The organism is Pseudoalteromonas sp. ABV4_021, from assembly GCF_056159365.1.
In genome coordinates, this window is the sequence record NZ_JBSWVB010000002.1 from 980,415 (window position 1) to 1,038,085 (window position 57,671).

Here is a 57,671-nt window from a genome sequence, read left to right on the forward strand (position 1 = left end):
TAAAGTCGAAGGGTATATGTTAAAGCCGTTAATCTGACTCGCTCAGATTAATTTAATAAGCCTATAAGGTAATTACTATGCTCAATACCGTCAGTGTTAAAACTAGACTTACCATTCTAATAACCGTTCCCATTGTTGCTTTTATTGGCCTTGCCATCATATCGCTGATGATGACTAAGTCACTAGTGATGGGAATTCAAAGTATCAACAACGACCGTGTCGTCCCCTTAAAACAAATAAAAGTGGTGTCTGACAATTACGCCGTGAGCATTGTTGATAACCTGCATAAATACAACGCAAAATTACTTTCTAAAAGCCAATTACTCGCAGCTATTGAAAGCGCTGAAAACGTCGCTAATCAAAACTGGCAGGCTTACTTAAATACCGAGCTTACCAGCGAAGAAAAACGACTGATTGGTGTAAGTGAATCCCTATTTAACAAAGTAAAACAAAAAGTAAATTGGTACCAAAACCAGATTGTAATGGAACAACCTCTAGCCAGCTCTCCTGAAATGTTTGTAAAAGAGATGTACGATGTATTTGACCCTTTTAGTACCAGTTTAAATGACCTTATCGACTTACAGCTAAACACATCACAGCAATTTACCAATGATGCAACAGAAAACTACGAATCTACGCAACTGAGTTTTATCATTGCTTGTGTTTTACTGCTTATTGCCACCATCGTAATGGCGCTATTCATTTATAAATCAATTATTACCCCATTAAGAGCAATTGGTTCTACTATGGCTAATATTGCCAATAATACCGACCTAACGTTACGTGTTTCAGAATACGGCAATGATGAATTTTCTCGCACGGCGGTAAGCATTAATACTATGCTCAACCATTTTAAATCACTGATTGAAGAGCTTTTAAATGCGGTTAACACCCTTAGTAATGAATCAGAGCAAATGTCGCGTAGTAGTAGCCAAGTAGCGGCAACCACAGAGCAACAAGAACACCAAACCACCATGATTGCCACCGCCATTACCGAAATGAGCGCAGCTATTGGCGAGGTTGCATCCAATGCGGTAACTACATCACACAAAGCCAACGAATCTGACGACACCGCTAAACACGGACTAGCAAAAGTTCAAGAGAACATTGATTCGATTAACCAGTTAAACGAAGTGATTCGTCACACCAAAGAAGACATTGATTTATTAAGTGAAAAAAGCAATGAAATCAACTCAGTGGTGCAAATTATTCAAAATGTAGCAGAACAAACTAATTTGCTTGCACTTAATGCGGCAATTGAAGCAGCGCGCGCTGGTGAATCAGGCCGCGGTTTTGCGGTGGTTGCCGACGAAGTACGCCAGCTTGCTCACAATACGCAAAAAGCCACAGAGCAAATTAGCTCTATGATCATCGCCTTACAAGATGCATCTCAACGCGCAGTTTCAAGCATGGAAGATGCCTCAGGTAAAGCGAGCCACAGTGTTGAAATTGCCGCGGCATCTGCTAGTTCAATTCAATCTATTGCTGAAGCAATTACCGAAATTGCCGATATGAATATCGTGGTTTCTACCTCAACTGAAGAACAAACTACGGTTGCCGCTGAAATTTCGCAAAATATTAACGAGTTTAGCGATAGCATTCGCAGCGTCACAATTAGTGCATCTGATATGGCGCAAACTGGCCGTACACTGTCGGAGTTATCGGGCAAGCTTAATAACGATATTAGTATCTTTAAAGTTTAACGCAGCGCTTTCACACCCAATAGAAAAGGAGCGTTATCGCTCCTTTTCTAATATTTACAGTAGCTCGTTATAAACTCACGTTAAACCCAACAAATACGTTGCGGCCAACCTCGGGTACGCCTTCACCCACCATTATTTCGCTGCCCATAGCACGGTTAACACCATTTAAATGAGGGCGATAAGCTTTATCTAGCAAGTTGTTAACACCAAAGTTAACCCTTAGTTTTGCTGTCACATCGTAATCCAATTGCCAATCAAGAGTGCCATAACCTGCTGACTCTTTCTCGTTGTTTAATTCGCTCACTTTAGTTTGTTTAGCATACCCACTCAGTGTTAACTGCGAGTGCCAATCATCAACCTGATAATGAGCGGTAATACGCGAGTTTAACGGCGCAATACGATAGAGATCATCATCAATGTCTTCTCGTTCACCGGTGACGTAACTAACAACGCCTGTTAATTGCCATTGATTATTCAAACGCCAAACTAGATTTACATCCGCACCAAATAAGTGAGCATCAATATTATTAAACTGAAGTGGCGCTTCACCTCCCATCATAGTTCCAACCATATTCGCAGCCATATTATTTGATGGCGTACCTTGAATATAATCATCAATTTGATGATAGAAAACCTGAGGTGAAATACTGAAACCATTGGCTTGATAATGCCATGCAAGATTTAACTGATAAGCGGTTTCTGCATTCAAATCAATATTACCAATATAGGTTTTACCATCAGCAAGGCCACCAGTCGCTTGCATTGGTAACCATAAATAACGTTGTTGATAAGATGGCGCGCGTTGTTTTAAGCCAAAACTAATTTCCGTAGAGTAACGCTCTGAGTGCTGTGCCCTGCCCGAGTAGCTAATATCGACTGTGGTGTCATTAACACTGCGGTCGGCATTATTAAATTGCTGTTGTAACATTTTAATATGCGGATTCATCATCGCCATTGAACTAGACACAGTACCTGCATCGGCTTGATTGTACTTAACACGTACACCAACACGCTGGCTAAAATCATTGGCTTCTGATTGCCACTCGGTAAAGATTGAATGGCGGTTGTCTTCAACTTGATTAAAGTTTTCAACAAAAAACATCGCATTATTTGGGTTAGTAATGCGTGAGCCATGCTCACTAACATAGCCCTCTAAACCAAATTGCCACTGAGCCAATTTGCCAGCAACAAAATAACTTAAATTCTCAACATCTGTTGTGTTGTAGCGATGTTTTTGCATATTTGCATTACTTCGCTGTGAGTAATTGTCCATACCATGCTCTGCTGTGTGGTAGGCAATGTATGCATCTAATGCAAGCTCGTTAAGCTGCGTTTGATAATCAAGTTTAATGCGATCACTTTCTACGTAATCAATGTCCATTGGCAACGCGATTGTGCCGGTAGGTTTGGTATCGGTGCGCTGCCAAATTAAGCCAACTGAAGACGCTTGTTGGCGATATGCCACATCAACGCCATATTGTAAACGCTCGACTTGCGATGAGTGAACTTCTCGTCCATCACCATCTTTATAATCATCCGCATTCTGTAATGCGACATAGCTATTTAAGGCAAATTCATCAAACCCTGCCCCAGCTACGGCTGACACATTGTAACCAGAATAATTAGATAAATAAGTACCGGTAAGCGCTAAATTACGCTCACCCGCTTCAATATCAGCGGCACGTTTTTGATAAACCTTAACCACACCACCAAACGAATCTAACGCGCTACTCACCGGTGCAATACCGCGATACACATCTACCGAATTAATTAAAAGTGGCGAAACATAACTAAGCGGTGCATCCATAGCATTAGGGCCCGCACCAATTTGCTTTACGCCGTCGATAGCAACAGCTACTTGATCACCGTAATATCCTCGATATTGAGCTATACCCGATATTTGACCATTTTTATTGGCATTTGCCCCTGGTACTGAAAGTAACCAATCTGATACATCAGGCAGTGAGACACTGGCCTTGGCCTGCTCAGTAGATAGCGCAAATTGATTAATGTGAGACGAAACAGTGATCACCTCCATATCTGGCTTAGCAAATACTAAAGATGACGATAACGAGAGAATACAAAGCGTTATTGTGTTAAGTGTGCTTTTCATAAAAAAACTTCCATATACAAACTAAGGAAATTTTCTTAAAAAAATCACCACATCACAAAGTAAAAACCGCAAACTGCGACAATATGTCACAGTTCACTTGATGGTTGTAAATCCCCTTTACGTTTTTTCAAAAAACGCATGGGTGAAAATCCAGTTACTAACATGGTACCTAGTAACACCGTAATAATGCCTACTAACACATTTAAAGTGAGTACTTCGCCAAGGACAACATAACCCCAAATTGCAGCAAATCCTGGAATTAAAAAGGTAACCGACAATGCTGACGCTGCGCCAATTTCGGCAACTAAATCAAAATAAAAAATAAGCGCGATGCCAGTACACACTATGCCAAGTAATACCACCGCTAATATTTCATCTGTTGATGGCATTTGATTCATTGGGAAAAACGGCAATAGCGGCACTAACAAAATGACCGTGGCCCACAAGCTACCATGAGATGTATCAAAACCCGGCACATTGCGTTTTACATGCTTAGTGTAATTTGTCGCAATACCATAACAAAACGCGGCAAACGTAGCGGCTAGTAACGCGATTAAACTTTCGGCATTAATCATATTCGGCGCTAATCCAACCATTAAAACAACGCCTAAAATACCCAAGCCGAGTCCGCACCAACCTTGCCGAGAAATTCGCTCTCCATGCCAAAATCGGCCGATTAAACTGCCCCAAATTGGCGCGGTGGCATTTAGAATAGCTAACATCGCAACAGTTAAGGTTTGCGCCGCGTAGGCAAACAACATCCATGGAATTGCCGAATTAAAAAGCCCGACAAAAAAGTAATGCCCAACTAGGCCTTTTACTATCACTTTACGCCGCATCAATAGCGCAATAATTGATAGGCTAAGTGCAGCAAATAATACCCGCGCCTCAATTAAAAAAACCGGTGCAAAGCTGTCGACGGCGATGCGAATAAGTAAGAACGACGCGCCCCAAATTGCAGCGAGCAAAAGCAAAAGAAAAAACTGTTTATTGGTCATATTTATACCCAAATAGCGATATGTTTAGGGTGAGAAAAACGATACTGCGCTGCTTATTTAAAGCAGTCCGGTTTTGCAATAGGCTAATAAACGGAGCAAATAACACTCCATTGAGAAAGGAAAAACAAAGCAACATACACAATGCTAACGTTAAATAACAGGGGCCTGTAGCATATACTAAATCTTTGTTGCGTGTTGCACTTTTCAGCTCGTTTTTGCAGCTGTTAAGTTTACCGTTAGACGTTACGGCTTTGCGCCATATTTAGCGTAAATAGTGTCTATTTCACCGCGTTGTTTCATGTCGATCAAAATTTTGTTTAGCTCTGAGCGCAAATCACGTAAATGTGGTTGAAACCGCATGGCAACTGGCAAATCACTTACTAATAATACCGGTTTAAACGAGGTTCTTTTGTTTTTATTTATATAAAACAGCGCACTTGCTTCGCCTAAAATGGCGTAATCAATATTGCCATGTTCAATTTGCGCCAATAACTCAACCTCAGAACGGGAATCTACTTTCACTATTTTACCAGGTGCAAAGTGTTGTTCAAACTCACCGTAGCGATAACCACGTACTACGCCGAGTACTTTATGATACAAATCTAACGGTGTTTTTTCCTGACGATATTGCGACGCGATGACAATTTCTCGCGAGCTGGCATAAAATTCACTGTAGATACCCGGTACTTTGGTGTGACTGCGCCATATTGGATTAATGCCCGGTTCAATATCAACTTTGCCTTGATCGAACAATCGTAAACCACGGGCAACAGAAAAAGTAACGAATGTAAACTGATGCCCAGATAATTCCGAGATACGAGCAAAGATATCAGGAAAAATACCTTTCATAATATCATCTTCAAAATAACTGTAGGGCGGATTGGCACCGTGATAACTCAATACCGTATAGCTCTCTGCGTAACTTGCATTAACATACAAAAGCCCAATAAAAACCAATAACCGCAACATGGCTAACTTCCTTACTGATAACGCTTTAAGTATAGAAGCTCAATGTAATTACGCAGCTAAAAGTGGCATAACTGCTTATGAGGAAAACCCCATCACAAAACTATTTTTATGCCAAAACAAGTCATATGCGTTTAGTTCACTACAACAAACAGTTATTAGCCCGATTAAAATTTTTACGTTAAATTGAATTCGGAACAATAAAAAGAAGAATTTCTGATGACAAACAAAGTATTTATTGCAACTAGTCTCGATGGTTATATTGCTGATAAAGATAACAAAATTGATTGGCTACATCAGTTACCCAATCCTGACGGCGACGACTTTGGTTTTGATGCATTTATCGCAGGCATCGATGCACTGTTAATGGGTCGAAACACCTTTGAAATGGTGTTGTCATTTGGCGTAGAATGGCCATACAGCAAACCCGTTTTTGTACTTTCTAACTCCCTGACACATGTTCCTAAGGGTTACGAAGGCAAGGTTTTTCTGGTGAATGGTGAGCTACAAAAAATTGTCAAAAACTTAGCTGAACTTGGTTATCACAACCTTTATATTGATGGCGGTAAAACTATTCAAAGCTTTTTAAAGGAAGACTTAGTCGATGAAATGATCCTGACACGAATTCCTGTGCTGTTAGGTGGTGGCTACCCATTATTTGGCGATTTACCTGAGCCATTGGGCTTTAAACTCTTGGCAAGCAAAAAGTATATCGATAAAGTGGTGCAAAACCATTACATTAGAGACAGATAATGCAGTACCCGAATGCACTAGTTGCAGGCAGTAAAATCGCTGTTTGTGCATTTTCATCAGGCGTCGATGAAGCCTTTCACCCCCGCTTATCTTTGGTACTAGCGCATTTCAAACAATTGGGTTTTGAACTCGTTCTAGACCCAAACCTAAAAAATAATCACCAGCATGTGAGCGCAAGTAAAGAAATTCGCGCTCAGCAACTCATGCAATACCTGCTCGACGATAGTATCGATGCGATTATGCCGCCTTGGGGTGGAGAACTTGCAATGGAACTATTGCCCCTGCTTGATTTTGCGCAATTACAAAGTGCGAAACCTAAGTGGCTAATTGGCTTTTCGGATGTAAGTACACTGCAAGTTGCACTGTCAACGCGCTTAAATTGGGCAAGTATGCACACAGCTAACCTGATGCAATTGGTTCCTAATCAATCTGATAGCACGACATCTGCTTTTTATAACGCAATAACGCTGAAAAAGGGCAATAGTTTCACACAGACCGCATCAAGTCACTTTGAAGCAGACTACGCTGATGTGATTAACCGCCCAGATGCAGCTTATAATTTAACGCAAAAAACGTGTTGGAAAACACTTAACTGGCCAAGCAGCAGTGTTTCTGGGCGTTTAATTGGCGGCTGTTTAGATACGCTTATTTTTACCTTAGATAGTCCGTATTGTGATCTGCGTGGTTTTTGCCAACACTATGAAAAAGAGGGTGTTATTTTATACATCGAAAATGCTGAACTCAGCCCTACCGCCTGGCTACGCGCATTGCTAATGCTAAAATACAAAGGCCATTTTGAGCGCCTTAACGCACTTTTTGTTGGCAGACATGCGGCTTCTGCTGCTAACAAGCAAATTGATTTTGCTTTGGCACTCACGAAAGCCGAGCTTGATATTCCTATCATTTACGATATGGACATAGGACATCAGCCACCTAACCTTACCTTGGTAAACGGTGCGCTGTGCGAAGTATCACCTGAGCTTAACCTTAAGCAAACGCTCATTTAACGCAAAAACATTGTGCTTATGCAAAAAGCTTTTTAGCATAAGCACACAATCGAATTAAGCGAGTCGCTCTGCTAGCGAATTAAACATAGCAATTTGGTGCATTGAACATTTTTAGTATGAAACCCCTTACTGACATTTGCTTTTCATCTACTTGCCTGTTTTATATCAATTCTATTAAGTATGTAATCAGATATAACGCCAGATACACGCATTCAGCACGTTATTTAGCCCGTAAAATGATTAACTATTTAAAGAATGAGCATTCACACTTAGCGTGCCTTTTTTTCTAAACACGATTGCAATTAAGACTCGCAAATAACACTAGGAACACACAATGAAAAAACTAAACCTTTCGCTGGTTGCGATGGCAACAGTATTTGCTTTGTCAGGCTGTGGTGAAAAATCAGCACCAACAGCTTCAAACGCACCAGCAGCCGAAAAAACAGTTGCGACAGACACTAAAAACGACAACGCAATTTTGGCCGCATTTAGCGGTCCATATAACGGTGTACCAGCATTTGATAAAGTAACACTGAGCGAGCTTAAGCCTGCATTTGATGCAGCAATGGCACAAAAACTGGCAGAAGTTGATGCCATTGCCAATAACCCTGAGCCAGCGACGTTTGACAATACCATTGTTGAACTTGAGAAATCAGGCAGCCTTTTAAAACGCGTTTACACTTACTACGGTATTTGGCGCTCAAACGTTTCAAGTGCAGAATTTCGTGCCATTCAAAAAGAAATGGCGCCTAAGTTATCTGCCTTTAACTCAAAAATTACGCAAAATGAAAAGCTTTTTGCGCGCATTAAAGCGGTATACGAAAGCGATGCGTTAAAGTCACTGACACCAGAAGAGCAACGTGTAACTTGGCTTACTTACAATAGCTTTGCACGTAATGGAGCAACGCTTGATAAACCGTCTAAAGCACGCTTTGCAGAAATTAACCAAGAGCTTGCTGGTCTTCACACTAAATTTGCCAACAATGTGTTAGCAGATGAAGAAAACTACGTGGTGTTTTTAACTAAAGAGCAACTTTCAGGCTTACCTGATTCGTTAATTTCAGCGGCAAAAGCGGCGGCGAAAGATCGTGGTAAACCAGAAATGTTCGCAATTACTAATTCGCGTTCATCAATGGATCCGTTTTTAACCTACTCAGATGAACGTGCACTACGTGAACAAGTTTGGAAAAACTACTACAACCGCGGTGGCAACGGTGATGAGTTTGATAACAATCAAACAATTAAAGACATTTTAACGCTTCGTCACGAGCGCATGCAGCTATTGGGCTACGACAACTATGCCCAGTGGCGTTTAGAAGATCGCATGGCAAAAACACCGGCGAATGCAAAAGCCCTAATGGATAAAGTATGGCCTGCGGCAATTGCACGCGTGGGTGAAGAAGTTGCCGACATGCAAGCTATCGCTGATAGCGAAGGTGCAAACATTAAAATTGCGCCATGGGATTATCGCTACTACGCAGAAAAAGTACGTAAAGCGAAGTACGATCTTGATTCAAACGAAGTAAAACAATACTTGCAACTAGATAAACTGCGCGAAGCGATGTTCTATGTGGCAGGTCGTTTGTTTAATTTCAACTTTAAAGAAGTGGCAGCAGGTTCTGTACCTGTGTTCCATGAAGACGTGCGCGTGTGGGATGTAACTGATAAAACCACTGGCGAACATATTGGTTTATGGTATTTAGACCCATTTGGTCGTAAAGGTAAGCGCTCAGGCGCGTGGGCAACCACCTATCGCAGCCACACAACATTCGATGGTAAGAAAACCGTTCTGTCGTCAAACAATTCTAACTTTGTTAAAGGCCCTGAAGGCGAACCGACGCTTATTTCATGGTCCGATGCTGAGACTTATTTCCATGAGTTTGGTCATGCACTTCACTTCTTATCAGCAACGGTTGCCTACCCTAAATCGCATTCAGGTGTACGCGACTATACTGAATTCCAATCGCAACTACTTGAGCGCTGGTTAACAACCGATGAAGTGATCAATAACTACCTTGTTCACTACAAAACTGGTGAGCCAATGCCAAAAGAGTTAGTTGCTAAAATTAAAAAATCAGCAACCTTTAACCAAGGCTTTAAAACTACCGAGTATTTAGCGTCGGCAATTATGGACATGCTATACCATACAACCGATCCAGCTAAAATTGACCCAGCTAAATTTGAAAAAGAGCAATTAGAAGCCATTGGTATGCCAAGTGAACTTGTGATGCGCCACCGCAGCACACACTTTGGCCATATTTTCTCTGGTGAAGGTTATTCAGCGGGTTATTACGGCTACTTATGGGCGGAAGTACTAACGTCAGACGCATCTGAAGCATTTGCTGAAGCACCAGGTGGTTTTTACGATAAAGAATTAGCTGACAAGCTTGTTAAGCACTTATTCTCTATTCGTAACGCTATGGACCCAGCTGAAGCATATCGTTTATTTAGAGGGCGTGACGCAGAAGTTGAAGCACTAATGCGTGACCGTGGTTTCCCGGTTAAGTAACCCGACTTTAAGTTAATATCTATTGATACAAAAATGCCGCGAATATCGCGGCATTTTTTACATCGACCCTTATTAACTTAAACCCTAATTAACCTGAACTCGGGTTAGTTAATAAATGATCCAACTATAGATTAACGGTGCTGACTAAATTGCTTCGCCATCGTGGTTAATCGTTCTGCTTCGTTTAGCAGTTTTTCTGTCGACTCAAATGCATGCTCTGACGCGTCAAGTGTTTCTTTACTCGCATTATCAATGTTAATCACATTCTTTGTAATTTCATCGGATACCGCAGACTGCTCTTCTGCAGCTGTTGCGATTTGTGCGCTCATATCGGTAATGGTATTTACCGCATCTAAAATACGACTAAGTGACGCTTTTGCAAGTTGCGCTTGATCGGCACTTAGCTCTGCTCTGGTTTGCCCTTGCTGCATCGCTGAAACAGCTTCACCTGCAGATTGTTGTAACGTCGCAACCATTTGCTGAATTTCTTCTGTCGATGACTGAGTGCGTGCGGCGAGTGTACGTACTTCATCGGCAACAACGGCAAATCCACGACCTTGTTCACCTGCCCTTGCAGCTTCAATTGCGGCATTAAGCGCAAGTAAGTTGGTTTGCTCGGCAATACCACGAATCACATCAACCACAGTGCCAATTTGCTGGCTATCTGACGCAAGTTTGTTAATGACCGCTACAGCCGATTCAACTTCGCGTACAAGTTCATTTATGTCTGCGGTTGTTCTATCAACTACTTGTTGGCCTTCAACTACTTCGTTATCGGCTACTTGCGTTGCATCAGCGGTAAGAGAGGCGTTTTGCGCCACTTCTTTTACCGTTGCAGACATTTGATTGATTGCAGCTGCGACCTGTTCTACTTCACGGTTTTGCTGCTGCATTAATTGATTCGTTTTCTCAGCCGTGTCCATGGTGCTGTGCGCAACGGTATCAAGCCCAGACGTTGCGTCGTTAATACGCCACACAATGGTTTCTTGCTGGGTTTGCAACATTTTAATCGTAAGCTGCAATTGACCTAGCTCATCACTGCGACCGGTGTACACTTGTTTGGCAATATCATTATCAAAAATCTCACGCGCTTTTCGTGCAGCATCCTGATAAGGCTTGGCAACGCCCCATGCAAATAAACCAAACAGCACAAATGCCAGCGCTAATGGCCAAAGCTGTGCAACTGACGAAACAAAGAAAGAAGCAATCAAGGCAGGAATAACAGTTGCAAATACGCCCGCAAGCGTTAACTTACCCATTAAGTTAAACGACAATGCTGACGTAATTTTTTGACCAAAACTTGCGCCATTATTAACCGAGCTATAAAGCGCTTTCGCGCGTTTTAGATATTCTTCTTCTGGCTTTAGGCGCACCGATTGATAACCGACAATCTTTTGCCCTTCCATCACAGCAGTAATGTAGGCATCAACCCAATAGTTATCACCATTTTTACAGCGGTTATCAACAATGCCCATCCAAGGCTTCCCTTGCTTGATAGTGCCCCATAAATCCTTAAACGCCAGTGACGGCATTGCCGGATGACGGACAATATTATGCCCGTGACCAATCAGCTCTTCGCTTTGATAGCCACTGATATCGATAAAGTCTTGGTTTGCGTAAGTAATACGACCTTTAAGATCTGTGATTGAAACAATCCGTTGTGACGACTTTAGTTTTACCTCACTGCCTGTGAGGGTTTGGTTTTTCTGCATAAGACGACGCCAATTATTTTTATTAATTATTTAGTTATACAAAGTGTAGTACAGAAAACAAGCACTGTACTGAACCACTAATTAAGCTCTTAGGGGCTCGCTAGTATACACTTATCTAATTAATTGGTACGTCAGACAAAAGCACTAAAAAAGCCCGCATTATTGCGGGCTTTTCAATAAAAATGAAATAGTTACTTCACTTTTCTACGACGAATAAATGCCAGTGGTGCAGCAAGCAGTGCAAGCCAACCAAATGAACCTGACGATTTTTTCGTTTTAGGTGGCGTTACTGGTTCAGGAAGTGGATTTTCATTCACATCTGTCACCATAATTTTCACCATCGCTGGCTCAGAAATATTGCCAGCAGTATCGGTAACAACAACTTCCATTTCAATTTCTGTTAGGCCAGCTTCATAATCAAGTACTGACTTATCAGCAACAACAATTTCACCTGACTGTTCTAACATAACCGCATTTGACGTTTGGCTAACGACGATAAACTCTGACGCTAGGTTTGCAAGCTCAGCACCATAAGACACTTCTAGCATTCCAACCACTGTACCATTTTCCGAATTTTCAGCGATTGAGAACTCAGCGTCAGCAAGCATTGGTGAAACTGCGCGGTCAGCGCTTGGTGTTGCGTTAATCGCTTTCGAACCTGATTCAGATAAAATCGTAAAGTTTTTACCTGCGTGCGCAAGGTAAGCAGATTCACCCGGAGCCAACGACTCAACAATATTTTCTTCCGCAGTCATTAATGCTGCAACACCTGTTGATTTCTCAAATGTGAACGTTCCCATTGCATCATCAAGTGATTCATAAGCAATTGGTGTCCAAGTTCCCTCTTCAAGACGGAATCGTACGTCAGCTGTTAACCCCATGTCCTCAGTCGTTAGGCCAAATGCACCTAAACACGACTGAATAGTCATAAAGTTGTTACCAGTTGTGTGATACATGTTGCCTAACCAACCACTTCCTACACCATATGGGTGGGTAAATGATATTTGTGTAGGCTCTACATCATAGAACCACTCAAGCTTACCATTTTGCGCAGTAACGTCATATGTGCCATCGCGGTCTAAATCGAAGTCAACCATAAAGCCACCAATATAGCTATGGCTCACACCTTCATTCATTACAATTGTTGAGAAAACAGAGTAACCTGATTCACAGAATTCAGTCGGCACTTCAATCATTTCAACCGAACCACTCACCAAATCTAAACGCTTGCCTTCGGCAGCATCTGAAACTGTTGTTGGCGCAAAGAATGGTTCAAAGTCGACAGCACCTACGTTAGTCACTTTATGCGCCGTGCCACCTTCCATTTGAACAGGTTCAAATGACAATTCTGCCGCCGCTTTTGGTAACGTGTGATAAACTAAATGAAGTGCTTTTTCACCGCCCTCAGAAAAAATAAGCGCGCCGTCTAATTCAAGATTAGTTAAATCTGTCGTAGCTTCTCGTGTACCAATATTGTCCTGGTTTAATGTCCACTCTGGTAATTTTGCAGGGTCAATTTTAAACGTAACATCAAACGATATAGTTTGACCGCCCGGCACTGTAATTGAATCCGGGTGCATCACCATCAGTGCGCCACGTTCAATATCATTACTGAAACGCTGCTCTAGGCTAAGATCGTAGGTTTTGCTTTCACTTGTAAAGTTTTTAACTTGTACCGTTTTAACGTAGTCAGTTGCTTGTGACGGGTTAATCAAACCAAGTGATAATGCTGCTTGTTTTGTATCTTTTGCCCATGCTGCCACAGGCAGGTTTGCCGCCTTTTCAACATCAACAAGCCCCGCACCAATGTAACTAATCGGCGCCAATTCAGTTTCTGGGTTTAATGAACGCGGCTCCATAGTGACATCAAGGTTTGCCGTATTCATAATAGTAGCTTTAAGTTCTATCGCATTGCGATTTGGATGCGCTTGTTTTAATAAGCTCATTGCACCAGCTGTCATTGGTCCTGAAAATGATGTACCAGTCGCACCAGAAAGGCCTGTGCCTGTGCCCGGGTGAGCAGTCATAATATTCACACCAGGCGCCGTAATTTCAGGTTTTAATAAACCGTCCATTGATGGACCACGTGATGTAAATGATGCGATTGCACCCGATGTAACGATAGCTTCAACATTAATCGAGAATATACCAGACTCTTTTAATGCCATACCGGCTTGATATGTAATACCAACAGATGGAATAGTAACCTCTGTACTGCTACCGCCCATAGGCGCCGGCGTGCCGTCATCGTTATTGTTTGCAATAAATACAAACTCAGCACCTTTTTCTTGCGCCATCAATACTTTTGTAACAAACGCGCAACCACCACGGTCAATCACAACCGCTTTGCCTGTAAAATCGGTACCATCAGCAAATGCTTCGCATGCAGTTTGGTTTGCATCTGGGTAGACAACTTCAAGATCAGTATTTGACAGCATGTAAGGTTCAGATGGACCGAATGACGCAAGCTGAATAATAGCCTCTTCACCGTTAATCGTGCCACTTGGAATTAATGTTTCATCTGTTGGGTGAGTCATTGCACCGACTGATAACGCATTCTCAGAAGTACTTGGTCCACCAACAATAAATGGATAAGCGCCGTCATTACCAGCCGAAATAACAACATTAGTACCGAGCTTCACCGCTTGATTAATAGCAAGGCCAACACCATCCGTTGCGATATCACCAAAATCACCACCCAGCGACATATTTATCACATCAACACGGTCTGAAATATCGCCATCACCATTCGGATCCATCGCCGCCTCTAATGCCATGAACTGAGCAACACCTGGACATCCACCGGCACACACAGAGTACACATAGAGTTCTACATTTGGTGCTATTCCCGATACTGAATGTGATACATGCGTACCATGACTTGTACCGGCATCAATTGGATCTGGGTCCATATTAACAAAATCATAACCGCCCATAACCTGACCTTGTGGCCACGCTACAGCATCTGTTGGGTCTTCAGCTGCTGCAACATATGCGGCTTCAGTACCTTCACCGCCAAATACTGCGTGAGTGTAATCAATACCCGTGTCTAGCACGGCAACTTTAATACCAGTGCCGTTAGCGACATCCGATGCGACTAACTCGGCTGCTTTAATATATTCAGCGCTATCCGCTATATGTAACTCAGAGTCATAAATTGGGAAAATACCCGCTACTTCATTATGTGCTACCAGCTGTTCAATTTCACGCTTGTCACCTTTAACAAGTAAGCCATTAACAAGCTTAGAAGTTTTTGCAACAATGCTAATATTTAGATCCATCGTTTGAATTGCAGATTCAACTAAAGCCTGAGAAGTCATAATCGACGCTGTTTGGCTCACAATATTTGAGCTAACACCTTGGCTTTGCGCTATTGAGGGCGTGTTAAGCTTTACTAACCAAGCACTTGCTTGCTTTACTTCTTTTTCGTCATTCTTGATACTTGCTTGCGCTTGAACTGGTTTTGCGTCACTGTAATTATACTGCTTAAATGTTGCAGCACTTGCTGCAGTTGATGTAATTGCTGCCGCAACTGATAACGCAATTAGCGTTCTTTTGTTACCAAATGTTGTCATTTTTGACTTCCCTCTTAGGTGAACTTTTTATCTGGACAAACTTATTTTTGTAAGTTGAATAACATTAACAACAGAAACACCAAACAACAACATCTCATTTACAATAATTTAAGATAAAATTTGCTTTGTGACTTAATATTGCGCATGAGTCAATAAATAAGAGGTTTTTAAGACTTAACAATACACAAATAGAAATCACAGCAATCCCTTAAATAATTAATCTGAGCCTCAAACAAAAAAAGCCCGCTCAAAAGCGGGCTTTTTCTCTTAAAGCGTTTATTAACGTGCAGTATGACGCGCTTCTAACACTTCAATACGTGCTTCTTTTACAAGGCCTAAACTACGAAGTTTTTTTGCAGCTTCAAGAACATCTTGATTATCATCAACAGAAACAACAGCAATGCCTGTCTCAGTAAATTCGCTCACTAGTTTAAAACCAGTTTGCGCCGCAATATCACCAGCGCTTACATTGTCACCCAACAACACAGAAATATTACCTGAAATAGGTGCAAGATTTCCGGTAAATATGTTGCGTACTAAAGTGCCCGGTAAAACTAAATCGGTTTGTTTATCAAGCTTTACAACTGCCTCATTTCCTCGCTTTTCAACAACAGCATCAGTTGCTGCGATTGAAGCAGGTACTAGCGCTAAGTTTCGCTCTACCTTGTAAGCTCCAAAATCAGGTTTAGTAAAACTTTGAACTTGCTTACTTGCAGCTAAATTCTTTTGCACATTTAGCTCTAAATTATTAACAGCTGCCGCATGAGCGGACAATGTAAGAGCTGCTAAAGTGATCGTTACGTTTTTAAATTTCATTGCAATTACCTCTTAATTAGCAGCATTACCAAATACACGCACTGCAATACCAGTCACTGTAGATGGCGTTGTATTATTCACATAGCCAGTAAAGCCAGCCCAACTAGCCCCGCCATCACTTGCAATAAAGCTAGCATCTGATGTATCCAAAAAGCGGACAGTCCATTCACCTTTTGAAGACTCGCCATAGAAAGCATTAGAAAGGAAAGCGCCATCTTTTAAAATGTAACCAACCTGCCAACCTGTTGAGAAATCAAGTGCTGGATAAGTAAGCGCTTGTTTTGATGAAAGTAAAACACTTCGTGTACCACTTGGCGATGTTATTTCAATAGCAAGGTCAGTGCCTGCTGTTGTTTGAATTACACCGTTATCCGTTTCAAAACCGAGGCCCATTTCAGCACTAAATACGTCAAACTTAAACTGTATAGCCTCAATATCTAGTTCTTCTTCAATTACTATTTTATATTTGGCACCAGTGGCGTTATTATCTGGAATTTCTAACGACAATGGTTCTTGACCCAATACGGAGCCTTCACCTTGCCAAGGTGTGATCACTTCATCGCCAAGATCAACTGAGTATGACTTGGCCATTGCCACAGCGGCACCCGCATCTACACGACCAAATCCATATAAGTTATTGAATTTGTACCCTGCGGCGTTCTCAATCCAACCATCATGAGCAACAAATTCACCTTCACCAACTGTTAATTTGATAGCTTCATTTTCAGCGTCATTTTTCGTTGAAGTCGTTGCAAGAATGTGACGCACGTCACGCCAAGTAAGTTCATTATTTGCAGAAAGAATCAGTGATACCACACCCGATGCATTTGGGGCTGCAGATGATGTACCATTCATAGTTGATACATAGTTACAGCTTGCATTCTCTTCATGTCCAGGGTAGTCAAATGGGTATTGACTCGCTGCAAACTCTTCACCAAAGGCACCTTTCCAATCAACGATAGAACGGCCTTCAAAACCGGAATAACCACTTAAACATGTCATCGAGTCAGTTGTTACCATTGCAGGAGCCCAACGACCGAATTCTCCCGCTGGTGCTGCCACTAAGACGTTAGCACCTGCAGTTGAATAACTAGTGTGCTTACCGTTTGAGTTGACTGCTCCTACTGAGAAATAGTAAGGGTGCGCTTGGCTGCTTTCGCTTGAGCCGTTGTAACATGTAAGTCCTAACGCATTTGCACCGTTATCTTTACAAAAACTACCTTCACGACCACCATCATCAAAACTATTCCCGCTTGATTTAATATTAGTAGCCCCCTTACCACCACGTAGGAATTTGTTCGGGTAAGATTCAACTAGTTCATCAAATTCTGAATAAACTAAATGGGTAGGTACTGTTAAACCATAACTACGGTTAAACGCAGAGATTTCCTCGTTAGGAGAAATACCAGAACCAGGGAAACCATGAATTAAGAAATCCGTCTGCGGAACCTTATCTGAACCTAAATAGTTCATACCAATCAATCCCGTATCAGGTGAAACACCTCGTCCTCCGAGACCATTCCAGCCTTTTGCTGCAATTAAACCCGCAACGCTGGTGCCGTGATCACCACTAATCGACGTACTTGTTGGATCCGTCTTGTCGAATGCACCTAGGTTCAAGTTAAGAGAACGATTTGGTAGTACGTTTGGCGCAAGGTCTTCGTGACGAATCTCAAGCCCTGAGTCAACAACAACTGCTGTAACGCCTGAACCAGTCACGCCGTGTTTATATGCTTCAACAACATTTATATCTTCACCCGGAACAAGATAACGAGCCTCTGCATCTGCAAATTCAGCATCCCAATATGCAATTGCTTCTTCCTCAGTCATGCGATTGAGTACATTTGCAAATAGATCAACCAATCCAGCTTTCATTTCATTGCTCAGTGCAAACGCTTTTTGACCTGTATTGCGTAGATGCCACTGATGCTTAGCAAGTGGGTCACCTTTCACACCTGAAACAACGAGTTGTGCAGACGCTGACTTACCATTTGCAGAAACAGTGTAGTCAATTACTGCATCTTCACCCGAGATATTTACGTATTTAAAGTCAATACCGCTTAGCTCTAACACACCGTGTGAAAACGAATATACGCCATCTTGAGCTGTAACCGTTTCACCGTTTTCACTGAAGCTAACGGTTAATTCATCATAGTTTCCGTCGCGTGCATTTAACTTGCCTTCGAAAACCATCCATTGCATCGCATCAGATACCATCACATCATTTGCCGTAGGCGCAACATCTGGTACCACTGACTTTTTATTATCATCACTTCCGCAGCCTGCTAGAGAAATTAAAATAGCTGCGCTAAGTGCTGATAACTTCAGTTTATTATTTTTCATAACCAACCCTTGTTAATAAGTTAGCGACAAATTAACAAGGTCAAACAAAGCACACAACACGCTATTTACAAACATTTGCATTTTAAATATTTGTTTACATATTTTCGTCTATGACTTTATCTAATGGAATTTATCTTTACAATTGACGAATACGTATTTCAAAATTGAAATCATGAAACAAAATTCTATCTACTACATTGGCATTATGTCTGGCACTAGCTTGGATGGTATCGACATTGCATTAGTTAACATAGTAAACGGGCAAACTAGGTTAGTAGCAAGCTTGGAAACCCCCTTTACAGACTCACTTCATCAGCTGTTATCTTCAATTATTACTAATAAGACATGCAATATTGCTGATATAGGTAATGCGTCTTATCAACTAGCCTGTGAATACGCAGTTGCCGTTAATCACTTACTACAAACGCAGCAAATTGATGCCAACGAAATAAAAGCCATTGGCGCACATGGGCAAACTGTCTTTCACGACCCTAACAGTGAAACACCGCATTCAACCCAGTTATTAAATGCATCTGTGCTCGCCGCTAAAACAGGCATTACTTGTGTACATAACTTCCGCGAAATGGATGTTGCCCTTGGTGGCCAAGGCGCCCCGCTAGTGCCACTTTTTCATCAAAGTTTGTTAGCTCAAATAAATTCTAGTAAGCATAAAGACTCTGTGGTTTTTGCCAATATTGGCGGCATTGCTAACTTAACGATTTGCCACCAAGACACCTTACTTGGTTTTGACTCAGGCCCAGGCAATACACTTATTGACGGTTTTACACAACAAGCATTTGAACAACCATACGATCGTAATGGCGACCTTGCAAAGCAAGGTAAAATCAATCAAGTGTTACTTAAACAACTATTAGACGATGACTACTTTGCGCTGCCTACGCCAAAAAGTACTGGGCGAGAGTATTTCAATCAGATTTGGCTTAGGCAGAAGTGCGCTGAAAATACGCTCAATAACCACGATATGTTAGCAACACTAACTGAGCTTACAGCGCTAACCATTGCAAGCCCTATTCAGTCTGAAGGAGGTACGTTGGTATTGTGTGGCGGTGGTGCTAAAAACGCTTACTTGGTTGCGCGCCTGCAACATCATTTACCAAATTGGCATGTTACTACTAGCGATAATTTTGGCGTCAGTGCCGATTTTATGGAAGCAATAGCGTTTGCTTGGATGGCTTATCGCACGTTAAATCATCTGCCCGCTAATGCGCCCTCTGTAACAGGTGCTAACAAAGCAGCAGTATTAGGGCAGATCACCTTTGCACCTTAGTTTTATAATGGTGCAGATTTGCACCATTATAACCCGAATAGATATAGCTATATTGCTAATCATTTGATTTAAATAACAAACTGATGCTGGCACGGATTTTCCATTACTAATGAAACATGTAAAGGAGAAGCCACTATGAAGTCAATTAAAGATACTTATCTATTTTTATATCAAATTACCCATTTAAACCTAGGTCAATGGAGCGTTGAGCAGCCACATGGCGCGAATGATGCAAAATACTAGGCTTTAACGCTGCTAGTTACTATGCACTTTTTTGCTCTTTACTAGCAGCGTATATCCAACATGCTTGACCATCCTTTGTTTTAGCTTTTATGCGCGTATATTCCGCTACTTCATAACTATCCGCTTGCATTAACTCTTCACTTGAAAGCCAATAGCAATGGCCTGTAACTTCATCAATTTTGTTACCTGTGCGTACTAAAATTGGATGGTATTGCTTACCACTTTTGGCAATAACATCCTCATCCTCGATCTTTACTTCAGACAAAACATATCCTTGGAGCACAGCACGCTCGCCTTCTAATACCCGTCCAAAATTAGCCCGCTGCACATTTTCTTGTTGCAAAGTGCCATAGCTAAACAAACGCTCCATTTTAAACCCTTTTCGTTTGATTCAACCATTTAAGCCTTATCCGCTTTGTGGTATAAATTCGTTTAAAAAACACAGTACTAAACATGTCAGAAATCGGTTTTGGCTGCAATCAATATCAGCTTGCTTTTTATGTTGAAAACGCGCCACAATTTTCCTCATACGCGACTCCAAACTCATTAGTTGAGTTACCCCCTAGTGCGATTAATGAAATCTCAATGGCATGCGGTAATGGCTGGCGAAAACAGTTTAATGTTTACGCTAAATTCATTTACAACTTAAACTCCAGTGTATTTTCGGGTAAAACCGCAGCGCCAACCTGGCAGCAATATCGAGATAGCCAATTACTACAGCAAGGCTCTGCTACCGCATTGTTATTCAGCCCGCCAAACTACAAACGCGCAAATACGCTACATATAATTGCAGGACGAGGTTACGCAAAAAAACTTGCTTCACAAGATCTACTTGGTGGCAATTTAACCTGGCTTAACGACGAATTTGCGTACAATATTGAAAACAAATTACTGGTTTCACCATTTTTAGACTATCGTCAACTTTCTAATCGTAAAATCGATTTTTTAGCGCAAATGTGTGAGCAGCTAATTCAACATAACAGTATTCAGCTAGAACGATTCCAACTACCGCAATTGTAGCGAATATCATTTATACACAAGGCTTTTACTGCTAGTCGTTGTTTATTAAGGTGCAGGGGTTAGTTTTGCATGCAACAAGTCGCTGCTAACGCGACTATTAGTTTAAGAAATAGAGCTAATAGCACCGAAAAAACTACCCACTTAGCGCACTTTCTCTCTAAACCAAAAATTCACCAATTTATTGTTAGAAAAAGACAAGGATTTCAAACATACGGACTTTTTTTGACTACACTTACTACAAGCTAAGCGTATTAAGATAATGGAATAGCTATTTTGGTCAGGAAGTTAAGCAAAGGTTTTGCATTTAACACACAAGCGGTGCTGCAGCACGTCCCGATTGGTTTGTTTGTCGCCAAGCCAACTGGCGAATGCATGTTTGCAAATAATGCGCTGTATCGCGTACTAAACTTAACCAGTACTGATATCGTCGGCAGCAGCTACATTAACGCAATGCACCCAGATGATCGACAAAAAGCCATTAAACACTGGTATGCCTGCACTGCCAAAGGTGCTAATTTTCAATTTACATTCCGATCAGCTGCAAAAACAAAAAATAAGCTGTTATCGATTCACGCTGAACCGCTCATTGAGAACAAAGTAATTACTGCCTATATCGGTGTAGTTGAAGACGTAACAACCATCAATGAAACAGAACGTAAGCTTTATTTAAGCCAGCAACGTTACGAACTAGCTGCAAAAGGTGCCAGCGCTGGGGTATGGGACTGGGATATTTCAAATAACGAGGTATTTTACTCTACTAAATTTACTGAGCTACTTGGCTTTGACAATCTAGCGTTTGGTTGTGATTTTGCTTCCTTCACTGAACAAATCCACCCTGATGACATTAAACAGTTTAAAGCAAGCCTTGAGGTGCACCTAGCCGACCCATTTGAAGCATTTGATATTGAAGTGCGTATGTATAGCGCCAAACAACAAGAGTTATGGTTCCATATTGTTGGTGAAGCTATGCGCGATGAAAAAGGCAATCCGTATCGCATGGTTGGTTCAATGTCTGATATCACTGAGAAAAAGCAATCTCAGCAAGTTATTTGGCACCAAGCTAACTTTGACGCACTCACCCAGTTACCCAATCGTAATATGTTTACCGACAGGCTTAACCAAGAAATCGCCAAAAGTAAGCGCTCAGGCGATAAATTTGCGCTGTTATTTATTGATTTAGACCATTTTAAAGAAGTTAACGATACCATGGGTCACAATGCGGGCGACCTACTGTTAGTTGAGGTATCTGAGCGCCTAAAAATAATTTTACGCGAAACCGATACGGTAGCGCGCATTGGTGGCGATGAGTTTACTGCGCTGCTGTGTAATATTCACAACCTAGCAGATGTTGAAAACATTGCTTCAAAGTTGATTCAAGCGATTGAGATGCCGTTCTACATAAATAATGAATCAATATTTATTTCGGCCAGTATTGGTATTACTTTGTTTCCTGATCACAGCGAAAAAATGGAAGAATTACTGCGTTTTGCCGATCAAGCAATGTACTTATCGAAAGAAGAGGGGCGCAAACAATACCGTCATTTCAACAAAACCTTACAAGAAAAAACTGAAAAAGCGCACCTACTCACACAGGAATTACGTCTTGCTGTGATTAACCAGCAATTTGAAGTTCTTTATCAGCCAATTTTATCAATCTCTGATTTAAAAATTCATAAAGCAGAAGCGCTACTGCGCTGGCATCATCCCGAACTTGGTATGGTGAGCCCCGCTGACTTTATTCCACTCGCTGAAACATCAGGAATGATTATTGATATTGGCAACTGGGTGTTTCAACAGGCTGCCGAGCAAGTAAAAAAATGGCAATCAAGCTATGATCAACACTTTCAAATTAGTGTTAACCGCTCCCCCGCGCAATTTCAGTCAAGCGTCAGTAAGCACGATGTCATTTGGCTCAATACTTTACTACAACTAAGTCTTAAGCACGGTATTTGTATCGAAATTACCGAAGGTTTATTACTTGATGACAATGAAGAAATAAAAGAAACACTTAAAAAGTTTCGCTCAGCAGGCGTAGCAATATCTCTTGATGACTTTGGCACCGGGTACGCCGCGCTATCTTACCTTACCAAGTTTGAACTCGACTACTTAAAAATCGATCGCGCCTTTGTCATGAATCTTGAAAGTTCGGCACAAAACCAAGCGCTGTGTGAAGCTATTATTGTAATGGCGCATAAATTAGGTTTAAAAGTAATCGCGGAAGGTGTTGAAACACAAGAACAATTATTCATATTAGAGGCAGCTGGGTGCGACTATGCTCAAGGTTATTTTGTCTCTAAGCCAATTAACCATCAATTGTTTGAACGAGAACTTGCCAACCAAGATCCCTTTGCGGTGCAGCAAAAGTTAAAGCAAAACTCATTTAAAAAAACGTCTGCTATTTAGCCCAAATAGCAGACGTTAACTATACTAATGCGTGATTTAATAACGTTATTTTTCAATAACGCCTTTATCAACGAGCTCTAATGTTACCGAGCTTACACCTTCTAACTTTTTCAGTGCATCAACTAATGGCAACAAATCACGCTGACTTTGTGACTTAAGAATGTAATAAGATTTAAATGCTTGCTTTATAATCAAGTCATTATCTTTATTAAATTGCTCAAAATCTACATCATCTGAAAGCTTTACGATAATCTCGCCCGTAACTGTGTAGGCATTTAGCCCACTAACATCAAATACATCTAATCCAGGCACAATCAATTTTGTACCATTAGTTTTAAACGTTTTATCGTTCAAAATCACTTCAGATTGATCTAATGTGAGTTGTTCAACTGGAGTAATTGTTAAGCCTTTAAATTGCTCGGCACTATTCGCTAGTGCAGCTTGTGTGCTTAGAGTTAACGCCGCGATGATAAATAATTTTTTCATGTTTTACTCCTTAATGACCAATTACGCGTAGCGACCAGTCTTTCAACACGCCGTTGTCTGCATTGTTATTTCGGTTAAAGCCAACTAGGCCGATACTTGCATTGTAACCAACAGTAAAGCTAGAACCTTTATCTGTATCAATTACTTTTAACTGCCATTCACCTTGTGCTGTTTCGCCATAAAAATGGTTGCTAAGCATTAATGTATCGGTATATCCACCTTCAGTGCTACCTAACCAGCCTGTACGTGCACTCATTAATACTGAGCGAGTCCCAGAAGGCGAAATTAACTCAATAGCAAGGTCGCGTAAGCGAGTATGATCAATATTCAATTTCACTTGAACTGCTTCAACAGTCACATCTTGCTCAAACGCTAATGTGCTGGTTGCGCCAGTTAAACTTGCATCAGGAATTTCAGCGTTGGCGATTTGTGTTTGCCACGGCGTAATCACTTGCTCAGGCAACGGCGCCACCGGTGTGAATAAGGCCTTATATACTGCATCATCCACATCAACCGCACCAAAACCGTAATACTGGTGGAAGTTATAACCCGCTGCATTTCGTTGCCAAGATGGAATCGCATTATAAGTAACTAGCTCACCATCGGCATTTTCAAATGTTAAATCAACACCTGGGTGGTTTTCATCTGTTTTGCGTGCTGTTTGCGCTAAAATATGACGAATCGAACGAGCGTCAAGTGCATGATTTGCAGACATAATATTCGCTATTGCACCAGATGTATTAGGTGCCGCTGACGACGTACCATTCATTGTGCCTGTATAATCACAGTTCGGATCTAGCTCAGAGCCACCATGCAATGCATTGCCATGCTCGCCCGCTACATTGCTACCAGCTTCACACCCTTGTAAGTCAATCGTTACCATCGCAGGTGCAGCTTCGCCAAACTCACCGCCCGGCGCCGCAACAAATACGTTTGAACCCACAGATGAATAAGACGTTAGCTTACCATGCGCGTCTAACGCTGACACAACTAAGTTCCAATGGTTATTGTTATCCGGCGCAATATTTGCGTTATGGAAAGGTAAACCTTGGTTATTAAAGAACTGATTGTTTTCGTAAGGCAGCACTAAAATTGGCACACCTTGGTAATAAGCGTTATATGTACCGAACGAATTCCCCGCCGATTTAACATAAACAGAACCACGCCCCCAATGGCTTTCTTCAGTAATGTAGCGATAAACATCATCTTGTAGTTCTTGCCACGGGTTTAGTACGTAATCGTGCACAACCGGTGTCGCTGGTGTGCTGCCATAGCTTTGGTTAAACACTCGCGGATCGGTAAAACGATCTAATTGACGAAAATCTTCTGACAAACCGTGAGACACAAGCCAGTTACCAACGGTTTGATTAGGTAAATAGTTAAAGCCAACAATATTGGCGTGAGGTGCAACACCGCGCCCACCTAATCCATTTGCCTCGGTAGCAGCAATTAAGCCTGCAACCGATGTACCATGACCATTATTATCTTGTGGATAATCTGATCCGTCACCTAAATTAAGAGAACCCGCCACAACGTTAGCTCTTAAATCTGGGTGGTCAATCTCTACACCTGAATCGATCACAGAAACTGTAATACCACGACCTTTAATACCCATTAGATGCGTGAAATCGATATCAAGATCATTGCCGGATGTTCCCGTAGACTGCGAGAAACCGGTTTGTCCAATGTTCTGCAGGTGCCACTGCTCAGCGACTAATGGATCGCCATTTTGTAAAGGAAAAGTTGAATCAGTAATTTTTGCAATTGCTGGCGTGCAAGCAAGTATTACACTTGCAGCCAACAAGGAAGGTTTTATTTTTATTTTCATTTTGTCCCCTGAAATTTATTATTTCCCCTTTAATCGGGACGGTCATTAAAAACAGATAACAATAAAAAAGAAAGTACGGCGATAGGAGTAACAGCAAACCATGAAGATAAACCATAAACCACTGATTTTAAATAAATTAATTATGACAGCGCTGTCTTTTTAGGCCTACTCACACATTCCTAACCAATTGAAATATAAGAGTTTACATTTATTTACAGTAATTTAACAAAAATCAAATAAGTTAGATTATTCAGCTATAACAAGGACGCGATTAGCAGCTGTCGCTAGCCTTTACTTTCGCCCTCTCCAATGCACATGAACTCTAAAAAATCATCGCAAACAAGTGTATTGAATCTCTGTTCGGTACATACCGAAGTAACATTTACTATATTGAGCTTTCTCGGCATACTTTCGCAGATGGCCAATTTGTTAAGCCGTTTTTGCGCACAGTAAGTTGCGAAAAACTTTAAACCCAATTACAAAAATAAATCTTAGATCACTGCTTAACCTTTATTCCAAACATCTAGATAATTTAAAATCACGAATCCGTTTTAAACAATTTTTTCCTCACCAATAAACGGTAATCTGACGGTGTTTGTTTTAACTCGCGCTTAAATACTTTGGTGAGATAGCCTTGGTCAACATAACCTACAGCTACCGCTACATCTTGCACGGTTAGGTTGGTCGATGCCAATAACTCTTGCGCCATTTCAAGGCGCATTTTTTGCAGATAGTGATTAGCTGTGGTACCCGTAGCTGCTTTAAAACGCCGTGATAACGTGCGCTGGCTAATCCCAAATTGCTCAGCAACATGCTGCATTGATAATTCGCTCGACGCGTTATTTTTAAGCCAAAATTGGATTTGCGCAATGAGCTCATCGGCATGTCTATCGACAGCTCCCTCTAAATAGCGCTGCTCTTCGTATGGCTTTCTAATTTCATGAGAGAAGTTACGTTCCACATTTTGCGCGGCATCTCGCCCAAATAATTGGGCAATTAAGTAAACCATAATATCAGCCAGCGAGTTTAAACTGGCCGCACAAAAAATACGCTCCGATTGCGTAATAAAAAATTCAGGCTTTAGATCGACCTTAGGATAGTCTTTTCGAAATTGTTTAGCATAATGCCAATGCGTTGTTGCTGCGTGGTGATCAAGCAAGCCTGCTTCCGCAAGCAAACAATTACCAGTACCGACACCGACAATTGTTGCCCCTTGTTGCCATTGAGCTTTCAAATAGCCAATCGCTGCTTGGTTTTGCTTAATAACAGGGCGAGGATTTCGCCAGATCCCCGGCACAATAATAAAATCGGCATTGTCATCACAGCCAACAGTTAATTCGGGTAAAAAAGCACACCCCGCGCGGCATTGGATCAGCTCTTGTTTATCGGCTACAAACTTAATATCAAGCTTATGATTTTTACGGTCATGAAATGATGCTTCGCCCGCTTTAAGCATTTCTACTGGCAGCGTAACGCTGGTCGCCAATATTTGGGGATACAATAAGAGTCGTACTTTTGTTGTCATAATAACTGCTCAAACCAGTTTAAAATGGCCAAATACACCAAAACTATGTCCAATTAAACACAAACTGAAACTTAAAATCAAAATAAACTGTGTCTAAATAACGCAAACTGTATATATCTAGGGTTTTTATGACTGCATTACCTATTGTTGTTGGAATGGGTGGTATTAATGCCGCAGGACGCACATCTGCTCACCAAGGGTTCCGTCGCATTGTAATAGATAAATTAACACAAGAAGCGCGACAAGAAACATTTCTTGGCCTTGCAACGTTAATGAATCTAGTACGCCAAGAAAACGGTGAACTTGTTGACCATGAAAACCAAGCTATTTGCGCAAGCGAAATCGAAGCTAAATTTGGTGAGCAAATTATTGCTGGCACCTTAATTCGTAAGATTGAAAACAACCATTTTGATGTTGATGCTACTCATGGACATCAAAAAATGACGGTAATGCCAAGTGAAGGCAACAGCATTGTATTTGAAACAAGTGCGCGTCACTTACCGTCACCCCAGCCGCGCGATTGGCAAATAGAAAACTTGGAAGGCGGTAAAGTTAAAGTAACGATTAACGGTGAATTATCACTTAAGCACGATACCTACCGCGACAATCCAATTAAAGCAGCTGGTCAGTTTCCAACGGGATTTGATCCAAGCACGCTTTATAACAGCCGCTATCAGCCTCGTGGCTTACAAGCCACTATTTTTGCCGCGACTGATGCGATCAAATCGACCGGTTTAGCGTGGCAAGATGTACTTGCTGTTGTCGACCCTGATCAAATCGGTACTTATTCCGCATCGGTTGCAGGCCAAATGCAAGATGAAGCATTCGGCGGCATGATGAAAAACCGCTTAAGAGGCGATCGTGTTAGCACCAAAAACTTAGCACTTGGTTTAAATACCATGTCGACGGACTTTATTAACGCTTATGTAACCGGCAATGTAGGTACAACCTTCACTACATCAGGCGCATGCGCTACCTTCTTATATAACTTACGTGCAGCAGTGCACGATATTAAAACGGGCCGCACCCGTGTTGCAATTGTTGGCAGTGTTGATTGTGCAATTACGCCTGAAATTGTTGAAGGCTTTGGCAATATGAGCGCACTGGCAAATATTGAAGGCTTGAAAAAGCTTGATAATAGCGATATCCCAGATTTACGTCGCACCAGCCGTCCATTTGGTGAAAACTGCGGCTTTACCATAGGTGAAGGCGCACAATTTGCGGTATTAATGGATGACGCCTTAGCATTAGAGCTTGGCGCTGACGTTATGGGCTCAGTACCTGATGTATTTGTAAACGCTGATGGCATCAAAAAATCAATTACTGCGCCAGGTCCAGGTAATTATATTACGATGGCAAAATCAGTAGCACTTGCAACAAGCATTCTCGGTGAAGAAGCCGTACAAAAGCGTAGCTATATTCTTGCCCATGGTTCAAGTACACCACAAAACCGTGTAACTGAGTCAATCATTTATGACCGCGTTGCAAAAGCGTTTAATATTGATAATTGGAAACTGGCCGCGCCAAAAGCCTTTGTTGGTCATACAATTGGCCCAGCAAGTGGCGACCAAATGGCCATGGCACTTGGTATTTTTAGCCATAACATTATGCCGGGTATCACCACAATCGATAAAGTCGCTAACGACGTTTACGCCGAGCGCCTTGATATTCGTACTGAGCACTATGAGTGTGAAGCGCAAGATATTGCCTTTATTAACTCAAAAGGCTTTGGCGGTAATAACGCTACAGCGCCCATGTTCTCAGCAAACATTACGCTAGAGATGCTCACTAAACGTCATGGCGAAAGTGCAATGGCATCGTATCGCGATAAACTCACACAAACTAAACAAAACCAAGCTGATTACAGCGCGGCTGCAAATTTAGGTGATTACCAATTAATTTATCGCTTTGGTGATGGCTTAATTGATGAAAACGATATCGAATTAACGCAAGAAACCCTTTCTTTGCCTGGTTTTACGCACTCTGTAAAGCTAACTGCAAGCAACCCTTTCGATGATATGGTGTAAGCAAATTCACTTCCTTCAAATAGGATACACTGTCATCTACTAAAGGCGCATTAAGCGCCTTTTTACTTTTTTGCCGTCTTTATAGATACTTACTTAACTAGCTCATCATGGTTATACGCTACATAACATACTAACTACATTTTAATTTATCGATATAGCATAGCGCTCAATTGTAAATTCAGCTTTGTTAGCATTTCATTTATCAATAACAGAATTTATCTAATTCTTCTAACTAGGCTACAAAGCACATCTAAAAACAGGTAAAGTAACCACCATTGAAAGAGTTGAAAATCTGCTCTTTCAGACCATAATTACAATAATACGTTATACCTTACCGAAAATGATTTTTAGACTACTTCTAATAATGCTGTTTTTCGCGTTTTCAGCGGCTGCTAAACCTATTTATCAGTACGTTAAAAGTGATGGTTCTATTGCTTTTACCGACCGAAAACCAATTAAACACAGCTACAGTATTTATCGTACGGGCTGTTATGCCTGCCAACTGCGCTCGTCTTTAAATTGGCATAAAATTCCTATCTATCCAGACAAGTATCATTTAGAAATAGCGACAGCAAGTAAGCAACATAACGTTGACCCTGCACTCGTTCGCGCGATGATCCACGCTGAATCAGCATTTAAAGCCAATGCACGTTCAAAAAAAGGCGCAATAGGATTAATGCAACTGATGCCAGCAACGGCTAAATACATGGGCATAAAACGCCCAACTAAGCCGAGCCAAAACATCTTAGGTGGTGTTAAGTATTTATCTTATTTATTAGAAAAGTTTAATGGCAATATCAGGTTAGCAACGGCTGCATATAATGCAGGCCCTAATGCCGTTAAAAAGTACCGAGGCATACCACCATTTGCAGAAACGAAAGCGTATGTCGAACGCGTTGGCATACTGCACAACCGTTATCGTGTGGCAATAAATAAAAAGAAAAGAAAAATTTCACCCAGCTAGGGTAAATAAGGAAGCTGTGGTGGTTAACTCACCCACCACAGTAGAATCAATGCAAAAATAACAACACTTAAACGGAGCAATGGCCCTTTAAGTGTTTCAAAGGTTTTTCCCTTTAGCTTGTTAATAGCTGCTTGCTCAGTACATGCCGCTACTTTATCAATATAGCTATAACCCGATTTTTCATAGCTTTTGCAAATTGCTTTGTCAGCAGGAATGGCTTTTAGCTCATCCCCTTTTTTTAGGATATAAAAATCCATAACGCACCGTTATTTTTATTTCTCTAACCAATACTAACTTCGGTATTTTTGCCCAAGGCAAAAAAGTGGCGGCCATTAAATACTAAGTAGAAAAAAAGTGCAATACGCAATTAGCAATAGTGAATAAAAATTTACCAAGCAAACGAATAAGCTTTACATTCGTTATGTAATTGCAATAACAATTCATTTTTCAAAATGCTATTAATCTCGATCGTCAATTTTGAATCACACTCTACGCTAAGGAAATTTCCTAAGGGTTGCGCAGCTGTAGATTAAATAAAATCCACATGAGCGTTTAAAAAGCACTCAACTGTTAAATTGGATTACAAAATTTCACACTTTATTAGCAATTTCACTTATTTGCTGCGGCTAATTGCTGCTATTATCGTCACCGCTGTATCGTAATGAGTTGGCTATGTGCAATTTAAACCGCTTTACATATCACTGTTTTTTACCAGTTTTAATGCTTGGCATAACAACTGGTGCGAATGCTGTTGAAATTAAAGTAGGCCAAAGCCATTCAGATTTACCGCTAGATCAATCTGGCACACTGACCAGTGTAACACCCAGTGGCACGAGCTTTTCATTAGCACACGACTTTAGTGAGAGCGTGCGAGTCAGTTTAGATTATATAAACTGGGAAGATACCCACTTTTCACGAAAAGCGAATTCATTAAAGATTGATTCACAATCTTACGCCGCAACGCTAACCTATTTCATTGAAAACTTTGCGATATCAGGAAATTACACTTATTGGCAAAGTGACTATCGAGAATCATTTTTAGATCTTCCCTCATCACAACATAAAACATATGCCCCCAGTTACGGACTGTCCGTAGGCTATGGTATGTTTTTTGACGACTGGGTTATCGAACCGTCGTTACTTGTGCAATACAACGAATGGCGTTATCGCGATGTTATGGTTGAACAAAATGAAATGGCGCTAACGTTACTGGATGCACTAGAAGATGAAACTGTAGTGTTAAGCGGCTTACTTTCGGCGTCAAAGATCATTGAAATTAAACCCGATACCTATTTACTTGCAGGTGGCGTTATACGCTGGAATGAACTGTTTCAAGGCGATGGTACTAAACAAACCAATAAGTTTGTCAGTTTTGCAGGCAGAAAGTCGTATCCTCACAATACTGATGATGACTACGCTGAACTAAGTGTATTTATCACTTATGACATCACGCCCGAGTGGATGGTTGAGCTTGATAGCAGTATTGCATTTTTACCACATGATAATGTGTCGAGCGTAAGCTGGCGTATTGGGTATCGTTTTTAAACGGACTTTTTTTTAAATTCAGCCAGCCAATTTGGAAAAGTGTCTATAGGTTGTGGCTTTGCATAAAAGTAGCCTTGGCAATAATAACAGCCAAACTCAGCTAACTTATTAACCTGCCCTTGTGTCTCTACACCCTCAGCAAGTACATTTAACCCAATACTTTTTGCGATGTTAACTACCGCTTGTACTATAGTTTGGTCACTTACATCGGTTTCAATATTATCAATAAAGCATTTATCAATTTTAATGGTATTAACGGGCATCATTTTTATGCGATGGAGTGATGAATAACCCGTGCCAAAATCATCAATGGCGATTGGAAATCCTATTAAATTGAGTTCTTTCAATATCGCTAAATGATCTGCATCTTGATTGCTAAATAATGACTCAGTGACCTCAATTTCTACTTTATTTGCTGCAACGAGTGTTTTGCTAAGTAAGTTTCTTAAACCTATAAGATAATTAGGGTTTAAAAACTGCGCTAACGATACATTAACTGCAACTGTACCATCAAAAATATTGCCCAACAGCCACTGTCTGAAATGTGTTAATGCTTGCTCCATTACCCAATCACCAATCTCACATATAAGCCCACTCTCTTCTGCAATGGGTATAAATGTGTCAGGTGAAATACTCCCTAATTCAGGGTGTTGCCAACGTAACAAACACTCAATCGCGAATACCTCATTGGTGGCACTATTCACTTGAGGCTGAAAGTAAACGGTAAGTTGGTCGCGCTTTATCGCGGTTTTTAATCCTTCCTCTAATTTATTTCGAGTAGAAAGTGCTTGTTTTATTTGATTATTAAACAATTGAATATAATCATATTGCTGCTTTTTGGCATGGTACATCGCCATTTCTGCATACGCGAGGATATCATTATGTTCTTTGCTATGTTCAGGAAATATTGCCGCACCAATATTGACGGATAACTTAATGTTTTGTGTACCGAAATAAAAAGGTTCGTCAAAATAAGCTGCGATATTTTGGCAAATTTTGTCGATATTTTGTGGCACATTTTGTTCGCTCATCAAAATCACAAATTGATTGCCGCTGAAACGCGCCAACGTGTCTGAAAGACGGATTCGTTTTGTTAATCGCTTAGCTATTTCTTTAAGTATATGGTCGCCTGCTGCATGCCCTAGCGCATCATTCACCGTTTTAAAACGACTTACATCAAGCATAATTATGGCATAAGGCACATTTTGTTTTTCGTATAACATTTGTGCAATACTTAAACGTTGGTTAAATAATTTTAGATTTGCTATGCCAGTAAGTTGATCATGAAATTCAAGAAATTCTTGTTGATTAGTGAGCCTTTTCGATTCAGATAAATCATTAAAATGTGCAATGTAATGAGATGTTTTTTTACCGCTCTTTAATGAATTAATGGTGAGCCATTCAGGATAAATATCACCTGTTTTTTTCTTGTTCCATACCTCACCAGCCCATGCGCCTTTTTTTTCAAGAGAATCCCACATTTGATCATAAAAGGAAGCTGATTGCATACCTGAACTTAACATTGCGGGCGTTTTACCGATTACTTCATCACTCTTATAACCGGTAATATTCGTAAATGATTGGTTTACATATTCAATGTTCCCAGAGCTATCGGTAACTAAAATACCATCGCTCGCTTGGTTAATGATATTATTTGTTAACAGCAGTTTTGCTTCATATTCTTTGCGAACGCGAATATCTCGGATAAGACCAAAAAACAACCCCTGATTATTCGGCACCGCACTTGCCATTACTTCAACATCAACGACGTCGCCGCTTTTAGTTACGTGCTTACTCTCAAATCTAACGCTACCAAATTCAGTGATTTTAGCGATTCTATCATTGGTATCTTGATTTGATTCAAAGAGTTCGAAGTCTTCAATGAGATGGCCAACAACTTCTTGTTTACTGTACCCTGTAAGTGATAAATATTGTTCGTTAACATCTAGGATAACACCATGCTTGTTGACCAGCCAAAAGCCGTCAAGCATCCGGTCCACCAGTAAGTTTAAACTTATATCGCCCTGTCCATAATCCTTCACAGTGCCATTAACTCCATAAACTTAAAATAGCTGTTGTTACTTTGTGCCACTAGCATTAAAAAGCTTTCTTTTAATTTATTCTTTTAAGTAAAAGATCGCCCTGTTAGCGCAAAGCCTAAGTTATTGTCTCAATGAATAATATGAAGATTTAAAAAAAACATGTAGAAATAATAGACTATGAGCAAAAAATTTAAAGCTGAAACAGTAATATAAATAAAGGAAATACCAAAAATAAAAAATATATATGTGTTTTATAACCAACAAGCTTACTGACTTGCAATAATTGTTAATCTTGCGTTGCTACTAGCTGTTTTAATCCTTACTTGTTAGAATCATGCAACTAAATTTCCTGCGAGAATAGAGAGTGAATTAAGATGGGAAGAGCGTTTGAAGTTCGCAAGAACGCGATGGCTAAAACAGCAGCCGCAAAAACAAAAGTAAACTCTAAATACGGTAAAGAGATCTATGTAGCGGCTAAAAACGGCGGCGCAGAGCTAGATACTAACTTGTCGTTAAAACGCCTTATCGAAAAAGCAAAGAAAGACCAAGTACCTGCACACGTAATCGACAAAGCGATTGAAAAAGCAAAAGGCGGCGCTGGCGAAGATTACCAACCAGCACGCTACGAAGGCTTTGGTCCAGGTAACTGCATGGTTATTATCGATTGTTTAACGGACAACCCAAACCGTACTATTAAAGATGTACGTTTAGCATTTACTAAAACTAACTCAAAAATTGGTGGCCCAGGTACAGCTGCACACAGCTTTGATCACCAGGCTGTATTTGCATTTGCAGGCGACAACGACGAAGAAGTGCTAGAAGCACTAATGATGGCAGACGTTGACGTAACTGATGTTGAAGTTGAAGATGGCATCGTTTCAGTATTTGCACCACACACTGAGTTCTATAACGTTAAAACTGCTCTGGCAGAAGCATTTCCAGATGTGAAACTAGATGTTGAAGAAATCACTTTCGTACCACAAACAAGTGTGGATATTGAAGGCGATGATATTCCGCTTTTCCAAAAGTTTATGGATATGCTTAACGATAGCGATGATGTTCAAAACATCTACCACAACGCAATCGTGCAAGACTAATCAAAATTATATAAAAAAGGCCTGATTTTTCAGGCCTTTTTTGTACTAAACTTGATAAATCAGCACATTTAATTCGCCGCTTTAAACTCTAAACGACGGCGGTGTAACACTGGCTCTGTATAACCGTTCGGTTGTTTTGTACCTGATAATACTAGCTCTAGTGCCGCTTGAAACGCCACGCTCTGCGCGTAATTATCTGACATTTTACGGTAATTAGCGTCGCCTTCATTTTGTTTATCAACCACTTTGGCCATTGCTTCTAGGGTGTCAATTACTTGTTTCTCGCTGCAAACACCATGGCATAACCAGTTAGTCATATGCTGTGATGAAATACGCAATGTGGCTCTGTCTTCCATCAAGCCCACATTATTAATATCAGGCACTTTAGAGCAACCAACTCCCTGCTCAACCCAACGTACCATATAACCTAAAATACCTTGTGCATTGTTGTTCAGCTCATTTTGAATCGCATCAGAGGTCATAGATTTTGGTTCTGGATGAAGTGGCGGACACAAAATATCATCCACATTAGCGGCAACGCGCTGTTTAATTTCCTGTTGTAAGCTAAATACATCCTGCTGGTGATAATGCATTGCGTGCAAGGTTGCGGCAGTTGGCGATGGCACCCAGGCCGTATTTGCGCCACTTTGCACATGCGCGGTTTTTTGTACTAGCATTTGCGCCATTTCATCTGGCATTGGCCACATACCTTTACCAATTTGTGCTTTACCGCTTAAGCCACATGCTAAGCCTACATCCACATTGTTGTTTTCATACGCGCCAATCCACTTTTGCGCTTTAATTGCATCTTTTGGCAACATTGGTCCTGCAAGCATACTAGTATGAATTTCATCGCCTGTTCTGTCTAAGAAACCAGTGTTGATAAAGATAACGCGCTCTTTCGCCTCAGCGATACACGCAGCGAGGTTAACCGAAGTACGACGCTCTTCATCCATAATACCCATTTTTAAGGTATTCTCTGGCAAATTAAGTAAGCTTTCTACCTTACAAAATAACGTATTCGCATAAGCCACTTCTTCTGGGCCATGCATTTTCGGTTTTACAATATTAATGCTATTGGCTCGGCTATTTTTCCGGGTGCCTTTACCTTTTAAATCATGCAATGCTATCAATGATGTAATAACCGCATCCATAATGCCTTCGAATACTTCATCGCCATTTTTATCGAGAATCGCAGGATTTGTCATTAAGTGACCAACATTACGCACGAGCATTAAGCTACGACCTTTGAGCTGTTGCTCATCACCACTTAAATCTGTGTAGGTTAAATCTGGGTTAAGCGCACGTGTAAGTGTCTTACCACCTTTTTCAAATTCAACCGATAAATCGCCTTTGTTTAAACCAAGCCAGTTGCTGTATACACCTACTTTATCTTCTGCATCAACCGCGGCAACAGAGTCTTCGCAATCCATAATGGTGGTTAATGCCGACTCAAGCACAATATCTTTTATATGCGCGCTATCTTGTTTGCCAATTTGATGGTTTTCATCAAACTGAATCACAATGTGTAGCCCATTGTTTTTAAGAATTAACTCTGTAGGTTGCTGTTTAGTACCGTTATAGCCCACCAACTGCTCTGGTGATTGCAATGCGCTTTGGCTTACATTGTTTAACGTCACAATCAGCTTGCCATCAACAATCGCGTAATCACTGGCATCTTTGTGTGAACCATATGTTAGTGGTAATGCTTGGTCTAAAAACTCACGGCCAAAATCAATTACCGCATTACCACGTACAGGGTTGTACTCACGTCCGGCTTCACGACCATTGTCGTACGAGATAGCATCGGTGCCATATAACGCATCATACAATGACCCCCAACGGGCATTCGCTGCATTAAGCGCAAAGCGCGCGTTGCTGACTGGCACAACCAGCTGCGGGCCTGCCATAGTGGCAATTTCAGGCTCAACGCTTTCAGTTACCACAGTGACATCGCTAGGTGCTGGTTTTAAATAGCCAATTTGCTGTAGAAATTGTTTGTAATGGTCAAACTCAAAGTTTGAATGCGCTTGATGGTATTGATCAATTTGCACTTGTAGATCATCACGTTTCACTAACAGTGCGCGGTTAATCGGTGTCATTTCAGACACAATTTTTGAGAAGCCCTGCCAAAAGTGCTCCACATCAATGCCCGTACCTGGAATAACTTGATGGTTAATAAATGCGTATAAGCTGGGATCAACAGCTAACCCTGCATGGTGAATACGTGTTGTCATAAGTTTTCTCACCTTGAAGTGGCACACAATTGTATGCGTTTAAATAATTTGGTTATTTGATTCTATCTAAGTTACACAAGAAAGCTTGCTTTTGGTATTCATTAAAAAAATACTCATGATAAGAACTATAAATTTTATAAATCATACTGTTTCAGCCTAACTTAAATGTAAAGGCGCTACCCGTTCAATGTTATTGCTTAAAAAGGTAATAACACCAGCGCCATCTAATCAACAAGATGAAGGACTTAACACGATGGCTAAACAATTAACTTACCAACAAGAAATCGACCGCATTGCAACGTTAAAAGAAGTAGGCGAGAAGAAATGGCAAAACATTAACCCTGAGTCAGCAGCACGTATGCGTTTGCAAAACCGCTTCCAAAACGGCTTAGAAATTGCGCGTTATACTGCTGATATTATGCGTAAAGATATGGAAGCGTACGACCAAGACCCATCTCAATATACGCAATCACTTGGCTGTTGGCATGGTTTTATCGGTCAGCAAAAAATGATTTCAATTAAAAAGCATTTCCAAAATAATACTGACCGTCGTTACCTTTACCTTTCAGGTTGGATGGTGGCAGCACTACGCTCTGAATTTGGCCCGCTTCCAGACCAATCAATGCATGAAAAAACATCGGTTGCTGCATTAATCGAAGAACTTTACACTTTCCTACGTCAGGCTGACGCCCGCGAACTAGGCGGTTATTTCCGTGAACTTGATGCAGCGCGTAAAGCAGGAAACAGCGCAGAAGAAAAGACAATCTTAGCTAAAATTAACGACCATAAAACACACGTAGTACCAATTATTGCAGACATCGATGCCGGTTTTGGTAACGAGGAAGCAACTTACCTACTTGCTAAGAAAATGATTGAAGCAGGTGCTTGCTGTATCCAGATTGAAAACCAAGTATCAGATGAAAAACAATGTGGTCACCAAGATGGCAAAGTGACTGTGCCACACGAAGATTTCTTATCAAAAATCAATGCTGTTCGTTATGCATTCCTTGAGCTTGGTGTAGATAACGGCGTTATCGTAGCGCGTACCGATTCACTTGGTGCCGGTCTAACTAAACAAATCGCAGTAAGCAACGAACCTGGTGATTTAGGCGACCAATACAACGCGTTCTTAGACGTAGAAGAAATTGAATCTACTGATATCAAAAACGGTGATGTTATTTTAAACCGCAACGGTAAGCTTGTTCGCCCTAAGCGTTTACCAAGTAACTTGTTCCAATTCCGTTCTGGTACGGGTGAAGAGCGTTGTGTGCTTGACTGTATTACTTCATTACAAAATGGTGCTGACTTACTTTGGATTGAAACAGAAAAGCCACATGTAGGCCAAATTGGCGCGATGGTAAATGAAATTCGTAAAGTTGTGCCAAACGCAAAACTTGTTTACAACAACTCTCCATCATTTAACTGGACTCTGAACTTCCGTCAGCAAGTTTTCGATATCATGGTTGAAGAAGGTAAAGATGTATCTCAATACAACCGTGAGCAGCTAATGAGCGTGGAATACGATAACACGGAACTTGCAGCACTAGCTGATGAAAAAATCCGTACTTTCCAAGCTGATGCAGCCCGTGAAGCAGGCATTTTCCACCACTTAATTACACTGCCTACTTACCACACTGCAGCGTTATCTACCGATAACCTAGCAAAAGAGTACTTTGGTGAGCAAGGTATGCTTGGTTATGTTAAGAACGTACAACGTCAAGAAATTCGCCAAGGCATTGCGTGCGTTAAGCACCAAAACATGGCAGGTTCTGACATGGGTGACGACCACAAAGAGTACTTCTCTGGAGATGCAGCCTTAAAAGCTGCAGGTGAAGACAACACCATGAACCAGTTCTCTTAATACTGTTTAGCCAGTAAATCAGCTAGGCACTTGCCTAGCTTTTTTACCATTATTATACCAATTCGGTTAAGTATTTGAGCAGGTTTAGCACCGGATAAATAAAATGCTACCAAGGCGCAGCTTTATTATAGTGCGATGCTACTTCGATAAGCCCCAGCGCATGTAACATGCTAGTTAGCCGGTTAGACCGATTAGTTATTTAAGCGAATTGATATTATGTATCCCTAACTGTGATCCAAAGGCCTGACGGCCTTTTTTTGTTTTAATAAATAGTAAGTTTGAGATAGAGATCATATTTTTACTAAGTATCAAGATTGCCACTAAGAAAACAGATCGAGATTTTACTAGCGATTTAAAATCACGCCTATTTGTAAAATCTAAGTTAACAACTGATTACTTTTAACCCTAACCCCACCTTAAAGTATCACTAACACCCAGTTTTCACAGCCAAAACCAAGCAATAGAGATCAAAATTTTACTAACTGTTGATTTTAGAGATCATATTTTTACTAAGTTGTAGCAAATTTGGGATCATTATTTTACTAGCTGATGAGTAAATCAATGATCAAATACCTTAATAGATCAGTTTTTTACTAACTAAATTCAATAAAACGGCATTTTTGTGTTTTTAGAGATCATATTTTTACTAACTAAACGCTATTTTTAGTTAAAAATCGGCTCTGAGATCAAAATTTTACTAACTAAAACGGCCTTGCTTAATATTTTTTTGGCTTAGCTTAGTAAAAATATGATCTCTGTATTCAAATCTAAGAAATAAATATGGTAAATATGCCCGAGTACGTTTAAAAATAAGGGAGAACGCAAGTAAGTTAGTAAAATTTTGGTTTGTAACGGTCTGGTACAGTATTTATAGAAACATGAAGGGGGTTAGTTTATCAATCAAGTACAACTAGGTTATTTAACCTAGCTGCACAATCTTTTGTTTTGCATCTGCGATGATAGTTGCGTTATCAGTTACTGAGGCTTTATTAAGATTAGCTTTAACACGCGCTATTTTTAACTCATCGGCACACTGCAGCGGCTTATTAGAGAGCTTAGCTAAGCGCTCCTTAACTTCATCAACTTTATGATCGCGTTTATTTTGGGAAAGTGCTGCGATTTTATCTTTTACCGCTTTTGCTTTATCACTTTCGCCCATTAATACATCAAGCACACCCTCGCGCTGCATTTTTTCAACTAACGCTTGTGGTGGTAAATGTAACATCGGCATCAAGCTTTGCAGAAACGCTCTCAGCTCAACTTGCTCAGATAATGAGAAGTCTGAAAACGTTTTTAGTAGCTTGTGTTTATCAAGAAACAATTCGGTCAAATGCGAACTTAGCACTGTGCTATTAATTGTGGTTAAATCCACTTTTTTGGATGCTGAAGGCTTATCAGGTAGGTCAATTCCCAATACTTGCATCTCGGCTAATAGCTCAGCTGATGGCAGTGATAACGCCTCAAGTGCGTAATCAATATTGTGTTTAACTTTAAGCGCTTCCATCGGTGCAAACGCCAGAAAAACTTGCGATAAACTCGCTTTATCCATTAATAAATTGTACACAATAAGCCCTCCCTAATCAGATAAGGCACTGAGTTTAGTCAACAAACATGACAAATATATGACTAGGTTAACTAAACTCAGTATTAAGTGTGATTTATGAGGCTACTTTAAATTGTATTAAAGCACCCAAACTTCAACGCGGCGATTACGTTCACGACCAACTTCGTTATCGTTATTTGCAAGTGGCATATCTTCACCAAAGCCTTCTACCGCATAAACATTAATACCGCGAGCATTAAGCTCTTGTTCAACACTTTTAGCACGACTTAGCGACAACATAGTATTTTTATCGCGTGCTCCAATGCTATCTGAGAAACCCATAAGTACGAGCTTGCGATTCGGGTTTTCTTCAACAAACGACACTAGGCGCTGTAAATCTCGCTTACCCTTGTTATCAAGGTCGCGCGTTGCATAATTAAAGCGGAAGTTCAGCGATAAACGCTTCGCAAGCTTTGCATACTGATTATATTTGTCCGGAGCCAGTTCGCTCGCTACAACGTCTTCAACACGAATAGACTGTGAAATTAATCCCAGTTCCTGTACGATTTCTTGGCCGCGATCTGAAATTGCAAAATTAGCAAAGTCTTTTATTTGCGTAGCACTATTGGTTGGCGTGTATAGGTATAGTCGACGTGCCAGCGGGTAATCTTCCGTCGCAATAGTAAAACGCGTTGGGTAAATTGCTTTAGTGTCACTGCTATCTGCAATTGCCAATGCTTTACTGTATCGAATGTAATTTAAGCCGATAAAGCCAATTGCATAATCATCGCGTGACACATGCTCAGACAGTTCAGAGCTTGATTCGAATCGCTCTGCTTGCTTCGTTAATTTGCGACCATATTTCTTTAATACTAACGATTTGAACGTATCAAATGTGCCAGAGTTATCATCACGAGCAAATACTTTTATCGGGGCTTGGTCACCACCGATCTCGGCCCAATTATCAATTTCGCCAGAGAAAATACGCGATAATGTTTCAGTTGTTATGGTCTTTAACGGATTATTCTGGTTAACAATAATTGCCAAACCATCCAACGCAATAATGTGCTCATTGCCAAGCTTAGATAAATCACCTGACTGACCTTTTAACGCTTCAACTTCACTGGTTTTGATTTTGCGCGAAGACATACCAATTTGCGCCATATTCGCGTTTAACGCTTTAAACGCGGTTGACGAGCCATGCGCGGCCAAGCCGATTTCCAGTTTTTCACCATCCATTTCAAACTGCATGGTGCGCTCAGTTGCAATGCGTCCTTTTTGCCAATCAATATCTTTAGCACCTTGCTCTTCAAAATAGGCTTTTAATAATGCTGGTGCGAGTTTTTCGCCTATGGTATTCGAGCCATGAATTGCAAATAGGGATTGGTACACCGCCTCTGGCTCTTTTTCCACCGGGGTAGGCTTGCTCATTTGTGCTGATTTTTGTGAAATCACTTTATTCGGTACTGCCGCTACCTGGCTCGATTGTGCTGTAGTGTCGCCAGATAAGCCAAACCAAGCGCCTACCGCACAAAGCGCTAACACGGCAACTGATGCAGCAATTATTACGCCCGTGTTTCGCTGTTTTGGCTGAGAAATCGGCTCAGCCTGTGAAGCGTGCGCTTGATGACTAGTTAATGCATTAAACTGCTCAATAAGACGACTTAGCTCTGCGTTTTCTAGACTCAAAAGCTCAGTGAACACTAACGCGCGATACTCTTCTTCTGAGATTAACTTTTCTTTTGCTAAATCGATATCAAACTCTCGTTTGGCAGTTGAGATTATTTGCTCGACTAACTGTTGTTTTTCCTGTTCCATTGCCATACCTCATTTTTTTCCGGGTATGTTATGAACTTTATATGGCAGTTATATGACAGTACTTTAGATTTATTGTGAAAAGTGCTTGTAAAGGGGGTTGACAAAACAGCCTGCGTGATTGCAGGCTGAATAATTTAAATACTTATATTTCAATCATCTAGCCATACCCAAATTTTATCTGAGTTATTATAGGCAACATCATGAATTGACACCGAACCGGTTCTTAACAGCTTAGCGGTTTTATCGGCATTGTGCGTCATAGCAAAATCATACACACTTTCACCATTACACATAAGCTTTTCACTAATTAACGGAAGGGTTAAGTGATTTCTTTTTAAATTGGTTTTTAACTTGAGTACCTTGTTACTTTTTACATCTCTGCATGCCTGTACTAATAAGCTCTCAATAGTCGATTTGTCAAACGCGATTGCCGCGCTAGGTAACACCAATAGCGATGCCGCTATTGCAGTAGTTGCTAATGCTTTCATACTCCATTCCTCACTCTCTCAGAACGCCTTTTAAAATTAGCAGAACCTAGTAATTTCGCCTGTTACAGAGGTAATCACAGTGTTAACCCGAGGATCTAACTGTAATGAAATATGTATTTGATATGCTTTCAGCAAGTTGCAGATGAAAAAAAACCAGCAGAATTATCTACTGGTTTTTGACTTCACAACTGTTTAGGAGTTTTTTAATAAAACCGTTAAATTGACTCGAGAGCAATTTTAACCATTTCATTAAAACTATTTTGTCTTTCTTCACTTGGGGTAGCTTCACCTGTGATCACATGGTCACTTACCGTGAAAAGCGCCATTGCATTTGCGCCATATTCTGCGGCAACGCCATAAAGACCGGCAGTTTCCATATCAACTGCTAATACGCCAAGTTTATCTAGCTTTTGATAAAGATCTGTAGACGCTTGATAGAAAGTATCTGTCGTAAATACATTACCTACTTTAGCAGCGATACCTAAACGCTTCGCAGCTTCCACACCGTTTACCAACAGGTCGAAGTTAGCAATGGCAGCAAAATCATAGCCTTGTACACGTGCACGGTTAACATTTGAATCTGTAGATGCGCCTTGAGCAAAGATTACGTCACGAATTTTGATATCGCTACCAATACCACCACAGGTACCAATTCGAATTAAGTTTTTAACACCGTAGCTCACAATCAATTCGCGCGCATAAATGCTCATTGATGGAATACCCATGCCAGATGCCATAATGCTCACAGGCTTACCATTATAAGTACCGGTATAGCCAAGAATATTTCTTACAGATGTAACTTCACGAGCGTCTTCTAAAAATGTTTCTGCAATATGCTTCGCGCGAAGCGGGTCGCCTGGCATTAATACCGTTTCGGCAAAATCATTTAATTGTGCGTTAATGTGTGGAGTACTCATAATCTTTCCTATCTAAGTTAACTGCCAAGCTGAGATTTAAAACTGATACCGTATTCAAGTGGCGCAAGTGAAAACCATTGGGCTAATGTTTGGCCTATGTCTGCAAACGTTTCGCGCTCACCTAAATTAACTGGCATCATGCCAGGTGTATACGCTAAAACCGGCACATATTCACGAGTGTGGTCGGTGCCCTGCCATGTTGGGTCGCAACCATGATCTGCAGTAATCATTAGCACATCATCTTTGCCAAGTAAGGCTAAAAATTCAGGTAAATAATCATCCAATTGCTTTAGTGCTTTGGCATAGCCAATTGCATCACGGCGATGGCCAAACTTTTCATCAAAGTCCACTAAGTTTACAAAGGTTAAGCTATGGTCTTTCGCCTGCTTAAATACCTCAGTAGTTTTAGCCATTAAGTTTTCAAGCCCTGGCGCTTTATGCTTTTCGGTAATGCCTTGGTGTGCGTATATATCAGAGATTTTACCTATGCTGATTACTGCACCATTATCTTCAGCTAGTTTATCGAGTAATGTTGGTGCCGGTGGCAATACCGAATAATCACGGCGGTTGCCGGTACGCGCAAAGTTATCTGCTGCGTCACCTAAAAATGGACGTGCAATCACACGGCCAATATTGTATTCATCTAATAATTCACGCGCTATTTCGCAAATTTCATATAAACGCTCTAAACCGAAGGTGTCTTCGTGGCAGGCAATCTGAAATACGCTATCGGTAGAGGTATAGCAAATAGGCTTACCTGTTTGCATATGCTCTTCACCTAACGCTTCTAAAATAACCGTACCTGACGAGTGGCAATTGCCTAAAATACCCGGTAGATTAGCGCGTTTTATAAATTCGGCGATAAACGCATCTGGGAAGCTATTTTGCTTATCGTGAAAGTAACCCCAATCAAATAACACGGGTACTCCGGCCATTTCCCAATGACCTGATGGTGTATCTTTGCCCGATGAGATTTCTTTTGCATAGCCATACGCTGCAATCGGGGCATTACGCTCAGCCACTTGGCAGTTGGTATTGCTTGCTTGTTCGCACGCATCAATTAACCCAAGCTTTGATAAATTAGGCAACGCGAGCTTTTGGCCGGTTTCGCCATGGTAAGCAGCGAGTAAATGTGCCAAAGTGTTTGCACCTTTATCACCAAAGCGTTCAGCATCAGGTGCAGCACCTATGCCTAAACTGTCTGCCATTAAAATTAGCGCTCTTGCCATAGTTACCTCAATTAAAAATAGCTTGGTATACCAAATGCCGTTGTGTGCCACCAATATTAATTGGCATGCCTGCATTTATTTTAGCCATTGGTTCACATTTCGCCTAGCTAATCACGCTTAGCGTTATAAATACTCTAGGCTGTGCGCCTAGGGTTACACAGGACTTTTGTCCTGTTTTTAACCAGTTAAAGGGGCTAAATTTACCGCTGTATTCAGGAAAGAACCGGTAGGCGTCACGAACTAAAGATAATTGTGCGCTTTTTTGCTAAGGTAAGTCACTGTTGTAATGATTTTTAAGGTAACGTTTTTGTGACACGCACAATTATCGCGATTGCAGGTGCATCAGCTTCTGGTAAGTCGTTGTTTAGTCAAACTATTTACAATGAGCTTTTGAACGAATTAGCACCTGGTGCTATCGCTATTATTGAAGAAGACGCGTATTACCGTGATCAGTCTCATTTGCCGTTCGAACATAGAACGCAAACAAACTACGATCACCCAGACGCTTTTGAGCATGAACTTTTGCTTGAGCACTTAAATCAGCTCAAGGAAGGTAAACCGGTCGATATTCCTGTATACGATTACGCAAAGCACACGCGCAGCGACCAAACTCGTCGAATTCAGCCAGCTAAGATTCTGATTGTGGAAGGTATTTTACTTTTATCAGATCCTAAATTGTGTGATGAGTTTAATATTAAGGTGTTTATTGATACTCCGTTAGATATTTGCTTGATGCGTCGTATGCAACGTGATTTAGAAGAGCGTGGTAGAAGCTTGCAATCAGTAATTGAGCAATACCAGGCCACGGTAAGACCAATGTTTTACCAATTTATCGACCCGTCGAAGCACAATGCAGATGTTGTTGTGACCCGCGGGGGGCGAAATCGAGTTGCCATTGATATACTAAAAAGCAAAATAAAACAATTACTTCAATAGAAGGTAACTTGGGAAATATATATGACCTCATTAATGAGTTTAGTTGGCATCGCGAGCTTATTAGCGCTCGCATTTTTATGCTCAACTAACCGTAAAAAAATAAATTTACGTACCGTAGGCGGTGCGTTTGCACTGCAAGTGCTGATCGGCGCTTTTGTTTTGTACGTACCTGCAGGGCGTGAAGTATTAAACGGTATTTCAGTAGGCGTTGCCAACGTTATTAGTTATGCGAATGATGGTATTCGGTTTCTATTTGGTGGCCTAGCAGGTGATGAAATTGACGGCATCGGTTTTGTATTTGCAATCAAAGTACTACCCGTAATTGTCTTTTTCTCTGCACTTGTAGCGGTTTTATACCATTTACGAGTGATGGATTTAGTAATTAAAACGTTAGGTGGTGGCTTACAAAAGTTATTAGGCACCTCTAAACCAGAGTCACTCTCTGCAACCGCCAATATTTTCGTTGGCCAAACAGAAGCGCCACTGGTAGTAAAACCTTTTATTGCTACGATGACACGCTCTGAACTATTTGCCGTTATGGTAGGTGGTTTAGCGACGGTAGCTGGCTCTATTTTAGCGGGCTACGTAAGCTTAGGTGTTGAATTAAAATACTTAATTGCAGCCAGTTTTATGGCGGCACCGGGTGGTTTCTTAATGGCAAAAATGATGGTGCCAGAGACAGAAACACCAAAACAAGATCTAAACGATTTAGATCACGGTGAAGAAAAGCCAGTAAACGTGATTGATGCAGCTGCAGGCGGCGCATTAAACGGCATGCAGTTGGCAATGAATGTAGGCGCAATGCTATTAGCATTTGTGGCACTAATTGCCCTAAGTAATGGCTTTGTTGGCTGGATTGGTGGTTGGTTTGATAATCCTGACCTAACAATTCAACAAATTTTAGGTTACGCCTTTGCACCAATTGCATGGTTGTTAGGTATACCTTGGAGTGAAGCACAGCTTGCTGGTAGCTTCATTGGGCAAAAACTTGTAGTAAATGAGTTTGTTGCTTACTTAGACTTTATGAACTATCAAGCAGAGCTGAGCGAGCACACGAAAGCAGTTGTTACTTTCGCACTGTGTGGCTTTGCAAACTTGAGTTCAATTGCAATTTTACTCGGCGGTATTGGTGGTATGGCACCGAGTCGTCGTAAAGATATTGCGCAATTAGGTTTACGTGCGGTTTTAGCCGGTTCAATGGCAAACCTAATGAGTGCAGCGATTGCAGGCTTTTTCCTGTCAATTGCATAACGGTTACTCGGCTAGAAGTAACTTAACTTAGCAACGTAGTTATTCGTTTTTATTGCAGGCACGATAGAAATGAGTGTGTTGATAAATGTGCTAAATCAACAACTACAGCATGTGGGATGTAGGCTAGGTTAATACCTAAGGGTATAAAGTTACTTGTATAGCCGCTTTATTTAGCAAATAGGCAAAACCTGTTTGCTACCCAAATCCAAGTACTTGATTAACACTCCGGTACTGGAGCCCTGCAAAGGGTTGCCTAATTGTCTTAAGGGGTTAAGACTGGCAAAAAATTTGAACGATACTAGAGAAAACCAAAGGGCCCTTTATGGGCCCTTTTTATTTGTCTCAATTATCTAATCACAACCAAAAGCTGTTTAAACCTTACACTAATTCTGTTAAGTATGAGATCAGAGATAGCGCTGGATAAATGACATAATAACAAGGCGGGATTTTTTTACCTAGTTGTTCTACATTGATAAATTCTAACGCAGTTAGCATGATATTTAGTCCGCTAGGATGACCAGCTACTTAAGTGAATTGGTATTAAACTATTCAGGCTTAATATATTTAGCGAATACCCGCTTAAATTCGCCGTTATCACGCAGTTTATGCGCCGCATCAATTAAACGCTGACGTTTTTCTGCATTGAGCTTAGGTGAAAACGAGCAATGTAAGTCATATGAGTTCACTTCTAACACATTAAAACGCCTTAGTCGGGTTAAGTAATTCGCTTCGCTATAGGATGCAACAAAACCATCTAGTTCGCCTTTAGTAAAGCGCGTGAAGCTGTCTTTAGATGAGGTGCTATTAAAACGTTTAAGATTACCCGCCTCAAAATACTCGGTAAGATTAGGATACTTATAGCCAAGCACAGTGCCTAATTTAAACTGCTTGTGTAAACTTAGCGCTTGCAGCGAGGCGATAGCCTGATCACTAACAATAATGTCAGCATCAGAATAAAGCACCTCACTCCATATAATAGAAGGCGCGTTATACCAAATAGGGTTAGCATGACATTGTGCATCGATTTTGCCATCAATAAGGTATTGCTCAATACGCTTACGCGGCAAAGGAAGCTGCTTTGCCATAAATCCCGCTTCTTGCGAAATCGCATTACTTACATCAATCACAATGCCCGATACGCTTGTACCCTTTCCATTATTGATCACGTGTGGCGCTGAATATTGCTGGTTATAGCCAAAGCGAATAGCCCCTGCTTGAGCTGAAAAGGAAAGTGTTATTAGGCTCGCTGTAAGTAATTTTTTTAACACGATAGTGCCCTTGGAAAAATAATTAGCAAGTGTAGTCTAGAATTGGCTGACTGAATACAAAAACTTAGCTCGTTGCAAACAGTATCTTTATGGTTTTACGCATATTTTTATCATCTAACCGACCGTAGCTCATTACCAAATCGTCTTTGCCATCTAAGTTCAAGTCGCTTGTTACAACACGGCGACCTTGCATTGGCAAAGTGGTTTTATACTTGCTCGCGCGACGCGAAAAACTATGTTTATTATTAGCTAAATACACATTAAATGCTTTTTGCTCATCCGATAGCACCCAGTCTTTTTTACCATCACCATTTACATCAGCAAACAGCACTACAGGTGAGCCACTGCGCCCTTTCGACAAGCTAAAGCTTAGTTCAACCTCTCGTGTAATTTTATTTTTAGGGTTAAATTCGCCTTTTTCATTTTGATAAAAAAGATGCACATCTTGAGATACAGACCCCGATAACAACGCACCGATAATTTGTGATACGCCGATATCAAAACCCGACACCAAAGCCTCTAATTGTTTGTCGTTATCGATATCAAGCAACTGCAAATCCGTTAACGTGCCTTCATCTTGAATAAGCGAATTCGTTTGATTTTGAAAGGCAAACTTTCCTTGCTCAATCGCCCCTAAATAAATTTCATAATCATTTTGCCTATCAAGCGCCCCGCTACTTTTTGTATAACGCACCACTAAATCAAAAATACCATCGTGGTTAACGTCAACAACACGCTCTAGCTTGCGATACACTAAGTTACTTTGGTCAAGTGAATCACCATCCGCATCTTTGGTATGCCACCAGTCATCCACCATAATATCATCGCGTAATTTTATCGCCTGACCAGGATTGCTACCGACGCTCGGCAGTAAATTCAATAAGCCATTTTCAAAGCCTATGAGCTCTGAAATGTTGTCTTCATTTGTATCAAAAATGGCAAAACGAGGCGGTTCAATTTCAGCACTGTGCCCTTCTATTTCTAATCGTGCAGGCAAATCAACTTTGGCCATTTGATAGCCAGTCTCATCAGAAATATGCACATAACTGTGATTAAGATCTGTCGTGAAAAAGTCCGCTTTTTGGTCGTCATTAATGTTGTAAACAAACTCCATTTTACTTAGGTGTTGAGCACCACTTTTTTTCAAGTAGGTTTGAGTGTCAACAACTGGTACAACTAACTCAGGCCCTTCAAGCGCTAACTGATAAATGCCATTAGATGAAAATAAATAAACCTGCTGCGTGGCATCTTGCCACTTAGTAAAATCAACGCCAAGCATAGTATCAGGCACTTTCACACGTTTTATGCGGTTATATAGCTGAGCCTCTGATGCGGCAAAAATATCAATATATTGCTGTCCGCTGTGTGTGCCGATAAGCATTAATTCTTTGCCAGGATTAGGCAATAAATCTATTGGGTAGACAGGGTGTGACAAGGTTAGGTCGGTTTCTATTGCCACTTCATTAAATAAATCTTTTTTGCTATTTGCCAAGCTAGATGTACTGGCAAATCCCAGAGTAACGACTAATGCAGTTATTATTTTCATGTTACTTCCTCTCTGTATGTCATCATAAACTATCAAATACTGGTGCTATCAGTAAAAGCAAATTAGTTAGAAAATGTTAATACGTGCAAAATGATTGATATGTCGAACGTAGCAACGCAAAATATTAGCTATGCCAATGTTTGTCGCAGCGATGCAATGAAAGAACTGCCAGAAAAATATTATTTAACGCACTTTATCGAATTTGCCGAATTTATAAAATCCACGTCTTCGCACTTGTTAGGTGATGACGAGACAGCGTTTTTTAACGAGTTTGAAACACTACCAGAAGATGCCCAATGTATTTTGGTACGGATTGTAAACCGCAAATCCCCTTTTGTGCGAAAAGACACCCTAGTCTACAGTGAAGTGGCTGACTCTGGCGCGGCAATTAATCTTTTAAGAAAAGTTGGTTTTGTATCTCGCATAAATAAACACTGTTTTCACGACTTTATAGGTCAGCTTAATAAGCAAGACTTAATCGACTTAAGCATGTCATTAACGATTGATAAGCCAGCAAAAAGCGCAAATAAAAATAAATGGCTTAATTTTGTGAGCAACGCGCTATCTAGCGCCTTAAGTTACGACCAAGTTAAAAAAAGCCCCGTGCTAACAAGCCATATTTACTTTGCCAAGCAGGACACGTTTCACTATTTATTGTTCTTATATTTCGGCCATTTATCTGGTCGCCTCAATCAATTTTCAATGCGCGATTTAGGTGTAATGCAAACCCAAAACGTGCAACAGCAACAGGCTAACTTCAGCGATAAAGATGAAGCCAAAAGTGCGTTTTATTACGCAAACCTGTTTAAAGCGATAAAAGAAGCCAATAAGAGCGACATCCCATTATTGCATACGCTTGCAAAGCAACTTCTCGCATCCGACAAACCAATCGGCTTTTTAGCTACGCAAAAGTACCACCACAGTTTATATAAGCTGGCAATTGTTTTAATCGAACAAGCGCCAACCCTCGGTGAAACATTGCTTAGCCAATCACAGCACCCTGCAGCACAAGAAAAATACATTCGCTTACTCTACAAAAGCGATAGAAAAGCACAGTGTGAGGCTTTGCTGCTGGCTATTTTGGACGACCCCGACAGTGAAACCTTGCTGCTATTTGCCGAGGATTTTTATGCGCAAAAGTTTAACCAGAAGCGCACTAGTGTATTAACTGATATACTGAGAAAATCAGGCGAGCCAATTAGTATTGACGAAGCGTACTTAGGGCAGGTCGAAACAGGTGTAAAGGACCGTTACATCAAACAGCATCGCCTCTGCTACTTTACCGAAAATAAGCTTTGGCGCGCGTTATTTGCATTAACTTTTTGGCATGAGCTATTTCAGCACCCAGCATCACAGCGTGCCAATGAATTTTCGTATTACCCAAAAGTCCTTAAGCAAGATAATTTTTACGAATTGTTGCACACAGAAATTGAACGCAAACTGTCAGAGCTTATCAGCAAGCAGCAATTTTGTGATTATGTTAGTGCCACTATTGATCAATATTCAGGTGAACCGAATGGCCTGTTCTACTGGCATGACGAACTAAAAGATGTGTTAACCACCTTTATTAAACATGCGCCATTTGAGTCAATAAAGCATCATTTATTGGCAATGAGTAAAACCTTTAAAGCGCTTTGCGATGGCTACCCTGATTTAATGTATATTGAACAAGGTGAAGTGTTTTTTGAGGAAATAAAAGCGCCGGGCGATAGCCTAAGGCGTAATCAACTGGTCAGTATCAAACAATTAATAAACGCAGGTTTTAACGTATCAATTCAGCGCACTGAATGGCGTTTTAATCGTGAGCAAAATTACGTTGTAGTGGATATTGAAACCACTGGCGGAAAGAAAGATACCCACCGCATCACTGAAATTGGTATGGTAAGAGTTGAACAAGGAAAAATTACCGATAGCTGGCAAACACTAGTAAACCCAGAGCGTCATATCCCAAAAATGATTACCGAGCTTACAGGGATCAGCAATGAAATGGTTAAAGACGCCCCAAAATTTGAACAAATTGCCGAAAAGTTAGATACATTTAGCCGTAATGCTATCTTTGTCGCGCACAATGTTAATTTTGACTATGGCTTTATTCGACAAGAGTTTGCCCGACTCAATAAAAAATACACGCGCGCTAAAATTTGTACTGTGCAGCAAGCACGCAAATATCTGCCCGGTTTTAAATCTTACTCATTAGGTAAACTCTGCTGCGATCTTAATATTGAGCTTAAAAACCACCACCGAGCGCTCGATGACGCTAAAGCTGCAGCCGAAATTTTATTGCGCATAAATCAAGTAAGAGCAGACCAATAGACCTAACTGTAAATGGGGTTTACATCAATGTATGCCTCATTAATTTCACATAAACCATCACAAAAAATACTTCTTATACTTTCCATTGCCCTACCCGCTACTTCGCCTCAGTGCCTGTAATAAAGTGTGATAACGAAACGCGTATTTTGCGACTTAACTAGGTTAATCGATGTAGCTCAATTTGTGAGCGTTAAGGATTTATCGTTACCGCGCCTAGGAGGCAAAATGAAACACGCAAGTAAATGCATGCTCAGTCGCATCGCACCCGCAGTTATATTGTTCGCCATTTGTTTTACGCATAGCAGTTCCGCCCAAGCATCAAACACATGTGAAATAGAGCCGAGTTGGTTTAAAAACGGCAAAGTCATTAGGCCTGACGACAGTGCTTTTCCAGCAAACCCAAACAATTGTGATTTCCACCAATGGTCATGGCAAATGTTTTTATGGTTAATGGATGACGACAATGGCCAACCTCGCTTTCTCGGATTTGATTCGCCACAGTCTTTAATCGGATTAGAGCAACGAGGCCTTTCGCCACGCACCCGCAAACAACCGCATGCAGGCGCATCATTTGACGAATATTTACAAGCGGGTACCGATGGCATCTTGATAGACCAAGACCACCGAGCCATCTATTACTCGCAGTACATAAATCAAACCTTTGCCGACTTTATGCAAGGTAAAAGTGGTGGACCCGATTTAACAATCCCAGCAAATGTGCTCACAATGGACCCGCGCACTGCGTTTCCAATTATCGGCAGCAAAGGCACATTAGAGCTAAAAGCATCGTGGAAAATCGTTAGTAAAGATGACGATACCAGTAAGCTATTTACCATTGAGAAAGACATCGCGAAGTTTGAAAACTCGCCATCTGGTATCAAAATCAATCCTGCAAAAGTCGAAAAGCAAACGCTTGCCCTAGTTGGCTTTCATATTGGTGGCGTCGTTGCCAATCACCCAGAAATGATTTGGGCTACCTTTGAATTTGATAACAATGCACCGGATGTGCCCGACGGCATGACACTCGACCAAATTGTCGCAGGTCAAGATTACCTGTTTTACAAAAAAGGCACGCAACTTGGGAATTGTAATAAAAACGCGGCGGTTAGCGGCTTAGCACTCGAGCAATCAACGCAGCAATTTACGCCCATTACCCAAGTGTGTCGTCGCTATGCTTACGGCAATGCAGCGGGCCAAAAACAATCGAATACCGATAATATAAAATCACTGAATGCGAGCGTTAAAAAGCATTTACCAAATAACTTAAGTATTTGGCAAAACTACTTTGAAGTTGGCGCAATTTGGATCAACAACGAAGAAGCTACTGGTAAATCGGATGTATCGCCACTCAAACCTGGGCTCGACTTTGCCACTGATGAATATCTCACCGGTTCTTTAAAACTCTCTAACAGCACCATTGAAACTTACACGCAATCAGCAACCGCAATGAACAATTGTTTTCGTTGTCACAACACAGAGCAAGCGTTTGCAAGTAAAGACGGATTAAAACCGCTGCCGGCAACAAACCTAAACATTAGCCACGCATTTCAAAATATCTTTTTCTGGTCTCAAGAAAAAGAACAACGTGCCGCAATTGCCTACTTACAATCTCAAGGAGAGAAATAATGAGTTATTTCAGAGTTCACCCCAGTATCAACTTTGCACGTGTTGGCAATAGTGAAGAGTATTACATCGCTCCTGAAACCGCAGCAGGTACAATTGTTGATAATAGCACCGGCTTATTTGGCGGTTTACCAATTAAACCCGGTACTGAAAACACACCAATAGACGAACACGACTTTCGTGATAGTCATGGCAATGTAAAACGCCAAGCAGCGCGCTTTCGCATTTTTGCTTATGACGACGAACAAACAACTTATCCATCAAATGACGGTGGTCGTGAAATCAATATTGGCGATAATATCGGCGGTAAAATTATTAAAGATATTATTTGGCAAGTTCATACCGCTAATAAAAAGAACAACAACTTTACAATCACATCCATGGATAACGGTAAGCCTCAAGAAGAAGGTATTATTGCCTATCAAGATGAAAACACGCCTCCGGTACGAAACCCGAAGTTTGGCGATGACCTTAATACAGTCATGCGCCGCCAACAATTAGTTGTCGATCCGGGCCCTCGCGCCCTTTCGGTTACAAGTGATTCAAACACCTGCTTAAACTTTGATAAAAAAACACCAGATAGCTTTATTGAAGAAGGAAAAATAGCAACCGCAGCGCCCTGCTATCCAAAAAGCTTTCCCGATGATTTTTTCTATATGTTTAATCCACTCGGTGAGATTTCGTCGCTTGGCGAAATGCGTATTGAAGAAAATACAGCAAGACTTATTGTCACTGGTGGCTTTGGTAAAGCCAGTGGCATCCTCGGTAATAAAAGTGATAAAGACAAAAAGTGTTGCATTCCAAAACTAAACGGTGCGATTGATAACGATGATTGGTTTGACGATACATCTGATGGCCCAGTAACCGCCACTATTGTTTTTGATGATGGCTCGTTTGAAGAGGCTGTGCACGGCTGGTTTGTATGTACAGATCCAAGTTACGCCCCACAAACCCGCAATGTAGTATCGACCTGGGATGACGTTTACGATACATGGATACAACATTTAGTTCTAGCGCCAAATATATTTGACAATGGCTTTAATCATGACCATTTAGCCTCGTTCGATGGTGATGTTCAGCCAGTATTTCACGGTGCTTTCTTGCAACAATGGAATACCGCATTACCTGAAAAAGGCATTCAGGGTCATAAGCGCATGAAAGAAATAAAACCAAGCGACACCCCCAGTGAAAAAATCCCGTCATTTACCAGTTTGCTAAGAAAGCCATCAGCCCCAGGTACGAAAGACGAGCCAGACAATGAAGATGGTACGCGTAAAAAAATGCCACTGGCGCTTGGCGATGCAATGAAGAGCTTTTTATCAGTTACTGAGACCCAGTATTTTTTATTGATGCAATGGTACAACAATAAGTTTAATGCAACTGCACCGAGCTTAGGCGAGGGGGAACAACTCGATAAAGTCGTGTTAGAAAATTGTTTAGGTGGGCGTTATTCACCGGGCATTGATTTAACCTTTATTGTGCGTGATACCCATTTATATAAAACCGATTGGCACGGTAAAACAGGACCATTTCGCATTAATATGGCAACGCTGGATTACAGCAAAGCAACTCAAAATGAGCCTTTTTTGCAGGTCGGGTATATTCCTCTGCGAGACAGTAAAGTAGAGCCAGGCGATTTAAGTAAATTTATGTCGCAACCTTGGCATACTGACTACAACAGTTGTGCAACACACACGCCTGACCCAAATCCAACGATGCCAAACCCCAACGGGGAAGGCGAAGCAATCGCTGATAACACTTTGTATTGGTCTTGGCCCGCGCAGCGTCCAGTGACTGTCTACCCTAAATTCTTGTTTAAGTACGATGCAAATACCGGGCAGGGTAAAGGCGTATCACTTTATAGTGTGCGCGGCGATGAGGGCCATGGAACAAAAACACTCTACCCACAGCAGCAAGGTCGCTTTCAATGCTACTTCGACTTTGTTGAAAACTGGCACAAAGTTGGATTTGTTATTCAAGGCCTACAAATCAATGACGACACCACTAACCAAAATTACGGACCCGATTACTTTCTTGAAGTTGCCAGCCAATTCGAAAGTAAAGGCGATGGTGTTGAAGTATGGCCACAAGCATCAGAGCCTGGTTATAAAGCACCAAATAGCTGTGGTCCAACCCAATGTGATAAGTAAACTTTATGGGTGACATGCCAAATGGACATATTATGGCTCAGCCAATAATACAAATAGGCATAATCGGTGGCGGACCCGCGGGTTCAGCCACCGCACTTGCCCTTGAAAAAGAACTCACCTTAAGTAACAATCGCGTAGAAATAATACTTATTTGCGCGCCACAATCTACTGCACCAAGTATCGGCGAAACAATCCCTCCCGCTGCGAGTTTCTATCTAAGAGAACTCGATGCTGAGCACATTCTAAGTAGCAATAAACACTTAGTTTGCCCCGGTAGTAAATCTAGGTGGGCAGATGAAGTAACCGGTTATAACGACTTTTTTATTTCACCAGTCGGAAAGGGCTTTCATCTTGATCGCAAACATTTTGACGGTGATCTTATTGCACTATGCAAAACTAGGGGCATAACAGTTATTGAAAACACCAAAGTATCTACAATAAATTCATCAAAACAAGGTTACGTTTTACACTGTGATAATCACACCACCAGCATAGCATGCGATTTTTTAATTGATGCAACCGGGCAGCACCAAGTTGCAACAAAGAGCCTAAATATTAGCAATAACGTGTTTGATAACGTGATTTCAGCCTGCGCCTTTTTTGAACTTGAACACACATCAGCTAGTACCACACACACTCTTGTTGCTAGCGACCCAAATGGATGGTGGTATGGTGCTATATTGCCAAACAACAGAGCTATTATCAGCTTATGTACTGACGCAACGGAGTTAAAAACACAAAAGCTAACTTGCTATGAGAATTGGTTAAATTGTTTAAAAGCCAATAACTGGTTTTTTCAGCAATGCACAACGTTTTTGCAAGATAAAACAAAAACTCCTGTAAAGCTTTACGCTAAAGCGGCACCATCTGCCATTTTATCGAACGTGATTGGGCATAATTGGCTTGCTGTTGGGGACGCAGCATCAAGTTACGATTCGATTTCGTCGGCAGGAATTACGAAATCGCTAAAGCACGCAGGTGTCGCGGCAAAAGCGGTAAAAAAGTGGCTTAAAGCACCACAAAAAGATTCTTTGGAAGACTATCAATCGCTTGTATTTAATGACTTTAATGCATTTATTTCATTGCATCAGCAACATTATCAACAAGGCGCAAATAAATACCCCAACGCCAAATTTTGGCAACGACGCTTACTTGCTAACTAACCTGAGTTGGCAACAGCTAAATTTATTGCCAACCCATTTTCCATACTTTTGAGTTTTTCAGGCTGCGCCAGTTTATGCTTTGCTCGCGCTTGGTTAAAACCGCTTCAATAATACATTCAACCACATTATTTTCTTCATCAAATTCCACACTGGTTACCATAAAATGCTTTTCTTTATTTTGCGGTGACACAGCCGTCCATTTACTGTGTAAGAGTTTATTAGGGGAAAGGGTATGTTGCATAAAATCTCTAAACCAAAATTTAAACTATCGACTTAATTGTGGTCATTTTTAGAATAGGGCAGCTTGCTCAACGACTAATGCGTGACGCTCTGCTAATCGCTGATGATCTTTATCGTAACCACCA

General features: G+C 41.0%; 41 protein-coding genes (1 of these 41 only partly in view). 18 read left to right on the top strand and 23 right to left on the bottom strand.

Annotation, left to right across the window (positions count from 1 at the left end; translation table 11 throughout):
- The first annotated feature begins 77 nt into the window (after nucleotides 1–77).
- Nucleotides 78–1,703 (top strand): methyl-accepting chemotaxis protein, encoded by a 1,626-nt coding sequence (locus ACXAFE_RS18530; protein ID WP_475156190.1) that lies wholly within the window; start codon nucleotides 78–80, stop codon nucleotides 1,701–1,703.
- Between the two features lie 67 nt (nucleotides 1,704–1,770).
- On the opposite strand, the gene ACXAFE_RS18535 is transcribed toward ACXAFE_RS18530, so the two are convergent.
- The 3 genes from ACXAFE_RS18535 to ACXAFE_RS18545 all read right to left on the bottom strand — a co-directional run bounded on the left by ACXAFE_RS18535 (nucleotide 1,771) and on the right by ACXAFE_RS18545 (nucleotide 5,783).
- Nucleotides 1,771–3,816 carry a TonB-dependent receptor gene (locus tag ACXAFE_RS18535; RefSeq protein ID WP_475156192.1) on the bottom strand — a complete coding sequence of 682 codons (2,046 nt, stop codon included), beginning with the start codon at nucleotides 3,814–3,816 and terminating at the stop codon, nucleotides 1,771–1,773.
- Nucleotides 3,817–3,902: 86 nt separating this feature from the next.
- Nucleotides 3,903–4,814 (bottom strand): DMT family transporter, encoded by a 912-nt coding sequence (locus ACXAFE_RS18540; RefSeq protein WP_475156195.1) that lies wholly within the window; start codon nucleotides 4,812–4,814, stop codon nucleotides 3,903–3,905.
- A 243-nt stretch (nucleotides 4,815–5,057) separates the two neighbouring features.
- The gene (locus tag ACXAFE_RS18545; protein ID WP_475156198.1) at nucleotides 5,058–5,783 is read right to left on the bottom strand and encodes a substrate-binding periplasmic protein; all 726 of its coding nucleotides are present in this window, start codon (nucleotides 5,781–5,783) and stop codon (nucleotides 5,058–5,060) included.
- Nucleotides 5,784–5,999: 216 nt separating this feature from the next.
- On the opposite strand from ACXAFE_RS18545, the gene ACXAFE_RS18550 reads away from it, so the two are divergent.
- The 3 genes from ACXAFE_RS18550 (at nucleotide 6,000) to ACXAFE_RS18560 (ending at nucleotide 10,049) form a co-directional block, all read left to right on the top strand.
- Entirely contained in the window at nucleotides 6,000–6,533 is a 534-nt protein-coding gene (locus ACXAFE_RS18550; RefSeq protein ID WP_100914629.1) for a dihydrofolate reductase family protein, read from the top strand.
- Nucleotides 6,533–7,540: a S66 family peptidase gene (locus tag ACXAFE_RS18555; RefSeq protein ID WP_475156203.1), complete on the top strand. Its 1,008-nt coding sequence runs from the start codon at nucleotides 6,533–6,535 to the stop codon at nucleotides 7,538–7,540. The genes ACXAFE_RS18550 and ACXAFE_RS18555 overlap by 1 nt, the downstream gene beginning before the upstream one ends.
- A gap of 334 nt (nucleotides 7,541–7,874) precedes the next feature.
- Nucleotides 7,875–10,049: a M3 family metallopeptidase gene (locus ACXAFE_RS18560; protein ID WP_475156208.1), complete on the top strand. Its 2,175-nt coding sequence runs from the start codon at nucleotides 7,875–7,877 to the stop codon at nucleotides 10,047–10,049.
- A 131-nt stretch (nucleotides 10,050–10,180) separates the two neighbouring features.
- Here ACXAFE_RS18560 and ACXAFE_RS18565 read toward each other — a convergent pair whose 3' ends face one another.
- From ACXAFE_RS18565 to ACXAFE_RS18580, 4 genes are all read right to left on the bottom strand, one after another.
- A complete protein-coding gene (locus ACXAFE_RS18565) occupies nucleotides 10,181–11,761 on the bottom strand; it encodes a methyl-accepting chemotaxis protein (RefSeq protein WP_475156213.1) in 1,581 nt (526 codons plus the stop codon).
- A 191-nt stretch (nucleotides 11,762–11,952) separates the two neighbouring features.
- The gene (locus ACXAFE_RS18570) at nucleotides 11,953–15,336 is read right to left on the bottom strand and encodes a S8 family serine peptidase (RefSeq protein WP_475156216.1); all 3,384 of its coding nucleotides are present in this window, start codon (nucleotides 15,334–15,336) and stop codon (nucleotides 11,953–11,955) included.
- A gap of 279 nt (nucleotides 15,337–15,615) precedes the next feature.
- Nucleotides 15,616–16,152 carry a S8 family serine peptidase gene (locus ACXAFE_RS18575; protein ID WP_475156218.1) on the bottom strand — a complete coding sequence of 179 codons (537 nt, stop codon included), beginning with the start codon at nucleotides 16,150–16,152 and terminating at the stop codon, nucleotides 15,616–15,618.
- A gap of 12 nt (nucleotides 16,153–16,164) precedes the next feature.
- Nucleotides 16,165–18,495, bottom strand: a complete 2,331-nt coding sequence (locus ACXAFE_RS18580; protein WP_475156220.1) for a S8 family serine peptidase — start codon at nucleotides 18,493–18,495, stop codon at nucleotides 16,165–16,167.
- A gap of 172 nt (nucleotides 18,496–18,667) precedes the next feature.
- On the opposite strand from ACXAFE_RS18580, the gene ACXAFE_RS18585 reads away from it, so the two are divergent.
- Complete coding sequence (locus tag ACXAFE_RS18585; RefSeq protein WP_475156222.1) at nucleotides 18,668–19,783, top strand: anhydro-N-acetylmuramic acid kinase; 1,116 nt, start codon at nucleotides 18,668–18,670, stop codon at nucleotides 19,781–19,783.
- A gap of 262 nt (nucleotides 19,784–20,045) precedes the next feature.
- Here the strand turns inward: ACXAFE_RS18585 and ACXAFE_RS18590 are convergent, their stop codons facing one another.
- Nucleotides 20,046–20,396 carry a gamma-glutamylcyclotransferase family protein gene (locus ACXAFE_RS18590; RefSeq protein ID WP_475156224.1) on the bottom strand — a complete coding sequence of 117 codons (351 nt, stop codon included), beginning with the start codon at nucleotides 20,394–20,396 and terminating at the stop codon, nucleotides 20,046–20,048.
- Nucleotides 20,397–20,479: 83 nt separating this feature from the next.
- On the opposite strand from ACXAFE_RS18590, the gene ACXAFE_RS18595 reads away from it, so the two are divergent.
- On the top strand, nucleotides 20,480–21,046 hold the full coding sequence (locus ACXAFE_RS18595; RefSeq protein WP_475156227.1) for a DUF6942 family protein: 567 nt from the start codon (nucleotides 20,480–20,482) through the stop codon (nucleotides 21,044–21,046).
- 273 nt (nucleotides 21,047–21,319) lie between these two features.
- Nucleotides 21,320–23,449, top strand: coding sequence for a sensor domain-containing protein (locus ACXAFE_RS18600; protein WP_475156231.1), 2,130 nt, complete (start codon nucleotides 21,320–21,322; stop codon nucleotides 23,447–23,449).
- Nucleotides 23,450–23,494: 45 nt separating this feature from the next.
- On the opposite strand, the gene ACXAFE_RS18605 is transcribed toward ACXAFE_RS18600, so the two are convergent.
- From ACXAFE_RS18605 to ACXAFE_RS18615, 3 genes are all read right to left on the bottom strand, one after another.
- Nucleotides 23,495–23,935, bottom strand: coding sequence for a hypothetical protein (locus ACXAFE_RS18605; RefSeq protein ID WP_475156233.1), 441 nt, complete (start codon nucleotides 23,933–23,935; stop codon nucleotides 23,495–23,497).
- Nucleotides 23,936–23,945: 10 nt separating this feature from the next.
- The gene (locus ACXAFE_RS18610; RefSeq protein WP_475156236.1) at nucleotides 23,946–25,763 is read right to left on the bottom strand and encodes a S8 family peptidase; all 1,818 of its coding nucleotides are present in this window, start codon (nucleotides 25,761–25,763) and stop codon (nucleotides 23,946–23,948) included.
- Nucleotides 25,764–26,301: 538 nt separating this feature from the next.
- Entirely contained in the window at nucleotides 26,302–27,288 is a 987-nt protein-coding gene (locus tag ACXAFE_RS18615; protein ID WP_336436417.1) for a GlxA family transcriptional regulator, read from the bottom strand.
- Between the two features lie 128 nt (nucleotides 27,289–27,416).
- Here ACXAFE_RS18615 and ACXAFE_RS18620 point away from each other — a divergent pair, with 128 nt between their 5' ends.
- The gene (locus ACXAFE_RS18620; protein WP_475156241.1) at nucleotides 27,417–29,315 is read left to right on the top strand and encodes a beta-ketoacyl synthase; all 1,899 of its coding nucleotides are present in this window, start codon (nucleotides 27,417–27,419) and stop codon (nucleotides 29,313–29,315) included.
- A 364-nt stretch (nucleotides 29,316–29,679) separates the two neighbouring features.
- On the top strand, nucleotides 29,680–30,279 hold the full coding sequence (locus ACXAFE_RS18625; protein WP_054977936.1) for a lytic transglycosylase domain-containing protein: 600 nt from the start codon (nucleotides 29,680–29,682) through the stop codon (nucleotides 30,277–30,279).
- Between the two features lie 23 nt (nucleotides 30,280–30,302).
- Here the strand turns inward: ACXAFE_RS18625 and ACXAFE_RS18630 are convergent, their stop codons facing one another.
- On the bottom strand, nucleotides 30,303–30,536 hold the full coding sequence (locus tag ACXAFE_RS18630; RefSeq protein WP_010558399.1) for a hypothetical protein: 234 nt from the start codon (nucleotides 30,534–30,536) through the stop codon (nucleotides 30,303–30,305).
- A 415-nt stretch (nucleotides 30,537–30,951) separates the two neighbouring features.
- Here ACXAFE_RS18630 and ACXAFE_RS18635 point away from each other — a divergent pair, with 415 nt between their 5' ends.
- Nucleotides 30,952–31,824: a hypothetical protein gene (locus ACXAFE_RS18635; RefSeq protein ID WP_475156243.1), complete on the top strand. Its 873-nt coding sequence runs from the start codon at nucleotides 30,952–30,954 to the stop codon at nucleotides 31,822–31,824.
- Here ACXAFE_RS18635 and ACXAFE_RS18640 read toward each other — a convergent pair.
- Nucleotides 31,821–33,866, bottom strand: coding sequence for a putative bifunctional diguanylate cyclase/phosphodiesterase (locus tag ACXAFE_RS18640; RefSeq protein ID WP_475156246.1), 2,046 nt, complete (start codon nucleotides 33,864–33,866; stop codon nucleotides 31,821–31,823). The two genes, ACXAFE_RS18635 and ACXAFE_RS18640, sit on opposite strands and share 4 nt — an antisense overlap.
- A 374-nt stretch (nucleotides 33,867–34,240) precedes the next feature.
- Here ACXAFE_RS18640 and ACXAFE_RS18645 point away from each other — a divergent pair, with 374 nt between their 5' ends.
- Complete coding sequence (locus ACXAFE_RS18645) at nucleotides 34,241–34,963, top strand: YebC/PmpR family DNA-binding transcriptional regulator (RefSeq protein ID WP_010558401.1); 723 nt, start codon at nucleotides 34,241–34,243, stop codon at nucleotides 34,961–34,963.
- Between the two features lie 68 nt (nucleotides 34,964–35,031).
- Here the strand turns inward: ACXAFE_RS18645 and ACXAFE_RS18650 are convergent, their stop codons facing one another.
- Nucleotides 35,032–37,200 carry a malate synthase G gene (locus tag ACXAFE_RS18650; RefSeq protein WP_475156250.1) on the bottom strand — a complete coding sequence of 723 codons (2,169 nt, stop codon included), beginning with the start codon at nucleotides 37,198–37,200 and terminating at the stop codon, nucleotides 35,032–35,034.
- A 253-nt stretch (nucleotides 37,201–37,453) separates the two neighbouring features.
- Between ACXAFE_RS18650 and ACXAFE_RS18655 the strand changes: the two genes are divergently transcribed.
- Nucleotides 37,454–39,061 (top strand): isocitrate lyase, encoded by a 1,608-nt coding sequence (locus tag ACXAFE_RS18655; RefSeq protein WP_475157779.1) that lies wholly within the window; start codon nucleotides 37,454–37,456, stop codon nucleotides 39,059–39,061.
- A 919-nt stretch (nucleotides 39,062–39,980) separates the two neighbouring features.
- Here the strand turns inward: ACXAFE_RS18655 and ACXAFE_RS18660 are convergent.
- From ACXAFE_RS18660 to ACXAFE_RS18680, 5 genes are all read right to left on the bottom strand, one after another.
- Nucleotides 39,981–40,625, bottom strand: a complete 645-nt coding sequence (locus tag ACXAFE_RS18660) for a hypothetical protein (protein ID WP_475156254.1) — start codon at nucleotides 40,623–40,625, stop codon at nucleotides 39,981–39,983.
- Between the two features lie 117 nt (nucleotides 40,626–40,742).
- Nucleotides 40,743–42,422 carry a substrate-binding domain-containing protein gene (locus tag ACXAFE_RS18665; protein ID WP_475156256.1) on the bottom strand — a complete coding sequence of 560 codons (1,680 nt, stop codon included), beginning with the start codon at nucleotides 42,420–42,422 and terminating at the stop codon, nucleotides 40,743–40,745.
- 149 nt (nucleotides 42,423–42,571) lie between these two features.
- The gene (locus tag ACXAFE_RS18670; RefSeq protein WP_475156260.1) at nucleotides 42,572–42,910 is read right to left on the bottom strand and encodes a DUF3718 domain-containing protein; all 339 of its coding nucleotides are present in this window, start codon (nucleotides 42,908–42,910) and stop codon (nucleotides 42,572–42,574) included.
- Nucleotides 42,911–43,125: 215 nt separating this feature from the next.
- On the bottom strand, nucleotides 43,126–43,827 hold the full coding sequence (gene deoD, locus ACXAFE_RS18675) for a purine-nucleoside phosphorylase (protein ID WP_475156262.1): 702 nt from the start codon (nucleotides 43,825–43,827) through the stop codon (nucleotides 43,126–43,128).
- A 17-nt stretch (nucleotides 43,828–43,844) separates the two neighbouring features.
- Nucleotides 43,845–45,056, bottom strand: coding sequence for a phosphopentomutase (locus ACXAFE_RS18680; protein ID WP_475157781.1), 1,212 nt, complete (start codon nucleotides 45,054–45,056; stop codon nucleotides 43,845–43,847).
- A gap of 309 nt (nucleotides 45,057–45,365) precedes the next feature.
- On the opposite strand from ACXAFE_RS18680, the gene udk reads away from it, so the two are divergent.
- Nucleotides 45,366–45,992 carry a uridine kinase gene (udk, locus tag ACXAFE_RS18685; protein WP_040642196.1) on the top strand — a complete coding sequence of 209 codons (627 nt, stop codon included), beginning with the start codon at nucleotides 45,366–45,368 and terminating at the stop codon, nucleotides 45,990–45,992.
- Nucleotides 45,993–46,013: 21 nt separating this feature from the next.
- Nucleotides 46,014–47,243, top strand: a complete 1,230-nt coding sequence (locus tag ACXAFE_RS18690) for a NupC/NupG family nucleoside CNT transporter (protein ID WP_054977944.1) — start codon at nucleotides 46,014–46,016, stop codon at nucleotides 47,241–47,243.
- A 545-nt stretch (nucleotides 47,244–47,788) separates the two neighbouring features.
- Here ACXAFE_RS18690 and ACXAFE_RS18695 read toward each other — a convergent pair.
- On the bottom strand, nucleotides 47,789–48,511 hold the full coding sequence (locus tag ACXAFE_RS18695) for a substrate-binding periplasmic protein (protein WP_475156266.1): 723 nt from the start codon (nucleotides 48,509–48,511) through the stop codon (nucleotides 47,789–47,791).
- 64 nt (nucleotides 48,512–48,575) lie between these two features.
- The gene (locus tag ACXAFE_RS18700; protein ID WP_475156268.1) at nucleotides 48,576–50,057 is read right to left on the bottom strand and encodes an FG-GAP repeat domain-containing protein; all 1,482 of its coding nucleotides are present in this window, start codon (nucleotides 50,055–50,057) and stop codon (nucleotides 48,576–48,578) included.
- Nucleotides 50,058–50,156: 99 nt separating this feature from the next.
- Between ACXAFE_RS18700 and ACXAFE_RS18705 the strand changes: the two genes are divergently transcribed.
- The 4 genes from ACXAFE_RS18705 (at nucleotide 50,157) to ACXAFE_RS18720 (ending at nucleotide 57,306) form a co-directional block, all read left to right on the top strand.
- A complete protein-coding gene (locus ACXAFE_RS18705) occupies nucleotides 50,157–52,370 on the top strand; it encodes an exonuclease domain-containing protein (RefSeq protein ID WP_475156271.1) in 2,214 nt (737 codons plus the stop codon).
- 225 nt (nucleotides 52,371–52,595) lie between these two features.
- Nucleotides 52,596–53,996 (top strand): hypothetical protein, encoded by a 1,401-nt coding sequence (locus ACXAFE_RS18710; RefSeq protein ID WP_475156273.1) that lies wholly within the window; start codon nucleotides 52,596–52,598, stop codon nucleotides 53,994–53,996.
- Complete coding sequence (locus ACXAFE_RS18715; RefSeq protein ID WP_475156275.1) at nucleotides 53,996–56,143, top strand: LodA/GoxA family CTQ-dependent oxidase; 2,148 nt, start codon at nucleotides 53,996–53,998, stop codon at nucleotides 56,141–56,143. Before ACXAFE_RS18710 ends, ACXAFE_RS18715 begins: the two co-directional genes overlap by 1 nt.
- Before the next feature lie 32 nt (nucleotides 56,144–56,175).
- Entirely contained in the window at nucleotides 56,176–57,306 is a 1,131-nt protein-coding gene (locus ACXAFE_RS18720; RefSeq protein WP_475156278.1) for an NAD(P)/FAD-dependent oxidoreductase, read from the top strand.
- A 22-nt stretch (nucleotides 57,307–57,328) separates the two neighbouring features.
- Here the strand turns inward: ACXAFE_RS18720 and ACXAFE_RS18725 are convergent, their stop codons facing one another.
- Complete coding sequence (locus ACXAFE_RS18725; protein WP_100914599.1) at nucleotides 57,329–57,547, bottom strand: TIGR02450 family Trp-rich protein; 219 nt, start codon at nucleotides 57,545–57,547, stop codon at nucleotides 57,329–57,331.
- Between the two features lie 48 nt (nucleotides 57,548–57,595).
- On the bottom strand, nucleotides 57,596–57,671 hold the final stretch of the coding sequence (locus ACXAFE_RS18730) for a histone deacetylase family protein (RefSeq protein ID WP_475156281.1). It continues 833 nt past the right edge of the window; the window shows 76 of its 909 coding nt (coding positions 834–909); its start codon lies beyond the right edge, outside the window — the gene reads right to left on this strand; its stop codon occupies nucleotides 57,596–57,598.

What these genes read in the sequence shown, in the direction of transcription:
- ACXAFE_RS18530 (WP_475156190.1), top strand. Translation starts at nt 78, where the DNA reads ATGCTCAATACCGTCAGTGTTAAAACTAGACTTACCATTCTAATAACC.
- ACXAFE_RS18535 (WP_475156192.1), bottom strand. Translation starts at nt 3,816, where the DNA reads ATGAAAAGCACACTTAACACAATAACGCTTTGTATTCTCTCGTTATCG.
- ACXAFE_RS18540 (WP_475156195.1), bottom strand. Translation starts at nt 4,814, where the DNA reads ATGACCAATAAACAGTTTTTTCTTTTGCTTTTGCTCGCTGCAATTTGG.
- ACXAFE_RS18545 (WP_475156198.1), bottom strand. Translation starts at nt 5,783, where the DNA reads ATGTTGCGGTTATTGGTTTTTATTGGGCTTTTGTATGTTAATGCAAGT.
- ACXAFE_RS18550 (WP_100914629.1), top strand. Translation starts at nt 6,000, where the DNA reads ATGACAAACAAAGTATTTATTGCAACTAGTCTCGATGGTTATATTGCT.
- ACXAFE_RS18555 (WP_475156203.1), top strand. Translation starts at nt 6,533, where the DNA reads ATGCAGTACCCGAATGCACTAGTTGCAGGCAGTAAAATCGCTGTTTGT.
- ACXAFE_RS18560 (WP_475156208.1), top strand. Translation starts at nt 7,875, where the DNA reads ATGAAAAAACTAAACCTTTCGCTGGTTGCGATGGCAACAGTATTTGCT.
- ACXAFE_RS18565 (WP_475156213.1), bottom strand. Translation starts at nt 11,761, where the DNA reads ATGCAGAAAAACCAAACCCTCACAGGCAGTGAGGTAAAACTAAAGTCG.
- ACXAFE_RS18570 (WP_475156216.1), bottom strand. Translation starts at nt 15,336, where the DNA reads ATGACAACATTTGGTAACAAAAGAACGCTAATTGCGTTATCAGTTGCG.
- ACXAFE_RS18575 (WP_475156218.1), bottom strand. Translation starts at nt 16,152, where the DNA reads ATGAAATTTAAAAACGTAACGATCACTTTAGCAGCTCTTACATTGTCC.
- ACXAFE_RS18580 (WP_475156220.1), bottom strand. Translation starts at nt 18,495, where the DNA reads ATGAAAAATAATAAACTGAAGTTATCAGCACTTAGCGCAGCTATTTTA.
- ACXAFE_RS18585 (WP_475156222.1), top strand. Translation starts at nt 18,668, where the DNA reads ATGAAACAAAATTCTATCTACTACATTGGCATTATGTCTGGCACTAGC.
- ACXAFE_RS18590 (WP_475156224.1), bottom strand. Translation starts at nt 20,396, where the DNA reads ATGGAGCGTTTGTTTAGCTATGGCACTTTGCAACAAGAAAATGTGCAG.
- ACXAFE_RS18595 (WP_475156227.1), top strand. Translation starts at nt 20,480, where the DNA reads ATGTCAGAAATCGGTTTTGGCTGCAATCAATATCAGCTTGCTTTTTAT.
- ACXAFE_RS18605 (WP_475156233.1), bottom strand. Translation starts at nt 23,935, where the DNA reads ATGAAAAAATTATTTATCATCGCGGCGTTAACTCTAAGCACACAAGCT.
- ACXAFE_RS18610 (WP_475156236.1), bottom strand. Translation starts at nt 25,763, where the DNA reads ATGAAAATAAAAATAAAACCTTCCTTGTTGGCTGCAAGTGTAATACTT.
- ACXAFE_RS18615 (WP_336436417.1), bottom strand. Translation starts at nt 27,288, where the DNA reads ATGACAACAAAAGTACGACTCTTATTGTATCCCCAAATATTGGCGACC.
- ACXAFE_RS18620 (WP_475156241.1), top strand. Translation starts at nt 27,417, where the DNA reads ATGACTGCATTACCTATTGTTGTTGGAATGGGTGGTATTAATGCCGCA.
- ACXAFE_RS18625 (WP_054977936.1), top strand. Translation starts at nt 29,680, where the DNA reads ATGCTGTTTTTCGCGTTTTCAGCGGCTGCTAAACCTATTTATCAGTAC.
- ACXAFE_RS18630 (WP_010558399.1), bottom strand. Translation starts at nt 30,536, where the DNA reads ATGGATTTTTATATCCTAAAAAAAGGGGATGAGCTAAAAGCCATTCCT.
- ACXAFE_RS18635 (WP_475156243.1), top strand. Translation starts at nt 30,952, where the DNA reads ATGTGCAATTTAAACCGCTTTACATATCACTGTTTTTTACCAGTTTTA.
- ACXAFE_RS18645 (WP_010558401.1), top strand. Translation starts at nt 34,241, where the DNA reads ATGGGAAGAGCGTTTGAAGTTCGCAAGAACGCGATGGCTAAAACAGCA.
- ACXAFE_RS18650 (WP_475156250.1), bottom strand. Translation starts at nt 37,200, where the DNA reads ATGACAACACGTATTCACCATGCAGGGTTAGCTGTTGATCCCAGCTTA.
- ACXAFE_RS18655 (WP_475157779.1), top strand. Translation starts at nt 37,454, where the DNA reads ATGGCTAAACAATTAACTTACCAACAAGAAATCGACCGCATTGCAACG.
- ACXAFE_RS18665 (WP_475156256.1), bottom strand. Translation starts at nt 42,422, where the DNA reads ATGGAACAGGAAAAACAACAGTTAGTCGAGCAAATAATCTCAACTGCC.
- ACXAFE_RS18670 (WP_475156260.1), bottom strand. Translation starts at nt 42,910, where the DNA reads ATGAAAGCATTAGCAACTACTGCAATAGCGGCATCGCTATTGGTGTTA.
- deoD (WP_475156262.1), bottom strand. Translation starts at nt 43,827, where the DNA reads ATGAGTACTCCACACATTAACGCACAATTAAATGATTTTGCCGAAACG.
- ACXAFE_RS18680 (WP_475157781.1), bottom strand. Translation starts at nt 45,056, where the DNA reads ATGGCAAGAGCGCTAATTTTAATGGCAGACAGTTTAGGCATAGGTGCT.
- ACXAFE_RS18690 (WP_054977944.1), top strand. Translation starts at nt 46,014, where the DNA reads ATGACCTCATTAATGAGTTTAGTTGGCATCGCGAGCTTATTAGCGCTC.
- ACXAFE_RS18700 (WP_475156268.1), bottom strand. Translation starts at nt 50,057, where the DNA reads ATGAAAATAATAACTGCATTAGTCGTTACTCTGGGATTTGCCAGTACA.
- ACXAFE_RS18705 (WP_475156271.1), top strand. Translation starts at nt 50,157, where the DNA reads ATGTCGAACGTAGCAACGCAAAATATTAGCTATGCCAATGTTTGTCGC.
- ACXAFE_RS18710 (WP_475156273.1), top strand. Translation starts at nt 52,596, where the DNA reads ATGAAACACGCAAGTAAATGCATGCTCAGTCGCATCGCACCCGCAGTT.
- ACXAFE_RS18715 (WP_475156275.1), top strand. Translation starts at nt 53,996, where the DNA reads ATGAGTTATTTCAGAGTTCACCCCAGTATCAACTTTGCACGTGTTGGC.
- ACXAFE_RS18720 (WP_475156278.1), top strand. Translation starts at nt 56,176, where the DNA reads ATGGCTCAGCCAATAATACAAATAGGCATAATCGGTGGCGGACCCGCG.
- ACXAFE_RS18725 (WP_100914599.1), bottom strand. Translation starts at nt 57,547, where the DNA reads ATGCAACATACCCTTTCCCCTAATAAACTCTTACACAGTAAATGGACG.